Raw genomic sequence first — 40,998 nt, forward strand, 5'->3', positions numbered from 1 at the left:
CTTGGGGAAAAATTAGCCCTGTGCGTCACAAATACTGCAAAACTGTTCACCGCAATGATGGTTATATGTATGGGTTTTCCACTCTTGTCCGCTAAATCGATGATTAGAGGCGTACCGATCGATCTCCGACTTTTCCGATTATTGAAAAAACTGATTTATACCAGTTTCTAGAAGCTGCTTTCATTGATGAAGTTGCCGCAGAGATAGATTTTCGTCAATGGGTGCGACAGCAGATTCAAGGCTGATTATAGCACAATACGGTTCACTTAAGACTGATCCCCCCTAACCCCCCTTAAAAAAGGGGAGTAGGGGGTGGGACAAGAATGCTCTCAAAGTCAACCCCTACTCCCCTTGTTAAGGGGGATGCGAGGGGGATCTCCGGCACATAAATAGTGTTAAGTGAACCGTATTGGATATAGCAAAGTGCGATCGCCCAAAAACTATAACTGCTTTTTTGCAAAAAACGATCGCCCTTTTTGGAGAAAGCGATCGCCTCGATGTCAACTATTAGTTAGCAAATCTTATCAATTACCGATCAAGCTGCGGCTGCTGCTTCTTCTGCTTCTTCTTCAGGGCTGGCTTTAGTTCCCAACACGGTAACAACCACCTGAGTTGGGTCGCCGAGAGCTTCTGCTCCCGCAGGTAAAACTAATTCGTGAATGTGCAGCGCATCCCCTACCTTCAAATTAGAAATATCTACTTCAATTGCATCAGGAATGCTATCAGGTTTGCACTTAACTGCGATTTGCGTCAGCACAGTTTCCAACATACCACCTTCTAACTTGACGCCGACAGATTCGCCGACAAAATGCAGAGACACTTCAACTTCCAGGCTGTCTTGAGTTGCTACGGAGAAAAAGCTCAGGTGGTAAGGAAAACCTTTCCAAGGATGAACTTGAACTTCTCTGAGCAATGTTTTTCCGCTCCAAGAGAGTTCGGGAATGCTGAGATCAATTAGGGTGTTGTTGACTGCGTGTTTTTTGAGCAGGGTTTCAACTGTTTTAGCTTTGACGGTAAGGGAAATGGATTCAGAGCCTTTGTGTCCGTAAAGGACGGCGGGAATCAATCCGGAGCGGCGGAGGGCGTTAGGTTTGCTGCCTTCTGCCCGCTTTTGACATTCTACTGCGATTTCCATTTTATGACTTTCTGTTGATTGTTTTCACATTTTACCAGAATTGTGGTAGTGCGATCGCGTTCAATTAAATTCGCTGAAGGTATTGATAATTTTCGTTTTCCACACACTTCAGCAATTCGAGCATTTTTCTCAAACGGTACGTTCCTGATTGATACTCTTCTTTTGAAGGGGAATCACCAAGCTTAGTCAGAACTAAATCGCTTTCACTGATGATTGCTTCGCTGAAAATTTTCTTGAACTACTGGCGAATCTCCTGATTTAATTCAACTAGAGGCAGAATTACATTTTCTTCATCTAAGTGAATTTCGGTATCGATTGATGCGCCACCTATTTTGGAAAAATCAGACTTTGCCAACCATTCGTAAGTATTTGCTGTGATTCTTACACTATCAGACGGTTCACCATTGGCTGAATAAAAACTGATGTCAAACATTGGGATTGCTCCTCCCACTAAACATCTGAAAACTCGTTATTATGATAGGGCGATCGAACTAACTTAATTAAAGGACTCGTTGAAGATATTGATAATCTTCGTTTTCAACACATTTTAGCAAGTCTAGCAATTTCCTCAAACGGTAGGTTGCTGATTGATACTCTTCTTTGAGAGGAGAATCTCCCAGCTTGGTGAGGACGGTATCGCTTTCGCAGATAATTGCATCGCGGAAAAAACTTCTGAGCTTCTGGCGAATATCTCGATCTAACTCAACTAAAGGTAGTTTCTCCTCTTCTTCATCTATCAAAATATTTCTGGGAACAGATTTGCCAATTTTGGAAAATTCTGATTTTGCCAACCACTCGTAAACGTCTTCAGACATTTCGATATAGTGCGGCGGTCGATCAGTTTTGAAGGTATAAAAAATAAGATCTAACATTAGCTTTCCTCTTGACCTTCCTGATTCAATAACTTACTTTCTGGAAAATTTTCTACCCAAGCTATATCTGCTCGATCGAATACAGTTTTAGCAGGTTTAGTAATTCCTCCTGTGGTAATAACTCCAATCACAGTTCCTTTTTGACATATTTCCTTAGCTTTGGTTGAATCTATTTTCTTGGTTTTCCAGGCTTTAATTTCAATATGCGGTTCATTCATTATTGTTTATATTTTTTTGATAAATTAACTATTGAATTCTACCTGCAAATTACGGAGTAGCTGTTTAATTCGCGGAACATCTTGCTGGTTGACTATCAAAATATCACCTTTGGGATTGTTTCCGGTTGTTCTTTTGGCTTCTATTCCTTCTTTGCTCAACTCCATTATAAGCCATCCAATCATGTCCCTGTGAACTTATAGCCGTGCTATCTGTTCATCCTCGTCAGTCATTTACTTGACTCCCTGTAAATAATACCAATTCTCGCCTCGTCTTGCAACAATCATGAGTGTTGGGCTAGCGTGGAACGGAGGGTTGTTTCCTGAAAGACTGTATGCAGCGGTGCGTCGCTGCGAGATTGTGGCTCTTTTTTGGGATTTTTGATGGCGACGCACTCTACAGCTACTGTTGCATGAGTTTTATGATTGTGCTACTACAGCCGTGCCATCAACCGACAATAATCCCCGCTTCGGCCCGTGAATCGGGTCTTCGACAATAATAGTTTGGTCGCGACTGGCTCCGAGAGATACAATGGCGATCGGCACTTCCATCAAATCTGCCAAAAACTTTAGATAATCCAAGGCTTGCGATGGCAAATCTTCCAAATTGCGGCACTCTTCCGTGGACTGTTTCCAACCGGGAAGGGTTTCGTAAATGGGTTTACAGCGAGCAAATATCCGCGAACTTTTCGGGAAATCAATGCAGCGTTCCCCGTCAATTTCGTAAGCAACGCAAACCTTGATTTCTTCTAATTCATCCAAAACATCTAGTTTGGTAACAGCGAGACAATCAAGGCCGTTGATGCGGACTGCGTAGCGGCCGATTACTGCGTCGAACCAGCCGCAGCGCCGTTTGCGGCCGGTTGTGGTGCCGAATTCTGCACCTCTCTCGCCCAAAACTGCACCAATTCCATCGACCATTTCGGTAGGGAATGGGCCTTCTCCGACGCGGGTTGTATAGGCTTTTGCTACGCCAATTACTCGATCGATCGCTGTGGGGCCAACTCCGGTTCCCACACAAGCGCCGCCAGCGATGGGATTGCTGGAAGTAACGTAAGGATACGTGCCGTGATCTAAGTCTAATAAAGTGCCTTGGGCGCCTTCAAACAGAATATTTTTCCGCTTGTGAAGTCCCTCATAAATCTTTAGGGAACTGTCTACTACGTGCGGCCGCAAACGATCGGCATAAACTCGATATTCATCAATTACCTCTTGCGGATTTAGAGGCGGCAAATTGTAGAGTTTTTCCAGAATGACGTTTTTATGCTCGATCGTCCATTCCAGTTGTTCTTGCAAACCTTCCAAGTCCATTAAATCGAGCATCCGAATGCCAGTGCGTTCGGATTTGTCGGCGTAAGTCGGGCCGATACCGCGTCCCGTCGTGCCGATTTTATAATTTCCGCGCTGCTCTTCCGATGCTACATCAATTAATCGGTGATAGGGCATCGTGACGTGAGCAGTCTGTGAAATCATCAGCGAGGCAGTCGAAATATTCAGTTTTTCTAACTGATCTAATTCTGCTATTAAAACTTTAGGGTCGATTACCGTGCCGCAGCCGATGATACACTCTGTCTCAGGGTAGAGAATCCCGGACGGAATTAAGTGCAGCTTGAAAGTTTGACCGTTGACTACTACCGTGTGACCGGCGTTGACGCCCCCTTGGTAGCGGACAACGATATCTGCGGATTTGCTGAGCAAATCGGTAATTTTGCCTTTTCCTTCATCGCCCCACTGGGCGCCGATCACAACTACGTTAGCCAAGGGTTTCTCGCGTTCAGTTCAGGTTGACACAAACTCCGATTATGTACGAATGCGTCCCGGATGTCAAATTAATTTTTGTTACAATTTAGAGAAGTGAGGCTGTATTGGTCTCAAGAAAAGACTACCAGGACGATCCGGGGAGAGGGGGAGAGGGGGAGAGGGGGAGAATGGGAGAGGGGGAGAATTGGAGAATGGGAGAGAATTTGATGAGTTTTTATGGGAATCCAATGGGTAGCTTAAATGGGGAACAGTTTACCTGCTGGAGGTTGTTGGCTAGTATTTGGGAAAACCAGGTTTCTGGCCACTGATGTGTCTAGGACTAAATTACAAATTCTTAAATTCCTTAAATTCCTTAAATTCCTTAAATTCCTTCAATTCCTTCAATCCTTCAATTCCTTCAATCCTTCAATTCTTTCAATCTAAAATCTAAAATCTAAAATCTAAAATCGCATGACTTTACACGCTGAGTTGCACCGACATCTAGGTGGTTCTGTGGTTCCTCGAATTTTGTGGCGGTATTTCGATCGCCATAATGCCGAAATGGTCGATCGCTTTCAACAATATTCCGCATTTGAGGAGTTTTACACTCGCCCGCGCAATACTCTCGACGAGTATTTGGAACTGCACACGCTGGTGGAAAGCGTGCAAACTGTTGAGACTTTGCCTTATTTCATCTATCGGTTGATGCGGGGCGCTTACGTGTTTGAAAATCTGGCTTATTTGGAGTTGCGCTATACGCCTTATCTGCGGACTCCTGAGCATTTGGATCAGTCAAAACGCATTGATTTGATGGCAGAAATTGTCCAAGTTGTGGGTAAGGCAAGTCAAATTAGCGATTGTCCGATTGTTACCAGTCAAATTTTGTGTATGCACTCGCGTTTGCCCTATGAGGTAAATCGGGCGATCGTAGATTTGGCTGCACAAATGGGAGAATATGTTTGTGCGATCGATCTTGCGGGCGGTGATGCTGCTATTGGCGATCGCCTGGACGAATTTGTGGGATTGTACCAGTACGCAAGGTCGATCGGCATTAAAACCACCGGACATCTCTACGAAACAAGCTCTGGCTGCTATCCCGAACTTTTGCCTTATCTGATGCGGATCGGTCACGGGATTCAAATTCCGTTAAAATATCCCGAACTGCTGCCAGAGGTGGCGCGTAGGGGTCAATGCTTGGAAGTTTGCCCGACTACCTATCTGAAAACGGGAACCTTGCAGGATATGCGGGAATTGAAGGTTGTGTTCGATCGATGTTTTGAAGCTGGTGTCGATATTGCCATTTGCACCGACAATGCGGGATTGCACAACGTGCGGCTGCCTTTTGAGTACGAGAATTTGTTGACTTTGGATATCATTGATTTTCGGCAGTTACAAGCGTGTCAAGATGCTGCTTTCCGTCATGCTTTTGCGTGGCCCTACGGCGAAAGGCCCGTGAAGATGCTGACTGGTTTGTTGCAGCATGAGTCGGTTGGTGCGATCGTAAATTAAGATGATACGGCGGTTGAAACCGCGTCTACACAAAGGAAGTCCGCCTCCGCGGACTGAAGAAAATAAGGTAATTTCAACCGCCGTTTCATCTTTAACCCGCGAAGGCGGGTTTTGTTTGTATAGATGCGGTTTCAACCGCCGTTTGATCTGAACCGTATTGAGTTATATTTGGGAAACAGAAACATCAATAAAAAAGGATAAAAGATATGACAAATATGGACGCTTACTGGATGCCCTTCACTGCGAATCGACAGTTTAAAGCGAATCCGCGAATGTTAGTTTCGGCAAAAGATATGCACTTTACCAGCGATGATAATCGCTCAATCCTCGATGGTACTGCGGGGCTGTGGTGCGTGAATGCTGGCCACGCCCGCGAGACAATTGCCGAAGCAGTTAAACAACAAGTTTTAAATCTAGATTATGCGCCGCCTTTTCAAATGGGACATCCGGCTGCTTTTGAATTAGCCGAACGTTTGGTAAAGCTGATTCCAGGCAATTTCGATCGCGTTTTCTTTACTAATTCAGGCTCAGAATCGGTGGAGACTGCGTTAAAAATTGCGATCGCGTATCATCGAGTTAGAGGTGAGGGAACTCGCCAAAGATTGATTGGTAGGGCACGCGGTTATCACGGTGTGGGTTTTGGGGGAATTTCTGTCGGCGGCATTGGCCCAAATCGCAAATTTTTCGGCAGTTTGCTCACGGGAGTCGATCATTTACCTCACACTCACAATTTAGAACACAATGCTTTCAGCCGCAGACAGCCAGAATGGGGAGCGCATTTGGCGGATGAATTGGAAGGGATTGTGGCTTTGCACGATGCGTCGAATATTGCGGCGGTAATTGTGGAACCGGTGGCTGGTTCGACTGGCGTTTTGATTCCGCCGAAAGGTTATTTGGAAAGGCTTAGAGCGATTTGTGACAAGCACGGGATTCTGCTGATTTTTGATGAAGTAATTACAGGCTTCGGGCGTTTAGGTTCGAGTTTTGCGACTGAATATTTTGGGGTAATTCCCGATATTGTGACGACGGCGAAAGGGATAACTAACGGTACTGTGCCGATGGGGGCGGTGTTTGTGAAGGAGGGAATTTATGATGCTTTCATGAATGCTCCTGAAAATGCGATCGAGTTGTTTCACGGTTATACTTATTCGGGGCATCCCGTGGCTTGTGCGGCTGCTTTGGCGACGCTGGATATTTATGAGGAAGAACGGTTATTTGAACGGGCTGATAAGATTGCTGGTTATTGGGAAGATGCAGTGCATTCTTTCAAAGGAGTTCGCCATGTGATTGATGTCCGCAATTTGGGACTTGTGGCGGGGATTGAGTTGGAATCTATTGCTGGGAAGCCGGGGAAACGGGCTTTTGATTGTTTTACAAAGTGCTTTGAAAATGGGTTGTTGATTCGCACGACTGGTGATATAATTGCTTTGTCGCCGCCGTTGATTATTGAGAAGGAACATATCGATCGCATTGTGGAGATTTTGACTGGGGTTTTGCAGGGGATGGAATAGGATTAAACTAAAATCTCAGAAACCGGGTTTTTGCCCAAATCATCGACTGTAACCAACTATTCTCGAAAAAACCCGGTTTCTCGCCACCCCACACATCCATTCATCCGCGTCCATCAGCGTACATCCGCCATCATCTGCGGTTCAAAAACCCGGTTTCTCGCCACCCCGCACATCCCAATTTATGATAAAATGCTATCAACCAAGTATTCGGAGATAAACCGATGCAACTAGAAGACTATTTTGAGTTTCTCGACCCCGATGACATCCGCATCAAAGGACATCGGATCGGCATCGATGACGTGATTAAATATTACTTGGATGGATATTCTCCCGACCAAATTCTGGTGGAATTACCCACTCTGAATTTAGAGAAGATTTACGCGACGCTAACCTATTATCTGCAAAATCGCAGACAGATGGATGCTTATATGTTGCGGCTGGCGAAGTGGCGGGAAGAACGCTATCAGGAATGGTTAGCTAAAGAACCTTCTGATGTAGTAAAACGTTTGAGAGCAATCAAAGCACAACGAGAACAGGAGTTAATTCTACTAAAGTGAAAATTCGTTTTTTACTCGATGAAAATTTGCCACCTAAGCTCAAAAGTGCTGTTTTGCACCTCCAGCCGGAGATAGATATTTTGCGGGTGGGGGACGCAAATGCACCGCCATTAGGAACCCTCGATCCAGAAATTATCAGCTATTTGGAATCATCACAAAGGCTATTGGTAACGGATAACCGCAAAAGTATTCCAGGACATTTGACAGAATATTGGGCGACGGGAGGACAAATTTGGGGACTTTTTTGGGTGCGTCCAAGTGCGAGTTTAGGCAGATGGGCAGAAGAAATTGTGATGGTTTGGGAGACTTCTGAGGCTGAAGAATGGATTGATAAGTTGGATTGGATACCATTATAAAAGATTGTTGAAAAAGTGCGTTAAGCGTAGCTATCCCGTAGGGAATCGACCAAAACCCAAAATCTCAGAAACCGGGTTTTTGCCCAAATCACCGACTGTAACCAACTATTCTGGAAAAAACCCGGTTTCTCGCCACCCCGCGCATCCAAGACTACGACATAAACCAAAGAAACCGGGTTTTTCGCAGTCTTTAGGCTGTGTATCGATATCCTCGGAAAAAACCCGGTTTCTGGCCACACCCAAAATCTCAGAAACCGGGTTTTTGCCGAAATCTTCGACTGTAACGAAGGATTCTCGAAAAAACCCGGTTTCTCGCCACACCTACAACAATCTTGCCATCGCCCGCCCCAAACAGATGAGTTTCACCGATAATAAATGAATAGATAGAACCATCCCAAATCCCAAATCGCTATGAACTCAGAACGCCAACAAGCCTATCTCAACCTGATAAGTCAACTTCTAAACTGTGACAGTGGCGATGAAGCGGAGATATTGAAAACTCACCCGGAATTGCTGGATGATGGCTTGGTGGTGGCAATGCTAGAAGAGGCGGATAATCTCAGAGAACAAGGTAAATTAAATAATGCTAATTGGTTGAAAAATTTTGCAGGGCTACTGGGTAAGGTGGATGGAGATTTCCTAGCGGGAATTGCACTGAAAGCAGAAGCAGATAGACTGTTAGAACAAGGCGATCGGCAGTATGATATCAGTCAATTTCGAGAAGCTTTGCAGTTTGATGAACAGGCATTAACTATCTATCGGGAAATTCGAGATCGTCAAGGAGAAGCCTATTGTCTTAACAATTTGGGATTAGTTTACTATTCCCTAGGGCAATATGATAAGGCGATCGAATTTCACCAACAGTATTTAGAGATTTCACGGGAAATAGAATATCGCCAAGGAGAAGCCAATTCTCTTAACAGTTTGGGATTAGCTTACAAATCCCTAGGGCAATTCCACAGGGCGATCGAATTTCACCAACAGTCTTTAGAAATTTCACGAGAAATTGGATATCGCCAAGGAGAAGCCTATTGTCTTAACAATTTGGGATTAGTTTACTATTCCCTATGGCAATTCCAGCGGGCGATCGAATTTCACCAACAGTCTTTAGAAATTAAACGGGAAATTGGAAATCACCAAGGAGAAGCTGCTTCTCTCAGCAGTTTGGGTAATGCTTACGATTCCCTAGGGCAATTCGAGCGGGCGATCGAATTTCACCAACAGTCTTTAGAAATTGAACGGGAAATAGAATATCGTCAAGGAGAAGCTGATTCCCTCGGCAATTTGGGCAATGCTTATCAAGCCCTAGGGCAATTCCAGCAGGCGATCGAATTTCACCAACAGTCTTTAGAAATTGAACGGGAAATAGAATATCGCCAAGGAGAAGCTGCTTCCCTCGGCAATTTGGGCCTTGCTTACGATTCCCTAGGGCAATTCGAGCGGGCGATCGAATTTCACCAACAGTCTTTAGAAATTGAACGGGAAATAGAATATCGCCAAGGAGAAGCTGCTTCCCTCGGAAATTTGGGCAATGCTTACCAATCCCTAGGGCAATTCGAGCGGGCGATCGAATTTCACCAACAGTCTTTAGAAATTAAACGGGAAATCGGAAATCGCCAAGGAGAAGCTAATGCTCTCGGAAATTTGGGCAATGCTTACCAATCCCTAGGGCAATCCCAGCGGGCGATCGAATTTCACCAACAGTCTTTAGAAATTGAACGGGAAATAGAAGATCGCGTGGGAGAGTCAATATCTCTCAACAATTTGGGATATACTTTCCTAAAAATCAATCAACTTGTTGAAGCTGAAACAGCACTTTGCGCCTCAATCGCAATTCATGAAACTCTACGTTCTGAGTTGGTAAATAATGACCATAAAGCCTCAATCTTTGAAACCCAAATATCTCCCTATCTCAACCTGCAAAAAGTCCTAGTCGCCCAATCTAAATTCGATGAAGCCCTAGAAATATCCGAAATGTCCCGCACCCGTGCCTTCGTCGAATTATTACAACAAACCCTATTAACAAATGAATTACCAGCAAATAACGAAACAAATAAATTATCCATCCCCAAAATCCAACAAATCGCCAAATACAAAAACTCCACAATCGTTGAATATTCGATTGTTAAATTAGACATTTACATCTGGGTAATCCAACCAAACGGCAACATCACCCATCGCGCCGCCAACCTCGAACCCCTCAACCAACAAAACCAAACCCTCAAACAAATCATCCTCAAAACCCGCGTCTCCATCGGCACCGATGAAACCGACGACGCAGGCAACAAAATTCAGCTAGAATCCCAGTACAATCGAGACGAAACAGGCGGCTTTCCCCTACTGCAACTCCTCCATCAAATCCTGATCGAACCAATCATCGACTTACTCCCCACCGATGCCAATTCCCCCATTATCTTCGTCCCCCACTACGACTTATTTTTAGTACCCTTCGCCGCATTGCAAGATAGCCACAACCGCTACCTAATCGAAAATCATACCATCCTCACCAGCCCCTCCATCCAAGTATTAGAACTCACCCGCGAACATCAAAACCGAGTCCGAGGATTGAGACAAGCCGCCCTAATTGTCGGCGATCCAACTATCGCCGCCAAATTCAACGAAAACCCCTACAAACTCCGCCAAATCCCCAGGGCAAAAGAAGCCGCCGAAGCCATCGCCGCAACATTAGGAACCGAAGCAATTAGCGGAGACAATGCCACAAAAGTCGCCATTTTAGACAGGATGCTAAACACGCGCATCGTCCATTTATCCGCCCACGGACTCCTCGACGATTTCCAAAGTTCCGGCATTCCCGGCGCGATAATTTTAGCACCATCGGGAGACGACGACGGCGCAATTCATGCCGTGGATATCCTGCAATTAAAACTCGATTCGGAACTCGTAGTATTGAGCGCGTGTAGCACCGGCCGCGGTAAAATCACGGGAGATGGAGTCATCGGATTGTCGCGCTGCTTCATCCTCGCCGGAGTCCCCAGCATCATCGTTTCCCTGTGGAATATGGGAGTGATTTCAGCCAAGTTGCTAATGACTGAATTCTACCAAAATTTAGCACGGGGCGACAATCGAGCAGCGGCCTTGCGGTGTGCTATGCTAACCACAAAAGCTCGATTTCCGAGTCCCATAGCTTGGGCTGCATTTACGCTAATTGGCGAAACCGAAACTTTACCGCTGTCAACTGAAAAAACAGATTTAAGGAGATTAGTCATGTCACTTCCCGATGATGCGAAACCTGAAGAAATTGTGGCGGCTTTTAGTAAGTTATTGAAAATATCGGAACCGCAATTTGTGGCAGAATTATCCGCGATTGATGTTGGTGCGATGGATAATGTGAGTGTTATAGCTGAAAGAATCAAGGATTGGTGCGAAACTAAGCCTCAAATTGAAGAGAATTTGGAGAATGAGATTTATCAAATGGGTGCGGGCGGGACTGATAGTGATGCGCCGGAGGAAGTCGTGAGGGAGTTTTATGAGACGTTGAAGGAAAATAAGATTCGATTGGGTTTGTCTAGGAATTCTGTGGCGGTTGAGAACCCGGCCCCGGCGGTGGGTGAACAGGGCCCCGGCGGTGGTTGAAGGCCCCGGCGGTGGGTGAAGAAGGCCCCGGCGGTTGAAACCGCGGCTACACAAACGATGTCCGCCTCCGCGGACGAAGATGGTATTCGGAGATGAGAAATCATTGTGTAGAATCTTCAACCCGCGCACCATCCGGGTTTTGTCTGTGTAGCCGCGGTTTCAACCGCCGGGTAATTAGAAATCACCGATTGGAATCTTCAACCCGCGGAGGCGGGTTTGGTTTGTGTAGACGCGGTTTCAACCGCCGGGTGGATGGGAAATCATGGGATGATTGGAAACCCATTCCCATTCAGGAATCATTGATTTTTGACGGTGGTGAACAGCCTGATTTCTGATATAGTTGGCTACATTGTCGATCGCATCACGGCTAACCGTAAACGCCCCATAACTACCTTGCCATTTAAAAAACACACCAGGTTTAAGTTCGTGAGTTACTAAATGAGAAGAACTGCCCTTAACTTCCTTGATAATTTCAGCTATTGTCAAAGTTGATGGAAAACCGACTAGCAAATGTACATGATCCTCTATACCGCCAATAGCAATTACAGTGCATTTTAAATTATTACATTTTCCAATAATCACCGCATAAATTGCTTCTTGAATATCGGGAGTAATCAAAGGCAATCTATCCCAGGTTGCCCAAACATAGTGTACATACAACTGCGTGAAATTATCTCTCATTTCTCGTACAATATATAAAATTTATCTTCAACCCGCGTACCAAATGAAAAATCACCGGGTAGAATCTTCAACCCGCGGAGGCGGGTTTTGTCTGTGTAGCCGCGGTTTCAACCGCCGGGTGATTAGAAACCTCCGGGATTGATTGACGGCACAATGAAATCATAATAATTATATTCTAATTGAGGCCCCGGCGATTGGAAATCGCGGCTACACAAACAATGTCCGCCTCCGCGGACTAAGAGGGTATTCGGAGATTAGGAATCTGGCGATTGAGGAATTCGGCGATTAGGCCCCGGCGGTTGAAACCGCGGCTACACAAACAATGTCCGCCTCCGCGGACTAAGATTGAATTAATATCACGTTTCATCCCGGATTCGATTATGCAGGAACCACCGCAAATTAAAAATCCCAGCATTACTCTCTATCCTTTCCACCTGCGGTATGATAGCGATGAAGGCTACGGCGAAGTAGCCAAAAATGCTCAATCCCTGTGGGAAAATTTAGCAGATAATGTCGGCACACAATTTAACAGCAACGAACTAAAATCTCTCAGAGACAAGCTAGTTTGTTACAAAGACAAACAGTATTATCCTCAAGGCGAACAGGAAAAACCCAATAATCGCGAACTGCTGATTCCCGATGGCAAAACTCTGGATTTACAACCAATTACTCAGCCAGATAACCAGAAACTTGATGGTTCAATTTATGCCCTGCGAATTCACGATACTTATACCGCAGATTTGACATTTTACTATCGAAATGCGACAATCAAAGTAGCTGACTTAAATCAATTAAATCCCCAAGGTTGTTTGTTACCAAACGCAATTAAACCGTCCCTAGGACAAACTTTATTGTTGTACGCCGCACCAGCAGTTTATGGTACTTACCGCAAGCTAGCTGACGAATCCGTTACAGCTTTTGTCCACAATCAACAGCAAGCATTACCAGAGTTTCGCGCGTCAGGGATATTATTTGGGAGTCCGATTTTTGAGTATAACAGCCGCGAAGATGATGCGTCTAAACGATGTCACATTCTAGTATGGTTACAAGAGAATCCCCAAACTTTGCAATTCGCAACCCCAACGTTTAATTCTTATTTGATGAATCTGTTGTGTTCTCGTGCTAAAATTGTATTTGTGTATCGCGAAGCTCGGAAAAGATATCGCAATGCACAGAAAATTGTGGGCGAGTTAGAGAAGAAGCTTCCTGAATTCAGTGAAATTGAAAGGGAACAAGATAGACAAGTTAAGTTGCTGAAGTTAAAGGATTTGTTGGCTGAAGTTAGGACTAAAATGTTAGCTTGTGCTCAGCAAGTGCGGTATTTGCAGGAAGACAGAAATACGATCGACATTAATGCTGAAAATTATGGCGAGAGTTTGACCAGAATTAAAAGTTTGTCCATCCCAGGCGATAATCTGGATTTTTGGCAGAAGTTTCTAGATTTGGCTGAGGGTAAGTATCAGCGGCAAATTGAAATTGATTTGAATTATCTGATTGCTAGTCAAGATTTGTTCCAGCAGTCGATATCTACTGTGCGCGGGATGGTGGAAATCGAACAGGTGGATTTCGATCGCGAACAAGAAGACAATGAGAAAAAGCGCGATCGCCAACTTGAGAATATCATCTTTTTTGTCGGAACTGCGATCGGTGGTGGCCAAATCTTCTCCGCAGCCTATCCTCTCATCAAGGATACACCGATTAAATGGCAACCGGATTTTTCTCTCCCGCTACATCCCTTTGCTGCGACAATTCTCTGGAGTCTGCTATTTGGCTTAGTATTTGGCTGGTTAATGCTGGGTATCGTCGCCCCGTTGATTAGGAAAATATTTCGATAGTAGCGCTATAATGGTTAATAACTAATGACAAACGACTAATAACTATGGTACAATTAACCGCAAAAATATCCGCCAAGGAATTAGCAAATTTAGCCGTAAGTTTGATTCGGAAAACAGGTTGCGAATACGGTGATGTGCGTTTTTGCAGTTACCGACGGCAAAGTTTGTATGCGCGCGATCGATCTTTAAGCAATATCTCTGATAATGTAAGTTCCGGTTTTGGCGTGCGAGTGCTGCTAGACGGCGCTTGGGGCTTTGCCGCCAGTCACAGCAAAACACCCGCAGAGGTTGCCAGAATAGTCGCTTTGGCTGTTGAAATCGCTAAAGGCAGCCGCTTGACTCAAAAGGAACCGGTGCGCTTAGTACCCGTCGAAAAATATGTCGATACTTACATTACTCCGATCGCAATTGACCCATTTTCTGTACCCGTTGCTGACAAAGCCGAACTTTTATTAACCATCAACGAGCGACTGCTAGCCCACGATTCACAAGGCATCAAAAAAGCTTATTCTTTTTTGCAGGCAAACCGCGAAGACAAGGTTTTTGCTTCCACAGAAGGCTCGCTAATCGAACAAACAATCTACCGCAGCTATCCGGGTTTGGGCTGTACCGCAATTGCGGGCGGCGATGCCCAAAGTCGCAGTTACGAACGCCCGCCCCTAAACATCGGTTACGAACACATTAATCCCGATGATTTGCTTAGTCAAATAGACAGAGTTGCAGCCGAAGCGATTGAGAAAGTCGCTGCGCCGAAAGTTCCGGCTGGTATTTGCAAATCCCTGATTCTCAAACCTACAAATTTGTTTCTGACAATCCACGAATCAGTCGGGCATCCCACGGAATTAGACCGAGTTTACGGCTACGAGTCAAATTTTGCTGGCACGAGTTTTGCTACTACTGATAAATTGAATAAGCTGCAATACGCTGCACCTTGGGTGAACTTTAAGTGCGATCGCACTCAACCGGCCGGCCGCGGTACAATGGGTTACGACGACGAGGGTGTAAAATCACAGGATTGGTACGTTGTCAAGGATGGAATTTTAGTTGATTATCTGACAGATAGAGAAACAGCTTATCGCCTCGGACGTGCCAGCAGCAACGGTTCTGCCTGCGCTGACAGTTGGTCGAGTGTACCGATGGTGAGAATTCCGAATTTGGGATTGGAACCGGGCCCGGATGGCGGTAGTCATACTGCTACTTTGGATCAGATGATTGCTGATACGGAAGATGGGATTTTAATTGACGGTATTGGCAGTTTTTCGATTGACCAACAACGGCGCAATTTCCAATTCGGCGGCAATGCTTTTTGGAAGGTGGAAAAGGGTAAAGTTGTCGGAATGTTGAAGGATGTAACTTATCATTCGATGAGCACTGATTTCTGGAATCAAGTAGATGCGATCGGGCCTGCTTCGGAACGTGTTCAGTGCGGTACGAATATGTGCGGAAAAGGTGAACCGATGCAGGTGGCTCAAATGACTCACGCTTGTGTGCCGGTGCGGGTTAGGGATATTCAAATTGGGTAATTGGTAATTGGTAATTGGTAATTGGTAATTGGTAATTGGAAGTAACAAATAACCAATTCAAAATTATCAATCCCCAATTATCAATTTCTAATTCCGAATTCCCCATTACCTATTCCCCATTCCCCATTACCTATTCCCCATTCCCCATTCCCCATTACCTATTCCCCATTCCATCATGATTTTAACAACATCTTCCGCAATTTTAAGTGAAGACCAAGCCTTATCTTTAGTAGAAAAGGTGGTCAAACAATCGGAAGCAGAGGAAGTATTTGTCAGTCTCTATACTGGCGAAGAATCTCTCTCCAGATTTTCGGAAAATCAAATCAGCCAAAATATTAGCAAGACTGTATTTAGGCTCAACATTACTAGCTATTTCGGCAATAAAAGCGCTTCTGCATCTGTGACAGATTTTGATGAAGATACGATCGCCCAAACGGTCAAACGATCGCAAGAACTAGCTCGAATTGCCCCCGCAGACCCCGAATGGATGCCCTTGCTGCCCCCTCAAACCTACGATTTACCCCTGCCCGCGTTTGATGAAGCAACGGCCGCTGTATCGCCTCTAGCCCGCGCTGAAATGGTGCGACAAGCCTGTGCGATCGCATCTCAGGAAGGCGCTGATGCTTCCGGTACTTTGAGCGCTGAAACTTCGCTGTACGCGATCGCCTCGTCAACCGGACTCCGCGCCTGCAACCATTCTACAGAGGCGAATTTCGGCTTTACAGCCCGCATCGGAGATGGTTCTAGCTGGACGGAAAGCACGGCTTGGGGTATCAATCAACTACAAGTAGCGACATTAGCAGCACAAGTTGTCGATCGCGCGAAGGCCTCCCGCAACCCCCGCCCCATCACTCCGGGCGTGTATCCTGTAATCTTTGATGGCGCTGCGTTTGCGGATTTGTTACCGTGGATTGTTTGGGGAATGGATGCGCGGGCGGCGGATGAAGGGCGATCGTTTATGTCGATCGCAGATGCAGCCGGGAAACCCGCTGGAAACCGCGCTGGTGAACAACTTTTCAGCCCGTTAGTGCAGGTACAGCGCGATCCGAGTCATCCTTTGTTGCGATTGAATAATTTTTTCGGTGACGGATTGAGCAATAGCTATTTGGAAATCATCAAAAATGGCGTTCCTCAAAGTTTATCTTATTCCCGCTACTGGGCGGCACAAAAAGGCAAAGAATCAAAAGGTGCTTATTACCCGATCGCGATGACAGGTTCCGACCAAAGTTTAGCAGATTTAATCGCTCAAACCGAGATCGGAATTTTCGTCAGTCGAGCTTGGTATGTCAACTACGTCAATCCCAAAACATCGGAAGTAACCGGAATGACTCGCGACGGTACTTTCTGGATTGAAAATGGTAAGATTGTTTATCCGATTAAAAATTTCCGTTTCAATCAAGTTTTACCTGATATGTTGCGCGATGTCGATGCAGTTACCGAGGCGAAACGTTACGGCGGTAATGTCGTGCCCGGAGTGCGCGTGAAAGCTTTTAATTTCACCAGTATTACTGATAGTTTGTAACTCCATATTTCCCATAATTTGTAGGGGCGGGTTCACCAACAATAATTGCCTAAAACCCATAATCTCGTAAACCCGCCCCCACCCAAAATTCCCCATAATATGTAGGGGCGGGTTCACCAACAATAATTGCCCAAAACCCACAATCTCGTAAACCCGCCCCCGCCCAACGACAAATTATAATCTACCTCTTCAATCCGATCGAAAAATGCTGCAACTAGACATCCGTGAAGTCAACAACCAACAAGAATTAGCAGAAATGTTCGATCAGCGGTGGTTGGTTTTGCGATCGCCCCTGGGTATGGAAAGAGGCAGCGAAAGGGACGATCGCGAAAACGGTGCTTGTCATATCATAGCAAAGGGCGATCGTACAATTATCGGATCCGGCAGACTCCGAGAATTATCCCCTGAATTGGGAAGCATCTCTTATATTGCTGTACTTCCTGAATTTCAAAACCAGGGAATCGGCACTAAACTGATGGAAAAACTGATCGCACAAGCTAAGGAAAAGAATTTCAAAACTGTTAGATTAATGTCTCGTATTAACGCCGTTAAATTTTACAAAAACCTCGGATTTATAGAAAAAGACAATCCCTTTGACTACCTGGGAATCCCGCACATATTCATGGAGTTGAAGACGGCGGTTGAAACCGCGTCTATACAGACAAAACCCGCCTCCGCGGGTTGAACACAACGGTTGAAATTAGGTTATTTTATTTAGTCCGCGGAGGCGGACATCGTTTGTGTAGACGCGGTTTCAACCGCCGTCTTATCTCTACGAAAATCCCGAAAAGGATAAATCACAAACCTTGACTCCTCTTTCTTCGAGTAAAAGTAAGAATATTTTACCAAATATTTGACAAACTCTGACTCTTGCTTAGCGCCGCAGGAACCTTTCAACCTGACTGTTTTAGCTTCATCTTTAACCAACTCAGCCCGATAGATATAAGTGCCATCTACGTTTTCAAAAGTTAATTCAGCAACAAAATCATCATTTTCAGGATTTTTATCTACAATACAGCCTGAGACTTTGTAGTTGAACCAATCCCACCCGTAGCGGATGATGAATTCTCGTTCCAAAACCTGAATTTGGTTCGGCAAAATCCCCCAACCCCGATAAACCTGATTCAAACATTCAATATCGCCCGATCGCGTTAGAATAGATTTGAACGAAATGCGATCGAGATTTCCGTAATATCTACCGTCACGCAAATCAATCGCAGTCGGCGCCATGCGGTGTCCGCCAAAATGACTAGATTTCCAAAGACGAACATCACTCAATTCTAACTCCGAAACCAAAGCCGTTGCTTGGGCATAAAAAGGATTGCCATATCTCGCGCAACATCTATCATGACTCCCGTGAGTGCAAACCAAAATATCTCTACTTGGGTTATTTTCAACTTCGCAATCCGGGACTTCTCCAGCTAAATAGCTTTTGACAATTGCCGCTACTTGCTCAATATTACTCGCGTTAAATTCGTATTTTTCGTAGCCCTCAAAAAGTGCTTGACTTTTGTTATCATAAATCAACACTTTGCGCTGATCGGCACATTTAGTTTGGTCGCTATTTATCAACAAAAATCTAATTTTTTGCTTTGAATGCTCTACTTCCTCCACCAAATCCCTGAGATTCTGGGGCACTTGTTTGGAATCAAAAGCTTCTGATTCCCAAGGCAAACAGCACTCAATCAATATATAGGTTTGGTAATTCGTACCAGTACCAATAATATCCTCTTGAACGCATTTAGAAGCATCAGCGCAAAAAAAAGTGTCCGGCATTTTTTACCTCGTTATGTGTCATAAATTACTCTTTTAACAACCCATTCATTACAGCTAGTACCCTTCTCTAGTTTTAACCAACAAAAATCACTCCGTCAACTACTAACTTAGACAAAAGTGGCACTACATCTATTTCCCAATCATAATCTGGCAACCAATCCATCACATCTTCTCCTGTAAAAAATTCTGTACTGAATAGATTGTCCATAAATTTCTCCGTTACTCCTTTCAGAGATACTTCTTTACCTCCAACAACAACTTTGTATCCACACCCGTCAGGCAATTCGCGAATTCTCACCCGCAGAAACTTGGGAATCCTAAACTTAGTTTGAATCCCGTAGGGAAAAATGTTGAACCCTGCTTGATAAGGGAGAGAGTATTTCGCCACTGGTTTTGCTAAACTGTCAAGGTAGCTGCTGTACTCTTCTCCAAGATTTTTACTGTTTGCGTAGCGGTGCAATTCAGTAATTAAATTATTTACACTTACATCAATGGAATCTGGATTTATTCGCAGCGGTAAACTTTGACGCCACTCTTCTTGTTGTCGCAATTCGCCCACCAACCATTCTAAAACGTCAATTCCAGTTTTGCAGTGAATTCCTAATGTTAAATGCAGCGACGGTTCATCTGAAGCAACTGCATAATGCCAATGTCCGCGCGGTATGTAAAGCATATCTCCGGGATGCAAAGTGCAGGTTAAATACGGTGGAGTTTCTGGTGGCGAAAATGCGGAGGATTTTTGGTCGATCAGCGGGTATTTAATTGTGTCGGCAAATACATACCACTGCTTAATCCCGTCTGTTTGCAAGATGAAAACTTCGTGGGTATCGTAGTGGGAAGAAAACCCCTGTTTTTCCGGCCAAGAACAATAGGCATTTACTTGGTTTGGATAACCTAAGTCTGCTTTTATTTCTGCTGCAAATTCAGCTATTTCTGGGATGAGTTTGTGAACTTGATTGACGATTAAAGTTGCTCCCGATTGGCACAGTTTTATGAGATTGACGTTTTCGCTGGCGTCGAGAACTTTTCCTGCTACTGCTAAGCGAATGTCGGGATATTTTAATTCGTGAAAGTTGAGCAGGTAGTTGAGTTTTTCCCAGGAAAATAAATGTGCAAAGTCTTTTTTCCCTTCGCTGGGAATGACAACTGCTTTGTTTGTCCAGTTGTTATTTAGAAAATCTTCGAGATTGTATGGTTTGATTAAATTGGCGATCGATCGCATAAATTCTATTGATAAAACTTCTCAATAAATTTTGAACAATTGAATAATTGAGGACAATGCTTTACGCTTGCCCTCAATTACTCCACATTTCCCGACAGACAACAGTAAAATCTACTACTTGTTGCTTGGGGATGCGAAGTCTAACTGAAAAACCTGCTATTACTCGTTGGTAACATCGCTGCCATCGGCATCAACATTAAGCGCAGAAGAGATATTTTTAGCTGTGGCGTGCTTGGCAATTTCCTTGACTTCTACTTGGATTTTGCTAGCGCGGGACAGTTTGAGAGCAGATCCGTTGATTGCCTTTGACATAATGGTCTCCAATTGTTGTATGACACCCATTTAGCTGAAATTTTCCCTGACTGTGACGTTAGGGCTTGAATTCTCAACTTTGACTAGAAGCCTAACATGAAGTCAATAAAATGTGCAAGTAGTTAAGAATACTTTTCAACAAGCGGGCTGCAAGGGTACTTCGCAGCAGTTGCTAACCCAGTTGATGATTAAGCGTGAATCCCCTCTGCTGCTGGATTCAGGAGGTTGAGCGAGTGCGGTTTAGACCGATCGCCCTTACGCACATACTGCTAAACCGGCAATCCACTCTTGACAATAAGTAGTAAAAATATCAGTCTTTTGAAACAGAGGCATCTACCTTAAGGTAGAGTGTTGTTTGTGAGACTTAGGATTAAAACGAGCTACTATCTAATTTGGGCGATCGAGAAAAACCCATTCCCAATCCCCAACCACCTATAGCGGTTATCAGAAAGATGAGGTATGTTGTTGGGCTTTAGCCCTCTTAGCTTAAGGGTGATAATAAGCTGTCAGTCATACCTCATCTTTTTGAGAAAGGCTATAGCTATTTCTTCCCTCCTACATCCGTTAACATCCGTTAACATCCGTTACATCCGTTACATCCGTTACATCCCGTACATTGCTCGCTGCCGAACTTCCTTCGTAATCATCAATGAATCAATATTTTGCTACAGTTGCGCGCGGTTTAGAAACCATTGCCGCCCAAGAATTAGAAAGTTTAGGGGCGCAAGATGTCAAGCCCGATTTTACAGGAGTTTACTTCGCGGGCGATCGCGCTTTATTGTACCGCGTCAATCTGTGGTCGAGAACTATTTTTCGAGTGCTAATGCCGATCGCCGAATTCCGGTGTTACGACTCAAATATGCTCTACCGCGAAGTCCAGAAAATTCCTTGGGACGAATACCTAGAGCCTCACAATACATTAGCAGTCAACTGTACCGGTGGCAACGAAAATTTAAATCACACCCACTTTACAGCTTTGCAGGTCAAAAATGCGATCGCCGACCAACAGCGCCTGCAATTTAACAAACGTTCCAATGTTGATGTCGAAAATCCCGACTTACTAATTAACCTTCACATCCATCGAGACCGCGCTATCTTGAGCTTAGACAGTTCCGGCGGCAGTTTGCACCGCCGGGGATATCGCCCCGCAATGGGGCTGGCTCCGCTCAAAGAAACCCTGGCTGCGGCTTTGTTAGAGATGGCAGAATGGACGGCAGATTTACCATTTTTAGACCCGATGTGCGGTTCCGGAACTTTGCCTTTGGAAGCGACTTTAAAGGCTTTGAACATTGCGCCTGGATTGTTTCGAGACAAGTTTGGATTTATGACGTGGCGCGATTTTGACGAACCTTTGTGGGATAAATTGTGGGCTGAAGCTGAAAACAGCGAATTGCCCGAACTTAAAGAAATAATCGCCGGGTGCGATCGCGATTCTGATATGTTAGATCAAGCTCGCACCAACGCCCAGCAAGCAGGTATTTCAGGTAAAATCAAGTTTGCTCGTACCGAGTTATCCGAGTTGGAAGCACCGACAGATAGAGGCGTTCTGATTTGCAATCCTCCCTACGGAGAGCGCCTGGGAGATGCTAGCGAATTGGGAGATTTGTACAAGATGTTGGGCGATATTTTCAAGCAGCGTTTTAAAGGTTGGAATGCGTTTATTTTGACTGGGAATAAGGAGTTGGGTAAACAGGTTGGACTCAGAACATCGAAGCGAATTCCGGTTTTTAATGGCTCGATTCCCTGTACTTTGCTCAAATATGAACTGTATTGAGGAGTTCTAGTAAATATCAACTCTAGCTGACAAAATGACGTATTGATTGGAAAAGATTAGGCAAAATGAAAATCTTTGAAGTAGACAGACACAAGCTCATATTGGGAGATGTGTTAGAAGTCCTTTCTCATGAAATTAAAGACAACTCAGTCGATTTGATTTTTGCCGATCCTCCCTATAATATTGGCAAAGACTTCAATGGTTTTAAAGACAAGTGGGAATCAGAGAGCGATTATTTAGAATGGAGTTATACCTGGTTGAATTTATGTATTGATAAGCTCAAGCACAACGGCAGCTTGTATCTGATGGCTTCAACTCAATGTATGCCTTACTTCGATTTATATTTGCGCGATCGTTTGACAATTCTTTCACGAATAGTGTGGTACTATGACAGTTCGGGAGTCCAAGCAAAAAAATACTACGGTTCTCTGTACGAACCTATTTTATATTGTGTCAAAGACAAACGAAATTATACATTTAATTCCTCCGATATTCTGGTAGAGGCAAAAACCGGCTCAGTCAGAAAACTAATTGATTACCGCAAGTCTACACCATCAGTATATAATTCTCAAAAAGTTCCAGGTAATGTATGGGAGTTTCCGAGAGTCAGATATCGTATGCCTGAGTACGAAGATCACCCTACCCAAAAACCAACATCTTTGTTAGAACGAATTGTCAAAGCAAGTAGTAATGAGGGAGACGTTGTATTAGACGTATTTTCTGGGACTTTTACCACATCATTTGTTGCCAAACAGCTTAAGAGAAAGTCAATCGGAATAGAATTACAAAACAAGTATGTAGAAATAGGATTAAATAGGTTACAAGCTACTTATAATGACAAAAAAGAGCAGCAAACATCGGAAATAAATCCTGGTGAAACTTCACCCACACAGTTAACACTTAACTTACAACTTTGATTCAATGGAACACGAGTTTACTAAAACAATCAAGCAAATTTTAGCAGAAAATTTGGGCGCGTCTGGCGAGCAAATATTTACTGGAAGCGAGCTAATTCAATATTTGAATATCAAAACTAAATCTGCAAATAGAGGCTCAAAATCAAGAGGAAGTTTTGCGAATTTATATGCTATCTATGTTTTAGTTGAAGACTATTTTTTAAGAGGTTTTCATCAAAGCGATATGTATTCAGATTATGCAGGTGCAGTTTATACAAATATTTTTAAGAGACAGCGCGAATTACCGTTTGGACAAAAGCTTCAAAACCATGCTTTGAACCACAGGCTTAATGAAGAATTTAAAAGATATTTTCCTACTTGTGACTTTATCCCAGTTCTGAGAAATCCCAAAACTAACAGGTATTGGTTTAACGAAAATTTATTAAAAGTTAAAATTCAGGAAAATGTACATAACATAGCAGAAACAGTAATTCAAATCATTGATGCTTACGTTGAAGCTAAGAGAGATAGCTTTGACAAGTTTCTGCAACTTTGTAAAGAGGCTCAAGCATTGACCCAGAAGCAAGTAATACAATTTATCAAACAAATAGTTGCACCAACTGTAGATGCTAGAATATTCGAGATAGTCAGCTACAGTATCTTAAAATACTACTATAGTGACATATGTATCTATTGGGGTTATGAGCTTGATAGGCTCCAGCAAGAAAATTTACAACTGTTTAAAACAGGTCGGACAAATGCAAATGATGGCGGAATTGATTTTGTAATGAAGCCTCTAGGACGTTTTTTTCAGGTAACAGAAACTGTAGATATGAATAAATATTTCCTAGACATTGATAAAATTGAAAGGTATCCGATAACATTTGTAGTTAAATCTTCAGATTCCGATATTGAGATTAGACGTAAAATTGAAGCGCAGGCTCGAAAACAGTATTCAATAAATGCGATCGTCTCGCGTTATATGGAATGTATAGAAGAAATAATCAATGTTGCTATTCTGATAGACAGATTTGAAGAAGCTGTTGCCAAAGGGTATTTAAATAATATATTAAATGAAATTATCAAGCAGAGCAAATTGGAATTTAATTATGAGGATGATGAAGAAAATTTAGAAATTGAACTGTTAGACACTTCCCTCGAAGATGAATGATTCAATTTCAACTAATATTGTTTGCAATAAGGACTAAAGTCCTTACTACAAACATCACTAATTACTGAAAATTAATGCTCGATTTTGAGCGAAATAATCTTGTCGCCTTGGCGGATCGCATTCACGACAGACATATCCTCAGTTTTGCCAAAAGTTGTGTGAACTCCATCTAAATGAGACTGGGGAGAATGGCAAATAAAGAATTGGCTCCCACCCGTATCGCGGCCTGCGTGAGCCATCGATAAAGTGCCTGCCAAATGTTTGTTTGAGTTGATTTCACACTTGATTTTGTAGCCGGGCCCGCCTGTTCCAGTGCCTTTGGGACAGCCACCTTGAACCATAAAGTTAGGAATGACTCGGTGAAACAATAGTCCGTCGTAAAAACCTTTTTCCGCCAAGTCAACAAAATTTTTCACTGTATTCGGCGCATCCGCATCGAACAGTTCTAAATTGATTGTACCTTTGTCGGTTTCCATAATAGCGCGGGTCATAATTTCTCCTTGCTTCCTAAAATGAGTGTGCTGTCTGCGTTTTAATTGCGGACTTTGGTTTAATAGCGAAAGGTTTTAAGCTGTCGCTATATTTTGACTCTCAGAAGTGTAGCATACTCCGGCAAATCTCATAGGACTTCGGCAGGCTTTCTGAGCAAACCCGGTTTCGGGCGAGATTTGTGGTTAGCAAAGCCAACATTTTCCCAGAAACAAGGTTTCAGAGGGTAAGTGCTATTTTAATTGTCGATCGCTTTTGGGCGATCGGGTTCTTCCTGCGTATCGTTCATATTAAAAATGAAAGGAACCCGACTCGAATTGCTACCCATAACCAATACCTTTGGCATCTGAGCGCCGCCGCTTCTCCAAGCTTCGATCGCCTCTTTTTGCAGAACCAAATCGCCGCCTTGAGCCTTCAGAGTTTCCGCCAAAAGTCTTTGAGCTTCAGCCCTACCTTGAGCGCGGTTAATATCAGCTTGAGCTTGTTGTTCAGCTTCTTGAGCAACATAAACAGCCCTTTGCGCCCGCTGTTCAGCAACCTGTTTCTCCTCAACCGCCTTCGCAAAATCTGTGGAGAATCGAATGTTAACAACGCTAGTATCAAGCACGATTACATCATACTTTGATAACCTTTCCTTAAGTGCACTATCAAAGTCTCGTTTCAGTTCGCTTCTTTGAGTAATAGATTGTTCGGCGGTTCTCAGCGCAGCGGCTGTTTTAAATGCTTCTTGCGTCTGAGGAGCAATAATTTTAGAAACTATATTCTCTAAAGTTCCTTGAGTCCTTCTGACATCTACTACTTTGGCAGGATCGAGGCGAAAATTGATCGCAAAACTAGCATTTAAATCCTGAAGGTCTTTAGTAGCACTCTGGGCGGGAACTTCAAATTTTTGCACTGTGACATCGTAGACATCTACCTTAGATATCAGCGGGGGTCTGAAGTGAAATCCCTCTAACAACGCTCCATCAGTCGCTTTTCCTAAAATGCTAACCACCCCTGCTTCACCTGGATTGATGACAACAAAAGAGTTGAAGCCCAGGAGTAGCGCGACTACTAATAGAATTCCAGCGATCGCTGACGTTACGCTCTGGAAACTTTGACTTTTCAAAATATACGCTCCTTTGTGATGCATCTATTATAATGGTAATATACCTCTTGTGAAAATCATTGTCCGAAAATTTGATTCAAAAGACTTTTACAATCTAGTCTAATGAATTGGCTGGCCTCTAAAATCTCAAATATAAAATCGGTTATGGAAATTGTCAAATATCCTAGAACTTATCACATCGAAGGTTCGCGTTTCCAGCCGGGAGATGAAGACCTCGACAGCGTGCCTTTTAGCGCTATTGCCGATCGCCCTTTAATTATCGAAGAAAAGGTAGACGGCGCCAATACAGGCATCAGCTTCGCGCCAGACGGGCAAATGCTGCTGCAAAGTCGCGGCCACTATCTCACCGGCGGGCCGCGAGAAAAGCATTTTAACTTATTCAAACAGTGGGCTTTCAGTCTCAGCGGAGTCCTGGGAGAAGTGCTGGGAAATCGTTATATTTTGTACGGCGAATGGCTTTATGCCAAACACACAGTTTTTTATGATTTTCTGCCACACTATTTTATGGAATACGACGTGCTGGACTTGGAAACCAGTCAGTTTTTGAGTACAGAAGCCCGCCGTCAGTTGTTAAGCGGAGTGCCGTTAGTGTCAGTTCCTGTTCTTTTTTCAGGAGTGGTAAAATCGCCCAATCACATGATGCAGTTTATGGACAAATCTAATTTTATTCAACCTGGACATTTGGAGCGGTTGCGCTTGCAGTGTCGGGAATTGGGGTTAGATGAAGAGCGGTCTTTGAAGGAGACTGACAATAGCGATCGCATGGAGGGTCTGTATATTAAAGTCGAAGCAGATGGAATTGTCAAGGCGCGTTACAAGTACGTGCGCGCTAGCTTTTTGACTGCGATTAAAAATGCGGAGGGACATTGGCTGAATCGCCCGATTATACCGAATATTTTGCGTCCGGGTGCTGATTTATTTAATTTTAGCTAAGAGTCGGCGGTTGAAACCGCTGCTACACAAACAATGTCCGCCTCCGCGGACGAAGAAATTGCGTTATTAATAAATAGGTGAAACTATGACTGCTTTATTATCACACTCTGCAACTTGGACTTTTCCCTTTTGTCCAGAACCGCCCGATTGGTTCCTAGATTGGGAAAGCATTTACAATCATTTCGATTGGATTCAAAACTTAGAAGGATGCCAGCAAGATCCGATTTATCACGCTGAAGGTGATGTTTTAATTCATACCAAAATGGTCTGCGAAGCCTTAATATCCTCCCCCAAGTGGCGACAGCTTTCTGCGCCAGAACGTTCAATGGTTTTTGCTGCGGCTTTGCTGCACGATGTCGCAAAACCTGCTTTTACAAAGATAGAAGAAAATGGCAGAATTAGCTCGAAAGGTCACGCCCGTCAAGGTGCGAGGATGGTCAGACAAATTTTAGCTCAATTTGACCCGCCGGTGCAGTTTATCATTCGGGAGACTGTTTGCGCGATCGTCCAATTCGGCAGTTTACCCATCTGGCTGCTAGACAAACCCAACCCGCAGCAGTCTGTAATTAAGGCTAGTCAAGTTGTCCGCTGCGATTTCCTCGCACTTTTAGCAGAAGCAGACGTGCGCGGCCGCGAGTGTAGCGACAGACAAGAAATCCTAGATAAAATACAGCTATTTCGGGAGTTTTGTCAAGAAAATAATTGTTTGGATTCTCCGCGACAATTCGCCTCAGACCACAGCCGATTTATCTACTTCCGCAAAGACAACGGAAACCCCGATTATGAAGCATTTGATGATACTCGATGCGAAGTTGTTTTGATGTCGGGATTACCCGGAAGCGGTAAAGATTATTGGATTAAAGAAAATCTACCCAATTGGCCTGTTATTTCCTTGGATGCGCTGCGAAAAGAGATGAACGTTCCTCCCGATCGAACTCCCGGAAATGTCATCGTAGAAGCTAAAAATCGTGCGCGGGAATACATGAAATCGGGACGTTCTTTTGTGTGGAATGCCACCAATACGACTAAACAAATGCGCCAGCAATTAATTAATTTCTTTGCTGGTTATCAAGCGCGTATTCGGATTGTTTACCTGGAAGTTCCCCTACAAGAAGTATTGCGGCGGAATCGATCGCGCACAGCAGCAGTCCCAGAAGCAGCCATTCAACGATTGGCTAATCGCCTCGACATTCCCGATCGCACGGAAGCGCATCAGGTAGAGTGGATTGTAGACTTCTTGCAAAAGTCCTTTTAATCAAATGTTAGTAGGTATAAGTTGGTCGCCTCCCATCCCAATTAGCGGGCGAACTTTCTCAAAAGGCACCTCGTATCCGTAAGCAGCAAACGCCTCTACCCAAGCTTGAGCGTGAGCATCTTTGCTGAGTATGAGAGTGCCGTCAATCGATTTTAGATTTTAGAGGCGACCCCACGGATAAATTCGGGGGAAGAGAGGATTTTCGATTTTCGATTTGGGATTGATTCCACGGATAAATCACGTGGCGTACTGCTTGCAATTCCATAACTTATTGGCTGTTAGTGATGACAATAATTATTGCAAAAATCTCGTTTGTAGTAAGGACTTAAGTCCTTAAATAATTAACAAATCAGGGACTCAAATCTTTCTTAGGTACGTAGTTGCGCTTCAGCGCTCTTTCATAGATATAAGCAAAGAGCGCTGAAGCGCAACTACGTACCTTTATTAAGGTGACAGTTGCGTCCAAGACTTAATGAGTCAATCGAGGGCTGAAGTCCCTACTACGAACCTTGAGTTTTATAATTTTCCTCTGTCCAGCAGCGCGGCAGGACTTCCCCGGAGGGAAAAACCAATTTATTCTTCTCAAAAGTAGTCGGCTCTTGCTCCTCTTCACCTGCTTGACTTTTGCCGCCCACCTCTGTTTTTGTAGGGCTGACTAAAGTCGCGATATCGATGATTTCTATCAAGTCGCCGGATTCTTTTTCTTGTAAAAGCATAGTTTCTCCTTGTGAATTAATGGTGAATTATGGTTTGAGAACAACTTTGATGCACTTGTCTTTTTTGTGTTTGAAAATCTCGTAAGCGTCGGGCGCTCGATCCAATTTCATGCGGTGCGTAATCACGAAGGTTGGGTCAATTTCGCCTTTTTGAACGCGATCGAGCAAAGGGCGCAAATAGCGGTGAACGTGCGTCTGTCCCATTTTGATGGTCAAGCCGGCGTTGCTTAATCAGGGTATGAAAAAAATCAGTTGAAAATCCCCAAGCTTTGTCGATACTGGTTTCTCTGACTGGCATATTAGCCTTTCATACCGTGAATCAGGAACTCCCTATTTTTGCAAGATGTCTATTATCAACTCGCACGTCATTTGCTCCGTGCCAGCAAAGAGCTTTCATTATTGTGTTCTCCTCTACTTAACTCCCAGATTTTTGATTCTAAATCTTAAATTTACTCCGCAGCTAAATCACTTGGCTGGATGCTTTAATTTTAAGCATATAAGATGTGGCATCTCTCTATCCGAGGTATAATTTATAAATCTATCTTTCGGCTGTTTTAAGTTGTAAAAAAGGTAGAGTTTATCCCAGAGTAAATTGCAATAAATTTAGCATTATTGTTTTAACAGCTAACAGGGATGGCTGAGGTTGTTTTTGGCGATCGCCAGTCGCTGCTCTCTCATATCGTGTCCGCTCGATTAACCGCACGCGCGGTTTGTAGTGCGGACTTCAGTCCGCAGGATAAGAGCGGACTGAAGTCCGCACTACGAACGGCACTACGAAGGGCACTACGAACCATATAACTGGGCTCGCATCTTGAGAATCGCGCACCCTGCTGGAGGAGGATTAATCGTCAAAAATTGTATCATTAGCTATAGCTAAAAGCCGAGCTTGCGCTAAAGTTGTTAAAGATCAAAATTTATCGATCGCCTTTTATGCCTTACACTGCATCTACCCCAACAGACCCCAGTCAAGCCAACATCCCCAATGCCGACCACCGCCTATTAGAATTCACTAAGCTGACGCCGATGATGCAGCGGTATGTGGAAGTGAAAGAACAGTATCCCCACGCACTTTTATTGTTTCGAGTCGGAGATTTTTTTGAGTGTTTTTTTCAAGATGCAGTGACGATTTCGCGGGAATTAGAACTTGTTTGCACTAGCAAAGAAAGCGGCAAAGAAATCGGTCGAGTGCCGATGACAGGAGTGCCGCATCACGCCCTCGATCGCTATACTTCTCAGTTAGTAGAAAAAGGCTATGCTGTAGTAGTTTGCGACCAAGTTGAAGATGCCTCGATCGCCGCCCGCGAAGGCCGCCAAGTCAAGCGCGAAATCACCCGCATTCTCACTCCAGGAACTTTGACGGATGATGGAATGCTCAAACCCCGACAAAATAACTTTTTAGCAGCAGTCGTCATCGCTGGGGAACATTGGGGATTGGCTTATACTGATATTTCTACAGGAGAATTCGTCACTACCCAAGCCGACAGTTTAGAACAATTAACATTAGAATTGCTCCGTTTGCAGCCTTCGGAAGTCCTGGTTCCGACTAATGCGCCGGATTTGGTGACGATGTTAAGGCCGGGAGAGAAATCCGAGCATTTACCCGATTGTTTGCCGAATTCGTTTTGCTATTCTTTGCGATCGCAAATCCCGTTTACTTTGTCCGAAGCAAAACAGCGAATCCTGCAAAAGTTCAAAGTGCGATCGCTCGAAGGCCTCGGATGCGCGCACCTTTCCCTCGCAGTGCGCGCCGCCGGCGGTTTGCTGCAATATCTCGAAGAAACTCAAAAAGAAAAAGCAGTTGCTTTGCAAAGATTGCACACTTACACACTCACCGATTTTCTGACACTGGACTATCAAACCCGCCGCAATCTCGAAATTACTCAAACAGTCAGAGATGGCGTGTTTCACGGTTCGCTGCTGTGGGCTATAGACAAAACCAGCACCGCCATGGGAGGCCGCGCTTTGCGCCGCTGGGTGCTGCAACCTTTGCTCAGCATTAAAGGTATTTGCGCCCGCCACGATACGATTCAAGAATTAGTAGAAAACAATCCGCTGCGCCAAGATTTGCAGCAGTTGCTGCGCCAAATTTACGACATCGAAAGACTCACGGGGCGCGCGGGTTCTGGAACCGCTAGCGCTCGGGATTTGGTCGCTTTAGCCGATTCTCTCTCAAAATTACCCCAACTGGCGGCGATCGCAACTGAAGGAATCTCGCCCTATTTAAAAGCGCTGCAAAATGTCCCGCCCATTTTAGAAGAGTTAGCAACTCAAATTCACGCTTATTTAGTTGAGGAACCGCCGATTCATTTAAAAGAAGGAGGTTTGATTCGATCGGGCATTAATCCCATGCTTGATAAGATGCGCCACACTGCATCAGCCGATCAAGAATGGATTGCCCGTTTAGAGGCTAACGAACGGCAACGCACCGGAATTTCTAATTTAAAAGTCGGCTACAATAAAGCTTTCGGCTATTACATCAGCATTACCAAATCGAAAGTTGACCAAGTACCGAACGACTACACCCGCAAGCAAACTCTCACCAATGAAGAACGCTACAGCACAGAAGAATTAAAAGAAAGGGAAGTGCGAATTCTGACGGCGCGGGAAGATTTAAATCACTTGGAGTACGATATTTTTGCGAAATTGCGATCGGAGGTAGGAGAACACGCCGAAATTATTCGCAACGTTTCCCGCGCGGTGGCGGCGGCGGATATTTTGTGCGGTTTGGCGGAAGTAGCGGTTTATCAAGATTACTGTCGCCCGATGATGACAGAAAGTCGGGAAATTAAAATTATTGAAGGTTGTCATCCGGTGGTGGAAAAGTCTTTACCGCCGGGATTTTTTGTCCCTAATTCGGCTTTTTTGGGTCGGGAAGCAGCGCTAAGTCGCCCAGATTTAATTATTTTAACTGGGCCGAATGCTAGCGGCAAGAGTTGTTATTTGCGCCAGGTTGGTTTGATCCAGTTAATGGCGCAGATGGGCAGTTTTGTCCCGGCGAAGGCTGCGACTTTGGGAATTTGCGATCGCATTTTTACCCGTGTCGGCGCCGTGGACGATTTAGCAACCGGTCAGTCTACGTTTATGGTAGAAATGAACGAAACTGCCAATATTCTCAATCACGCGACGCCGAAATCATTGGTTTTGTTGGATGAAATTGGTAGGGGAACGGCAACGTTTGACGGGCTTTCGATTGCTTGGTCTGTGGCAGAATATTTAGCCAGCGAGATTCGCGCGCGGACGATTTTTGCGACTCACTATCACGAGTTAAATGAGTTAGCTTCTATTTTGGATAATGTGGCAAATTATCAGGTGACTGTGAAGGAATTGCCGGATCAAATTGTATTTTTGCACGAAGTTCACCCCGGCGGTGCTGATAAGTCCTACGGAATTGAAGCGGGGAGGTTGGCTGGTTTACCGCCGTCGGTGATTGATAGGGCGAGACAGGTGATGAAGCAGATTGAGAAACATAGCAAAATTGCGATCGGGCTGCGGAAGGGTGTTAAAAAAGATGGCAAAAAAGAGTCGGAGGGACAACAGTTGGATATATTTGACGATTAAAATTGTCCCCAAAAAAGGTTCGTAGTTCCTACAGATTCAATAAAGGTACGTTGTTGCGCTTCAGCGCTCTTTCTGTATATACATGAAAGAGCGCTAAAGCGCAACAACATACTTCAAATTATTTGCCATTTTGCAACTTTCTTACCTCTTTGTGCACGCTCATCCCAATTTCCAGAGCCTCATTTAGCAACCGGCCGTATTCGCTCGCGCGATCGCTCACATCCAGCGCCATCAAAGCCGCCAAATTACTTTCAATATTAGCAAATAACTCGTAACGGCGACCAATGAATTTATGATTTTCCCTGAGAATCCTTTCTGTTTTCAAAGCACAGACTAAACTTTCTCTAGTAATTTTTAAGGCCTCAATTGCATCTTGTCGATTAATTAAATTGGCTTGTAAATTGCCAGCAGCCGTTAGGCGATCGATAATATCTAAAGCCTTAATCACCTCATGATACTTCTCAACTTCATCCAAGAGACCCGCCAGGGTTGCTAAAGGCTTTGCTTTTACCCATTTATAGACATTCCAAACAACAGTAATCGCCAGGGACAAACCCAAAGTTATTTGTAAAACCCGGACAAATATCTCAGCATCGCTAAAACCAACTTGATTTCTATTGGCCAGCAAAGCAACCGGGAGCGAGACAACAAGCGTCACGCAAAATATCAGCAACTCGTGCAACAAAAGAGCAAACAGATTTTTGCCGTCCCGGAGTGTAGCAGGGCGATAAAAATTCCCTGAAAAACCGTCGCTCAAAGCTATTCCGCTCAAATCTTCCAACTCCTTTTCAGGAATTATCAACTCATCCAAATCCGCTTGTATCACTAGGGCAAATCTCCTTAAATTAGCATTAATTAAAATCCTCCCAGAGACCTAATTGAATCCCACAGACTCATATAAAAATTGCTGTCTCGGCTTCGGAACAGTTGAAAAGCTTGTCCCGGTGCGCCAAAAAACGGTCTCAGCGTCCATCCCAACTGACTGCCCACAAACGCATACAGTCCCAACCAAAACCGCAAAATATTTAGCCTGATGTCTTTTCCTTCCGCATCTTGTTCGGACAGAAAGTGCATTCCTTGATAAATGAAGCTGACCCCCAAAAATCCTGTGACTGCCATGATCGCAACATTTAGCAGCAGATAAAAATTGTAATTGGTACTGCTGATCAGAAAAAATAGACTGACAGGTGCAAATCCAAACAGCAAAACGCTAATCATCGCCATTGCTGTCATCAACAATGTCAAATACTGTTCAAAAGTTCGTTTTGAACCAAACATGACATTAAAAAAGTACAGTGTGGGAAAGCAGATAATCAGCGTCAGTAAGTAAAGCGCTGGCAACTTGATTGCTGAAACCAGACATTGCATCCACGTACTTGATGCACCTAGTATCGCTCCGTAAATACCAAAAAATATGGTACTGGAAATTAACAAACCAAAAATTTTAGATTTGAGCTTAACACCGTCGCGAATTTCTTCGAGAAATTGTTGCCGTTCCCGCAGCAAATACATTACTACTGAAAAATATTTCACGGGTTCTCCTTGTGACTGATGCGACTCCGAATCAGTCATAACTCAAGCTGAGTGCGATCGCCAATCTTGCCAACTGGAGGCACTCTATGTTAACCGATTATTCTTCCAGATACGGGACTCAGACAACTCCCATTATCTAGGGTTCCATGCACGCCACACCATACCGCTATTGACTCTCGGCTGGATATTTCTAGTCAAATTGTATTCAAATTCTAGTCAAATTGTGTTCAAAAAGGGCGATCGGGCAGTCACTTGATACTCAGTTTGGTCGTTTTGTCGTCAATTTGTATCCAATTTCTAGTCTTTTTGACGCCCCACCCAGCCAAAAAATCGGCAATAAAAAACCCCAAACCGTTGATTTCTCGTTGGTTTGAGGCTTTTTGTTTAATAAGCGGGTGGCGGGAATCGAACCCGCATAGTTAGCTTGGAAGGCTAAAGTTTTACCACTAAACTACACCCGCATTCACACAGAACCTAAACATACCACAAGCTTCTGAGAATTGCAATAGGCCCGTGCAAAATTTCTCAAGTTCTCCTTGAAAGTGGTTGAATAGGGACTCGTAGCCTCCCAAATCCCCTCTTCCACGCTACTAAAGGCTTTACGGATGGAAATAAGCGTAGATTTGCTGCGCCAGACGCGGGCCAATCCCAGAAACTTCCGCCAACTGTTCGGGAGTTGCTAAACGCAGGTAGTCGATCGACCGAAAATGCGCTAACAATAGTTTTTGTCGGTGGTGTCCCAACCCCGGAATCTCATCTAAGCGCGATCGCTTCATTCTCTGACTTCTTTGATCTCGGTGAAAACTCACAGCAAACCTGTGCGCCTCATCCCGCACCCGCCGCAGTAATTGTACACCCGGTTGCTCAGAATTAGTTGGCAGCGGCAAAGATTCCCCCGGCAAAAAAATCTCTTCTCGCTGCTTCGCCAAACTCACAACTCGCAACTCATCTAGCAAATTCATCTCCCGCAAAACAGCCACAACTGCTGACAGTTGACCTTTGCCGCCGTCTATCATAATCAAATCCGGTTTGTCAGCAATATTAGGAGAAACTGAAGACAAATTACTGACTGCTTCCGCTTCTGCTAACTCGCTAAATTCATCTTGCTTCTTGCTGTTTCCTTCTGCTTCTTTGATCCTAAATCGTCTGCCGATAACTTCTGCTAAACTAGCAAAGTCGTCAGAATGACCGGATTTTATTTCAGGATTTTTAATTTTGTAGTGGCGGTAGTGTTGATTTGCTGGTAAACCGTCGATAAATACGACACGGGAAGCTACCGCATCCGAACCTTGAATGTGAGAAATATCGTAACCTTCTATGCGGTGCGGCATTTCTGGTAAATCGAGAATTTCGGCTAAATCTTGCATTGCTTGAGAATTGCGATCGCTCAATCGTTGCATTCTCGCCAATTCATACTCAGCATTGCGTTCCACCATCTCAATTAACTCCGCCTTAGTTTGGCGCTGCGGAGTCAAAATCGTCACTTTTCGCCCCTTGCGGTTGCTCAACCAATCTGCTAATATTTCGCCTTCTGGTAAGTCGTACTGCACAGAAATTTCGCTGGGAATTTCTACGGCTTCGACATTTTGATAATGTTCCTCCAAAACTCGCTGCAAAATCGCCCCGGCCTCTACTCCCCCAAGCCTTGGGGGGGAGGTAAGAGAAGGTTGAGATAATTCTTCTTCCCAGGAATGTAGGGGCGGTGCCCCTGTGCCCGCCCTGGGTATCTCCGCCATAAAGCCCAGTCTGCCGACTAATTGACCTGCACGAATCTGGAATAATTGAATGCAGGCGTGCTGCGTGTCTGCTGCCAGGGCGATCGCATCCCTGGAAACGGTATCATCTGGTAAAGACACTTTTTGACCAGCACTTAAAGATTGCAAACCTTTAATTTGGTCGCGAATCCTGGCCGCAGTTTCAAAGTTCAAATCTTCGGCTGCTTGTTCCATTTGTGGTTCCAGAATATCCAGCAATTCCTGAGTCCTTCCCTGGAAAATCATGGCTACCTTTTGGATGATTTTTTGGTAATCTTCCGCAGACATTAACCCTTGACAAACACCGACGCAGCGGCCGATATCGTAGTTCAGACAGGGACGGTCTTTAAATAGCGGTTGAGGGCGCTGTCGCAAGGGGAAAATCCGCTTAATCAAATGCAGCGTACTCCGCAGCGCCCCTGTATCGACGTAGGGGCCGTAGTAGCGGTCTTTCGCACTACCCGCGCGGCGTTTGCGGGTGATGAAAATGCGCGGGTATTTTTCCGACCAAGTTATGCACAAATAAGGATATTTTTTATCATCTTTGAGGAGGACATTAAAGTGAGGTTGGTGCTGTTTTACGAGGTTTGCTTCTAAGGCCAAAGCTTCGGCTTCTGTGTCGGTGGCGATGAATTCGATTTCGCGCACTTGCTGTACCATCATCGCGATGCGGGGACTGAGGTTTTGGCTTTCGCGGAAGTAGGAACGGACTCGGTTTCGGAGTTTTTTGGATTTGCCGATGTACAGGATGCGATCGCTCTCGTCGCGCATTAAGTATACACCAGGAACTGCCGGAATTTCTTTGAGGCGGCTTTCTAGGCGTTCTGCATCTTTAATTAGTGGCAGCGTTTTTGTGGACGGCATATAAATTTGAGATTTTATGACTTATATCTACTATTCTAACGCTGTTATCCAAGTCAAGGGAATGAATCACAAATAACGGTTCGTAGTGAGGACTTTAGTCCTCTGATCTTATGCGGACTGAAGTCCTCACTACGAACCTCACTCTCTGGTTTTTAATTATGAGTTTAGTCCTCTGATCTTATGCGGACTAAAGTCCTCACTACGAACCTATTAATGTTTTTAATGATGAGTTTAGTCTTCTGATTGGATGCGGACTAAAGTCCTCACTACGAACCTCACTCTCTGGTTTTTAATGATGAGTTTAGTTTTCTGATGGGATGCGGACTAAAGTCCTCACTACTAACCTATAATGACGTAAGTTCTGTTTACAATATCTGAGATAGAAACTTGCGTGTGCGTTCTTCCTTCGGGTTCTGAAAAAACTCTTCTGGCTTCGCTTCTTCCACTAAAACGCCGCCGTCCATCAACACAATGCGATCGGCAACTTCGCGCGCAAATCCGACTTCGTGAGTCACCACTACCATTGTAATTCCTGTTTGCGCTAAATTTCGCATGACATCTAAAACTTCCCGCACCATTTCCGGGTCTAATGCTGATGTCGGTTCGTCAAATAGCATGATTTTCGGCTGCATTGCTAGGGAACGTGCAATAGCAACCCGCTGCTGCTGTCCGCCAGATAATTGTCCGGGATATTTTTGGGCTTGGGACAAAATCCCGACTCTTTCTAACAGTTGCATTGCTACTTCTTCTGCTTTTTTCTTCGGCCAGCGGCGCACCCATACGGGCGCTAGCATGACGTTTTGCAGGACTGATAGGTGGGGAAATAGGTTGAATTGCTGAAACACCATTCCTACTTCCTGGCGAATTTTTTCGATGTTTCGCAAGTCGTGGGAAAGTTCGATTCCGTCGATCGTAATTTTGCCTTGCTGATAGGCTTCTAAAGCGTTAAAAGTGCGGATAAACGTGGATTTGCCGGAACCTGAAGGGCCCATCACGACGACGACTTCGCCTCGGTTCACGTTCATGCTGACGCCGCGCAGTACGTGAAATTGTCCGTACCATTTGTGGACGTTTTCTGCGACGATTACTGTTTCGGGAACTGTTAGTGTATCTTGCATAATTTTCTCCTTTAAATAATGACGAATAATTATTGCCTGATGACTGTTGACTACTTCAGTGGAGGGGGGGTTTATATATATTTGGGTTGGGAGGGCGGGTTTATATATATTTGGGTTGGGAGTTCTATTTTGTTGGTGAACCCGCCCCTACAGACTGTGGACTAATGACTTTTTTCTAAACTTTTCTCTATTTTGCGGCTGGCCAGTGACATTGAGTAGCAAAATACCCAATAGATGATGCCGACGAATATGTAAACTTCGGCGTACCTGCCGATGTAGGATGGATTTGCTAAAACGGCGCGGGATATGCCGATTAATTCTAACATTCCAAATAGCGATAGCAGGGATGTATCCATGAATAATCCGATGAATTGACCGCCGATCGCCGGAATGACTGTTCGCAGTGCTTGAGGTAGTACAATCAGAATGGTCAATAGTGGTGTGTTTAGCCCGATCGACCTTGCTGCTTCTATTTGTCCTCTGGGCACAGCCTGCAAACCGCCGCGCACGTTTTCAGCCAAGTATGCCGCACTGAATAATGTTAATCCGGCGATCGCTCGAATCACTCTATCCAATTTGGGATATTCCGGCGGTAAGAATAATTGCAGCATGACTTGACCTAAAAACAAAATGCCAATTAAAGGCAAGCCGCGCACTATTTCAATGTACAATGTTGACAGCAGTTTGACGACTGGCAAAGAACTTTGTCTCCCGAGGGCAAGCAATACTCCCAGGGGAAATGAAAGCACAATGCTAATAATTGCTAAAAACAGCGTCAGCACTAAACCGCCCCAGTCATTTGTCGAGACTTCTGTCAAACCTAATCCGCCTTTAATTAGCCACAGAATCAGCGGGAAGGAAAGAGCCCAAATTCCGGGTATCCAGCTAACCCCCCCTCGCCCCCCCTTACCAAGGGGGGGTTGGGGGGGGTTGGGATTAATTTGTCTCGCGGCGACATAGCTGGCGGCGGTTGCGATAATAATTCCTAAGAGGTAGAAGCGAGAGGTAAGGTCGATCGGCGTAATGACCGCACCAACAACGGCAGCACCGAGTAAAATCAGTGTAGGCGGATTCCAAAGACGTTCATCTCGCTGAATATTTCCCCAAGTTAAACCTCCCAATAAGGCAATTATTCCGGCTACTATCCACAGCCGCCAGTAGGATTCGCTGGGAAATCTGCCCACAAAAAATAGTGGCAAGTTTGCTTCTAACACGCGCCATTTAGCTTTTGTTGTGGCCCAAACGATAATTCCTTTAACTGTTTGGAAGGCGACAATTAAGCAAACTATTGTCAGAATGCTGTTGTACCAGGTACTAAATAGGTTTTTGCGCGCCCAATTCCAAGGGGTGGGCGATTCGGTGGCGGGAGGCGGCAGTACGGGGGTTGTTTCCATGTATTTTAGATGTTAGATTTTAGATTGCTTGCTGAATTGCACTTGCTAATATTCCTAATATTTTCTTGACATCTGTTACGTAATATTCTGTCAAGTCAATTTCAATTACTTGTTCTTTGAGTCTTAAGAATCTCCAGGTTTGGCCGCTAGTAACAGCCCCATAATTTATTGTTGCATTTGTGTTGCCTTCGCATTCGTTAAATATTCTAGCTGCTAACATTTGGGCTACACATGGCCCCAAGCTTGCATTAATATCTTCGTTTTGTGCTTCTACGATCGCAATTACTGGTTCGGTAAGCATTAATAAGTATGAAGAACGACTAATCAAAAAATCGCAATTTCCAGCTAATCCTTTTTCGGCATCAACTGTAAAATCTATTCCACAAAAAAGACCAATTTGATGGTTAAACAGTTTTCTAAGTTCGATTAAAATCGGTGCGGTTATCATGGACGAGCGAGACTTGTCAGTATTGCTGCTTAAGGCAATGCCTGCGTTCTCTTTGAGAATTTCTACAAGTAAGGGACTTGGTTCTAATTCTGGCACAGGAGAGAACATATTGATGCGATCGCTAATCGTCAAACCGAATTTTTTTGTTACTGTTTTTAAGTTAAAATCTCTGTAAGTCATTTCAACTTTAGTTCCAGATTATAATAAACTTAACTTTTGACTTCGCTATCCACTGTCAACTGTCAACTGTCAACTGTCAACTGTTATTTACCTTTCCTTAATTTGTACCGTGTGATTGTACCAATTCATAAACAGAGAAACTATCAAACTAATTGTTAGGTATGTTACCATGATAATTAGCATTGTTTCGATCGCCCTTCCGGTCTGATTCAACGTCGGAGAACCCACCACAAAGTAAACGTCGGGATAAGCCACCGCCACGGCTAAACTCGAATTCTTCGCTAAATTCAGATACTGACTGGTTAACGGCGGCACAATTACCCGCAAAGCTTGCGGCAAAATTACCATCCGCATCAGGGTTCCAGATTTAAGTCCCAAAGACTTTCCCGCTTCCCACTGGCCTCGCGAGACTGACTGAATTCCGCCGCGGACAATTTCGGCAATGTAACTGCCAGTATACAAGCTGAGTCCTGTCACTAGGGCTGCAAATTCTGGAGTTAATTTTAATCCTCCTTCGAGTTGCAATGCTGGTGTCAGGCGCGGAAAATCGACGCGAAAAGGCAGATTTTGGGTGATAATCAAAGCTAAAATTGCACTCAGGACGATCGCACCAGCAGCCCAAAACAACTGTCTTCCAGGCTTCGCTTCTTCCACCATCACCCGCGCCCGCCACATCCACAGCCCCGCCGCCGCCAAAATTCCCACAGTTAGCAAAATCAACCAAATCTCAAAACCTGGCAAAGGCGCAGGCCAAGGTACAGCAATCCCGCGATTTGTCAAGTAAATCGGGCCGCGCATCTGTTGATTGTCTTCCAGTTTTGGCATGGAAATGAATACTGCAAAATACCAGAAAAATAATTGCAGCAATAACGGTGTATTCCTCAAAATCTCCACGTACAAAGCTGCTAAATTACGCAAGATCCAATTGTCGGAAAGGCGGGCAATTCCTACAGTCAAACCCGCAATTGTTGCGAAAACAATCCCCAGGCCCATTACCCGCAGCGTGTTGATCAAACCAACAAAATAAGCTTGTCTGTAACTGTTTTCGGGACTGTAGGGAATTACGCTTTCGCCGATGTCGAAGGATGCTTGGGAATTGAGAAAGTCAAATCCAAATGCAATTCCTAGTTGCGCGTAATTGGCGGTGAGGTTGTCCCAAAGAATAGCGATGACTGTTATTACTAAAATTAGGGCGATCGCCTGTCCGGTTATTTTCCAGAAGCGATCGTCCCGCAGCAGTGTTGATATATCTTTAATTTTGGATGATTTCTCGGATTTGCCCGGTTGAGGTTCTGTATTCATAACTTAAATTATATTTCATTCAATCTGCTGCGTATGTTGTGTACCAAAGAGCGCTGAAGCGCAACTACGTACCTAAGAGCGCTGAAGCGCAACTACGTACCTAAGAGCGCTGAAGCGCAACTACTTACCTAAGAGCGCTGAAGCG

Annotated in this window: 37 protein-coding genes and 1 tRNA gene; 15 read left to right on the forward strand and 23 right to left on the reverse strand. The window is 44.4% G+C overall.

What is annotated here, in order from left to right:
* Positions 1-535 precede the first annotated feature (535 nt).
* The 6 genes from JGK16_RS22060 to JGK16_RS22085 form a co-directional block, all read right to left on the reverse strand.
* Entirely contained in the window at positions 536-1,135 is a 600-nt protein-coding gene (locus JGK16_RS22060) for a 50S ribosomal protein L25/general stress protein Ctc (protein WP_293186915.1), read from the reverse strand.
* Between the two features lie 238 nt (positions 1,136-1,373).
* Entirely contained in the window at positions 1,374-1,568 is a 195-nt protein-coding gene (locus JGK16_RS22065) for a hypothetical protein (RefSeq protein WP_293186914.1), read from the reverse strand.
* 67 nt (positions 1,569-1,635) lie between these two features.
* Entirely contained in the window at positions 1,636-2,007 is a 372-nt protein-coding gene (locus JGK16_RS22070) for a hypothetical protein (RefSeq protein WP_293203406.1), read from the reverse strand.
* Positions 2,007-2,225, reverse strand: a complete 219-nt coding sequence (locus JGK16_RS22075; protein ID WP_293192599.1) for a hypothetical protein — start codon at positions 2,223-2,225, stop codon at positions 2,007-2,009. Before JGK16_RS22075 ends, JGK16_RS22070 begins: the two co-directional genes overlap by 1 nt.
* Before the next feature lie 24 nt (positions 2,226-2,249).
* Positions 2,250-2,408 carry a hypothetical protein gene (locus JGK16_RS22080; RefSeq protein ID WP_293192597.1) on the reverse strand — a complete coding sequence of 53 codons (159 nt, stop codon included), beginning with the start codon at positions 2,406-2,408 and terminating at the stop codon, positions 2,250-2,252.
* A 234-nt stretch (positions 2,409-2,642) separates the two neighbouring features.
* On the reverse strand, positions 2,643-3,983 hold the full coding sequence (locus JGK16_RS22085) for an adenylosuccinate synthase (protein ID WP_293186910.1): 1,341 nt from the start codon (positions 3,981-3,983) through the stop codon (positions 2,643-2,645).
* A 450-nt stretch (positions 3,984-4,433) separates the two neighbouring features.
* On the opposite strand from JGK16_RS22085, the gene JGK16_RS22090 reads away from it, so the two are divergent.
* From JGK16_RS22090 to JGK16_RS22110, 5 genes are all read left to right on the forward strand, one after another.
* Positions 4,434-5,471 carry an adenosine deaminase gene (locus JGK16_RS22090; RefSeq protein ID WP_293192595.1) on the forward strand — a complete coding sequence of 346 codons (1,038 nt, stop codon included), beginning with the start codon at positions 4,434-4,436 and terminating at the stop codon, positions 5,469-5,471.
* Between the two features lie 206 nt (positions 5,472-5,677).
* A complete protein-coding gene (locus tag JGK16_RS22095; RefSeq protein WP_293192593.1) occupies positions 5,678-6,982 on the forward strand; it encodes an aspartate aminotransferase family protein in 1,305 nt (434 codons plus the stop codon).
* Between the two features lie 221 nt (positions 6,983-7,203).
* Positions 7,204-7,539, forward strand: coding sequence for a DUF433 domain-containing protein (locus tag JGK16_RS22100; protein ID WP_293186907.1), 336 nt, complete (start codon positions 7,204-7,206; stop codon positions 7,537-7,539).
* Positions 7,536-7,895, forward strand: coding sequence for a DUF5615 family PIN-like protein (locus JGK16_RS22105; protein WP_293192591.1), 360 nt, complete (start codon positions 7,536-7,538; stop codon positions 7,893-7,895). The genes JGK16_RS22100 and JGK16_RS22105 overlap by 4 nt, the downstream gene beginning before the upstream one ends.
* A gap of 411 nt (positions 7,896-8,306) precedes the next feature.
* Positions 8,307-11,489 carry a CHAT domain-containing tetratricopeptide repeat protein gene (locus JGK16_RS22110; RefSeq protein ID WP_293192589.1) on the forward strand — a complete coding sequence of 1,061 codons (3,183 nt, stop codon included), beginning with the start codon at positions 8,307-8,309 and terminating at the stop codon, positions 11,487-11,489.
* Positions 11,490-11,726: 237 nt separating this feature from the next.
* Here JGK16_RS22110 and tnpA read toward each other — a convergent pair whose 3' ends face one another.
* On the reverse strand, positions 11,727-12,170 hold the full coding sequence (gene tnpA / locus JGK16_RS22115; protein WP_293192587.1) for an IS200/IS605 family transposase: 444 nt from the start codon (positions 12,168-12,170) through the stop codon (positions 11,727-11,729).
* Positions 12,171-12,550: 380 nt separating this feature from the next.
* Between tnpA and JGK16_RS22120 the strand changes: the two genes are divergently transcribed.
* Entirely contained in the window at positions 12,551-14,005 is a 1,455-nt protein-coding gene (locus tag JGK16_RS22120; protein WP_293192585.1) for a hypothetical protein, read from the forward strand.
* A 44-nt stretch (positions 14,006-14,049) separates the two neighbouring features.
* Positions 14,050-15,528: a TldD/PmbA family protein gene (locus JGK16_RS22125; RefSeq protein ID WP_293192583.1), complete on the forward strand. Its 1,479-nt coding sequence runs from the start codon at positions 14,050-14,052 to the stop codon at positions 15,526-15,528.
* Here JGK16_RS22125 and JGK16_RS22130 read toward each other — a convergent pair.
* Positions 15,506-15,634 carry a hypothetical protein gene (locus JGK16_RS22130; RefSeq protein ID WP_293192581.1) on the reverse strand — a complete coding sequence of 43 codons (129 nt, stop codon included), beginning with the start codon at positions 15,632-15,634 and terminating at the stop codon, positions 15,506-15,508. The two genes, JGK16_RS22125 and JGK16_RS22130, sit on opposite strands and share 23 nt — an antisense overlap.
* 69 nt (positions 15,635-15,703) lie before the next feature.
* On the opposite strand from JGK16_RS22130, the gene JGK16_RS22135 reads away from it, so the two are divergent.
* Positions 15,704-17,050, forward strand: coding sequence for a TldD/PmbA family protein (locus JGK16_RS22135; RefSeq protein WP_293192579.1), 1,347 nt, complete (start codon positions 15,704-15,706; stop codon positions 17,048-17,050).
* Between the two features lie 205 nt (positions 17,051-17,255).
* On the forward strand, positions 17,256-17,735 hold the full coding sequence (locus JGK16_RS22140; RefSeq protein ID WP_293192577.1) for a GNAT family N-acetyltransferase: 480 nt from the start codon (positions 17,256-17,258) through the stop codon (positions 17,733-17,735).
* A 29-nt stretch (positions 17,736-17,764) separates the two neighbouring features.
* Here JGK16_RS22140 and JGK16_RS22145 read toward each other — a convergent pair whose 3' ends face one another.
* The 3 genes from JGK16_RS22145 to JGK16_RS22155 all read right to left on the reverse strand — a co-directional run bounded on the left by JGK16_RS22145 (position 17,765) and on the right by JGK16_RS22155 (position 20,360).
* Complete coding sequence (locus JGK16_RS22145; RefSeq protein WP_293192575.1) at positions 17,765-18,826, reverse strand: sucrase ferredoxin; 1,062 nt, start codon at positions 18,824-18,826, stop codon at positions 17,765-17,767.
* Between the two features lie 73 nt (positions 18,827-18,899).
* Positions 18,900-20,048 (reverse strand): cupin domain-containing protein, encoded by a 1,149-nt coding sequence (locus JGK16_RS22150; RefSeq protein WP_293192573.1) that lies wholly within the window; start codon positions 20,046-20,048, stop codon positions 18,900-18,902.
* A 159-nt stretch (positions 20,049-20,207) separates the two neighbouring features.
* A complete protein-coding gene (locus JGK16_RS22155) occupies positions 20,208-20,360 on the reverse strand; it encodes a hypothetical protein (RefSeq protein WP_293186292.1) in 153 nt (50 codons plus the stop codon).
* Between the two features lie 649 nt (positions 20,361-21,009).
* Here JGK16_RS22155 and JGK16_RS22160 point away from each other — a divergent pair.
* From JGK16_RS22160 to JGK16_RS22170, 3 genes are all read left to right on the forward strand, one after another.
* Positions 21,010-22,134, forward strand: a complete 1,125-nt coding sequence (locus JGK16_RS22160) for a THUMP domain-containing protein (protein WP_293186293.1) — start codon at positions 21,010-21,012, stop codon at positions 22,132-22,134.
* Positions 22,135-22,199: 65 nt separating this feature from the next.
* Positions 22,200-23,051 carry an adenine-specific DNA-methyltransferase gene (gene yhdJ / locus JGK16_RS22165; RefSeq protein WP_293186295.1) on the forward strand — a complete coding sequence of 284 codons (852 nt, stop codon included), beginning with the start codon at positions 22,200-22,202 and terminating at the stop codon, positions 23,049-23,051.
* Positions 23,052-23,055: 4 nt separating this feature from the next.
* Positions 23,056-24,201: a restriction endonuclease gene (locus JGK16_RS22170; RefSeq protein ID WP_293186297.1), complete on the forward strand. Its 1,146-nt coding sequence runs from the start codon at positions 23,056-23,058 to the stop codon at positions 24,199-24,201.
* 71 nt (positions 24,202-24,272) lie between these two features.
* On the opposite strand, the gene JGK16_RS22175 is transcribed toward JGK16_RS22170, so the two are convergent.
* Both JGK16_RS22175 and JGK16_RS22180 read right to left on the reverse strand, forming a co-directional pair.
* Positions 24,273-24,692: a peptidylprolyl isomerase gene (locus JGK16_RS22175; RefSeq protein ID WP_293186298.1), complete on the reverse strand. Its 420-nt coding sequence runs from the start codon at positions 24,690-24,692 to the stop codon at positions 24,273-24,275.
* 236 nt (positions 24,693-24,928) lie between these two features.
* Positions 24,929-25,798 (reverse strand): prohibitin family protein, encoded by an 870-nt coding sequence (locus JGK16_RS22180; protein ID WP_293186300.1) that lies wholly within the window; start codon positions 25,796-25,798, stop codon positions 24,929-24,931.
* Between the two features lie 144 nt (positions 25,799-25,942).
* Between JGK16_RS22180 and JGK16_RS22185 the strand changes: the two genes are divergently transcribed.
* Both JGK16_RS22185 and JGK16_RS22190 read left to right on the forward strand, forming a co-directional pair.
* A complete protein-coding gene (locus tag JGK16_RS22185; protein ID WP_293192570.1) occupies positions 25,943-26,731 on the forward strand; it encodes an RNA ligase family protein in 789 nt (262 codons plus the stop codon).
* Between the two features lie 85 nt (positions 26,732-26,816).
* The gene (locus tag JGK16_RS22190) at positions 26,817-27,986 is read left to right on the forward strand and encodes an AAA family ATPase (RefSeq protein ID WP_293186303.1); all 1,170 of its coding nucleotides are present in this window, start codon (positions 26,817-26,819) and stop codon (positions 27,984-27,986) included.
* 500 nt (positions 27,987-28,486) lie between these two features.
* On the opposite strand, the gene JGK16_RS22195 is transcribed toward JGK16_RS22190, so the two are convergent.
* Positions 28,487-28,702 carry an acetyltransferase gene (locus tag JGK16_RS22195; protein WP_293186305.1) on the reverse strand — a complete coding sequence of 72 codons (216 nt, stop codon included), beginning with the start codon at positions 28,700-28,702 and terminating at the stop codon, positions 28,487-28,489.
* Positions 28,703-28,729: 27 nt separating this feature from the next.
* Complete coding sequence (locus JGK16_RS22200) at positions 28,730-28,918, reverse strand: hypothetical protein (RefSeq protein WP_366039216.1); 189 nt, start codon at positions 28,916-28,918, stop codon at positions 28,730-28,732.
* A gap of 714 nt (positions 28,919-29,632) precedes the next feature.
* On the opposite strand from JGK16_RS22200, the gene mutS reads away from it, so the two are divergent.
* Positions 29,633-32,260, forward strand: coding sequence for a DNA mismatch repair protein MutS (gene mutS, locus JGK16_RS22205; RefSeq protein WP_293192567.1), 2,628 nt, complete (start codon positions 29,633-29,635; stop codon positions 32,258-32,260).
* Positions 32,261-32,378: 118 nt separating this feature from the next.
* Here the strand turns inward: mutS and JGK16_RS22210 are convergent, their stop codons facing one another.
* The 8 genes from JGK16_RS22210 to JGK16_RS22245 form a co-directional block, all read right to left on the reverse strand.
* A complete protein-coding gene (locus JGK16_RS22210; RefSeq protein WP_293192564.1) occupies positions 32,379-33,086 on the reverse strand; it encodes a hypothetical protein in 708 nt (235 codons plus the stop codon).
* Between the two features lie 29 nt (positions 33,087-33,115).
* Positions 33,116-33,793 (reverse strand): actin-binding WH2 domain-containing protein, encoded by a 678-nt coding sequence (locus JGK16_RS22215; RefSeq protein ID WP_293192561.1) that lies wholly within the window; start codon positions 33,791-33,793, stop codon positions 33,116-33,118.
* Positions 33,794-34,183: 390 nt separating this feature from the next.
* A tRNA-Gly gene (locus tag JGK16_RS22220) sits at positions 34,184-34,254 on the reverse strand.
* Positions 34,255-34,392: 138 nt separating this feature from the next.
* Positions 34,393-36,411, reverse strand: coding sequence for an excinuclease ABC subunit UvrC (uvrC, locus tag JGK16_RS22225; RefSeq protein ID WP_293192558.1), 2,019 nt, complete (start codon positions 36,409-36,411; stop codon positions 34,393-34,395).
* Between the two features lie 365 nt (positions 36,412-36,776).
* Entirely contained in the window at positions 36,777-37,529 is a 753-nt protein-coding gene (locus tag JGK16_RS22230) for an amino acid ABC transporter ATP-binding protein (RefSeq protein WP_293186314.1), read from the reverse strand.
* Positions 37,530-37,690: 161 nt separating this feature from the next.
* The gene (locus tag JGK16_RS22235) at positions 37,691-38,923 is read right to left on the reverse strand and encodes an amino acid ABC transporter permease (protein WP_293186315.1); all 1,233 of its coding nucleotides are present in this window, start codon (positions 38,921-38,923) and stop codon (positions 37,691-37,693) included.
* A 19-nt stretch (positions 38,924-38,942) separates the two neighbouring features.
* Positions 38,943-39,551 (reverse strand): hypothetical protein, encoded by a 609-nt coding sequence (locus tag JGK16_RS22240; protein ID WP_293186316.1) that lies wholly within the window; start codon positions 39,549-39,551, stop codon positions 38,943-38,945.
* 87 nt (positions 39,552-39,638) lie between these two features.
* Entirely contained in the window at positions 39,639-40,853 is a 1,215-nt protein-coding gene (locus JGK16_RS22245; RefSeq protein WP_293192556.1) for an ABC transporter permease subunit, read from the reverse strand.
* Between the last annotated feature and the right edge of the window lie 145 nt (positions 40,854-40,998).

It is taken from the genome of Microcoleus sp. PH2017_09_SFU_O_A, assembly GCF_020738625.1.
Lineage (GTDB): Bacteria > Cyanobacteriota > Cyanobacteriia > Cyanobacteriales > Microcoleaceae > Microcoleus.

Excerpts from the sequence above, each read along its gene's own strand:
- JGK16_RS22060 (WP_293186915.1), bottom strand. The coding sequence starts at position 1,135 with ATGGAAATCGCAGTAGAATGTCAAAAGCGGGCAGAAGGCAGCAAACCT.
- JGK16_RS22065 (WP_293186914.1), bottom strand. The coding sequence starts at position 1,568 with ATGTTTGACATCAGTTTTTATTCAGCCAATGGTGAACCGTCTGATAGT.
- JGK16_RS22070 (WP_293203406.1), bottom strand. The coding sequence starts at position 2,007 with ATGTTAGATCTTATTTTTTATACCTTCAAAACTGATCGACCGCCGCAC.
- JGK16_RS22075 (WP_293192599.1), bottom strand. The coding sequence starts at position 2,225 with ATGAATGAACCGCATATTGAAATTAAAGCCTGGAAAACCAAGAAAATA.
- JGK16_RS22080 (WP_293192597.1), bottom strand. The coding sequence starts at position 2,408 with ATGATTGGATGGCTTATAATGGAGTTGAGCAAAGAAGGAATAGAAGCC.
- JGK16_RS22090 (WP_293192595.1), top strand. The coding sequence starts at position 4,434 with ATGACTTTACACGCTGAGTTGCACCGACATCTAGGTGGTTCTGTGGTT.
- JGK16_RS22095 (WP_293192593.1), top strand. The coding sequence starts at position 5,678 with ATGACAAATATGGACGCTTACTGGATGCCCTTCACTGCGAATCGACAG.
- JGK16_RS22100 (WP_293186907.1), top strand. The coding sequence starts at position 7,204 with ATGCAACTAGAAGACTATTTTGAGTTTCTCGACCCCGATGACATCCGC.
- JGK16_RS22110 (WP_293192589.1), top strand. The coding sequence starts at position 8,307 with ATGAACTCAGAACGCCAACAAGCCTATCTCAACCTGATAAGTCAACTT.
- tnpA (WP_293192587.1), bottom strand. The coding sequence starts at position 12,170 with ATGAGAGATAATTTCACGCAGTTGTATGTACACTATGTTTGGGCAACC.
- JGK16_RS22120 (WP_293192585.1), top strand. The coding sequence starts at position 12,551 with ATGCAGGAACCACCGCAAATTAAAAATCCCAGCATTACTCTCTATCCT.
- JGK16_RS22125 (WP_293192583.1), top strand. The coding sequence starts at position 14,050 with ATGGTACAATTAACCGCAAAAATATCCGCCAAGGAATTAGCAAATTTA.
- JGK16_RS22130 (WP_293192581.1), bottom strand. The coding sequence starts at position 15,634 with ATGGGGAATTCGGAATTAGAAATTGATAATTGGGGATTGATAATTTTG.
- JGK16_RS22135 (WP_293192579.1), top strand. The coding sequence starts at position 15,704 with ATGATTTTAACAACATCTTCCGCAATTTTAAGTGAAGACCAAGCCTTA.
- JGK16_RS22140 (WP_293192577.1), top strand. The coding sequence starts at position 17,256 with ATGCTGCAACTAGACATCCGTGAAGTCAACAACCAACAAGAATTAGCA.
- JGK16_RS22145 (WP_293192575.1), bottom strand. The coding sequence starts at position 18,826 with ATGCCGGACACTTTTTTTTGCGCTGATGCTTCTAAATGCGTTCAAGAG.
- JGK16_RS22150 (WP_293192573.1), bottom strand. The coding sequence starts at position 20,048 with ATGCGATCGATCGCCAATTTAATCAAACCATACAATCTCGAAGATTTT.
- JGK16_RS22155 (WP_293186292.1), bottom strand. The coding sequence starts at position 20,360 with ATGTCAAAGGCAATCAACGGATCTGCTCTCAAACTGTCCCGCGCTAGC.
- JGK16_RS22160 (WP_293186293.1), top strand. The coding sequence starts at position 21,010 with ATGAATCAATATTTTGCTACAGTTGCGCGCGGTTTAGAAACCATTGCC.
- yhdJ (WP_293186295.1), top strand. The coding sequence starts at position 22,200 with ATGAAAATCTTTGAAGTAGACAGACACAAGCTCATATTGGGAGATGTG.
- JGK16_RS22170 (WP_293186297.1), top strand. The coding sequence starts at position 23,056 with ATGGAACACGAGTTTACTAAAACAATCAAGCAAATTTTAGCAGAAAAT.
- JGK16_RS22175 (WP_293186298.1), bottom strand. The coding sequence starts at position 24,692 with ATGACCCGCGCTATTATGGAAACCGACAAAGGTACAATCAATTTAGAA.
- JGK16_RS22185 (WP_293192570.1), top strand. The coding sequence starts at position 25,943 with ATGGAAATTGTCAAATATCCTAGAACTTATCACATCGAAGGTTCGCGT.
- JGK16_RS22190 (WP_293186303.1), top strand. The coding sequence starts at position 26,817 with ATGACTGCTTTATTATCACACTCTGCAACTTGGACTTTTCCCTTTTGT.
- JGK16_RS22195 (WP_293186305.1), bottom strand. The coding sequence starts at position 28,702 with ATGCTTTTACAAGAAAAAGAATCCGGCGACTTGATAGAAATCATCGAT.
- mutS (WP_293192567.1), top strand. The coding sequence starts at position 29,633 with ATGCCTTACACTGCATCTACCCCAACAGACCCCAGTCAAGCCAACATC.
- uvrC (WP_293192558.1), bottom strand. The coding sequence starts at position 36,411 with ATGCCGTCCACAAAAACGCTGCCACTAATTAAAGATGCAGAACGCCTA.
- JGK16_RS22230 (WP_293186314.1), bottom strand. The coding sequence starts at position 37,529 with ATGCAAGATACACTAACAGTTCCCGAAACAGTAATCGTCGCAGAAAAC.
- JGK16_RS22235 (WP_293186315.1), bottom strand. The coding sequence starts at position 38,923 with ATGGAAACAACCCCCGTACTGCCGCCTCCCGCCACCGAATCGCCCACC.
- JGK16_RS22240 (WP_293186316.1), bottom strand. The coding sequence starts at position 39,551 with ATGACTTACAGAGATTTTAACTTAAAAACAGTAACAAAAAAATTCGGT.
- JGK16_RS22245 (WP_293192556.1), bottom strand. The coding sequence starts at position 40,853 with ATGAATACAGAACCTCAACCGGGCAAATCCGAGAAATCATCCAAAATT.